51 protein-coding genes and 1 pseudogene are annotated in these 52,299 nt (G+C 37.7%); 32 read left to right on the forward strand and 20 right to left on the reverse strand.

The window, feature by feature from the left end; all coding sequences use genetic code 11:
* Window positions 1-301: 301 nt before the first annotated feature.
* Together JEP40_RS16445 and JEP40_RS16450 are read left to right on the forward strand one after the other, a co-directional pair.
* The gene (locus JEP40_RS16445) at window positions 302-1,012 is read left to right on the forward strand and encodes a HAMP domain-containing protein (protein WP_109409039.1); all 711 of its coding nucleotides are present in this window, start codon (window positions 302-304) and stop codon (window positions 1,010-1,012) included.
* Between the two features lie 174 nt (window positions 1,013-1,186).
* A complete protein-coding gene (locus JEP40_RS16450; RefSeq protein ID WP_198624430.1) occupies window positions 1,187-2,701 on the forward strand; it encodes an insulinase family protein in 1,515 nt (504 codons plus the stop codon).
* 103 nt (window positions 2,702-2,804) lie between these two features.
* Here the strand turns inward: JEP40_RS16450 and JEP40_RS16455 are convergent, their stop codons facing one another.
* From JEP40_RS16455 to JEP40_RS16470, 4 genes are all read right to left on the reverse strand, one after another.
* Window positions 2,805-3,815, reverse strand: coding sequence for a serine hydrolase domain-containing protein (locus JEP40_RS16455; protein ID WP_198624431.1), 1,011 nt, complete (start codon window positions 3,813-3,815; stop codon window positions 2,805-2,807).
* Between the two features lie 80 nt (window positions 3,816-3,895).
* Entirely contained in the window at window positions 3,896-4,105 is a 210-nt protein-coding gene (locus JEP40_RS16460) for a 2-hydroxymuconate tautomerase family protein (protein WP_198624432.1), read from the reverse strand.
* Between the two features lie 70 nt (window positions 4,106-4,175).
* Window positions 4,176-5,195, reverse strand: coding sequence for an inner membrane protein YhjD (gene yhjD / locus JEP40_RS16465; protein WP_198624433.1), 1,020 nt, complete (start codon window positions 5,193-5,195; stop codon window positions 4,176-4,178).
* Between the two features lie 327 nt (window positions 5,196-5,522).
* Window positions 5,523-5,912 carry a DUF1090 domain-containing protein gene (locus JEP40_RS16470; protein ID WP_198624434.1) on the reverse strand — a complete coding sequence of 130 codons (390 nt, stop codon included), beginning with the start codon at window positions 5,910-5,912 and terminating at the stop codon, window positions 5,523-5,525.
* 180 nt (window positions 5,913-6,092) lie between these two features.
* Here JEP40_RS16470 and JEP40_RS16475 point away from each other — a divergent pair, with 180 nt between their 5' ends.
* From JEP40_RS16475 to JEP40_RS19150, 5 genes and pseudogenes are all read left to right on the forward strand, one after another.
* On the forward strand, window positions 6,093-6,935 hold the full coding sequence (locus JEP40_RS16475; RefSeq protein WP_198624435.1) for a 23S rRNA (adenine(2030)-N(6))-methyltransferase RlmJ: 843 nt from the start codon (window positions 6,093-6,095) through the stop codon (window positions 6,933-6,935).
* A 145-nt stretch (window positions 6,936-7,080) separates the two neighbouring features.
* The gene (gene gorA / locus JEP40_RS16480) at window positions 7,081-8,436 is read left to right on the forward strand and encodes a glutathione-disulfide reductase (protein ID WP_198624436.1); all 1,356 of its coding nucleotides are present in this window, start codon (window positions 7,081-7,083) and stop codon (window positions 8,434-8,436) included.
* Between the two features lie 604 nt (window positions 8,437-9,040).
* The gene (locus tag JEP40_RS16485; RefSeq protein WP_198624437.1) at window positions 9,041-10,462 is read left to right on the forward strand and encodes an NAD(P)/FAD-dependent oxidoreductase; all 1,422 of its coding nucleotides are present in this window, start codon (window positions 9,041-9,043) and stop codon (window positions 10,460-10,462) included.
* A 45-nt stretch (window positions 10,463-10,507) separates the two neighbouring features.
* Entirely contained in the window at window positions 10,508-11,005 is a 498-nt protein-coding gene (locus tag JEP40_RS16490; RefSeq protein ID WP_072068788.1) for a RidA family protein, read from the forward strand.
* Between the two features lie 150 nt (window positions 11,006-11,155).
* Window positions 11,156-11,413, forward strand: a pseudogene (locus JEP40_RS19150) (helix-turn-helix domain-containing protein).
* A gap of 29 nt (window positions 11,414-11,442) precedes the next feature.
* Here JEP40_RS19150 and JEP40_RS16495 read toward each other — a convergent pair.
* Window positions 11,443-12,423 carry a LacI family DNA-binding transcriptional regulator gene (locus JEP40_RS16495; RefSeq protein ID WP_198624438.1) on the reverse strand — a complete coding sequence of 327 codons (981 nt, stop codon included), beginning with the start codon at window positions 12,421-12,423 and terminating at the stop codon, window positions 11,443-11,445.
* Between the two features lie 216 nt (window positions 12,424-12,639).
* On the opposite strand from JEP40_RS16495, the gene JEP40_RS16500 reads away from it, so the two are divergent.
* Window positions 12,640-14,298 (forward strand): alpha-glucosidase, encoded by a 1,659-nt coding sequence (locus JEP40_RS16500; protein WP_198624439.1) that lies wholly within the window; start codon window positions 12,640-12,642, stop codon window positions 14,296-14,298.
* Window positions 14,299-14,357: 59 nt separating this feature from the next.
* Here JEP40_RS16500 and mobB read toward each other — a convergent pair whose 3' ends face one another.
* Both mobB and mobA read right to left on the reverse strand, forming a co-directional pair.
* Window positions 14,358-14,876 carry a molybdopterin-guanine dinucleotide biosynthesis protein MobB gene (mobB, locus tag JEP40_RS16505; protein ID WP_198624440.1) on the reverse strand — a complete coding sequence of 173 codons (519 nt, stop codon included), beginning with the start codon at window positions 14,874-14,876 and terminating at the stop codon, window positions 14,358-14,360.
* Window positions 14,877-14,887: 11 nt separating this feature from the next.
* On the reverse strand, window positions 14,888-15,472 hold the full coding sequence (mobA, locus tag JEP40_RS16510) for a molybdenum cofactor guanylyltransferase MobA (RefSeq protein WP_198624441.1): 585 nt from the start codon (window positions 15,470-15,472) through the stop codon (window positions 14,888-14,890).
* A 220-nt stretch (window positions 15,473-15,692) separates the two neighbouring features.
* Here mobA and JEP40_RS16515 point away from each other — a divergent pair, with 220 nt between their 5' ends.
* The 4 genes from JEP40_RS16515 (at window position 15,693) to polA (ending at window position 21,055) form a co-directional block, all read left to right on the forward strand.
* Window positions 15,693-15,962, forward strand: coding sequence for a YihD family protein (locus JEP40_RS16515; RefSeq protein ID WP_109408934.1), 270 nt, complete (start codon window positions 15,693-15,695; stop codon window positions 15,960-15,962).
* A 14-nt stretch (window positions 15,963-15,976) separates the two neighbouring features.
* Window positions 15,977-16,972, forward strand: coding sequence for a serine/threonine protein kinase (locus tag JEP40_RS16520; protein ID WP_198624442.1), 996 nt, complete (start codon window positions 15,977-15,979; stop codon window positions 16,970-16,972).
* A 20-nt stretch (window positions 16,973-16,992) separates the two neighbouring features.
* On the forward strand, window positions 16,993-17,616 hold the full coding sequence (dsbA, locus tag JEP40_RS16525; RefSeq protein ID WP_198624443.1) for a thiol:disulfide interchange protein DsbA: 624 nt from the start codon (window positions 16,993-16,995) through the stop codon (window positions 17,614-17,616).
* 640 nt (window positions 17,617-18,256) lie between these two features.
* Entirely contained in the window at window positions 18,257-21,055 is a 2,799-nt protein-coding gene (gene polA / locus JEP40_RS16530; RefSeq protein WP_198624444.1) for a DNA polymerase I, read from the forward strand.
* Between the two features lie 53 nt (window positions 21,056-21,108).
* Here the strand turns inward: polA and JEP40_RS16535 are convergent, their stop codons facing one another.
* The 3 genes from JEP40_RS16535 to yihA form a co-directional block, all read right to left on the reverse strand.
* Window positions 21,109-21,567, reverse strand: a complete 459-nt coding sequence (locus JEP40_RS16535) for a hypothetical protein (RefSeq protein WP_198624445.1) — start codon at window positions 21,565-21,567, stop codon at window positions 21,109-21,111.
* A gap of 168 nt (window positions 21,568-21,735) precedes the next feature.
* Complete coding sequence (def, locus tag JEP40_RS16540; protein WP_109374236.1) at window positions 21,736-22,254, reverse strand: peptide deformylase; 519 nt, start codon at window positions 22,252-22,254, stop codon at window positions 21,736-21,738.
* Window positions 22,255-22,739: 485 nt separating this feature from the next.
* The gene (gene yihA / locus JEP40_RS16545; RefSeq protein ID WP_198624446.1) at window positions 22,740-23,372 is read right to left on the reverse strand and encodes a ribosome biogenesis GTP-binding protein YihA/YsxC; all 633 of its coding nucleotides are present in this window, start codon (window positions 23,370-23,372) and stop codon (window positions 22,740-22,742) included.
* A 269-nt stretch (window positions 23,373-23,641) separates the two neighbouring features.
* Here yihA and ppiA point away from each other — a divergent pair, with 269 nt between their 5' ends.
* The 3 genes from ppiA to argD all read left to right on the forward strand — a co-directional run bounded on the left by ppiA (window position 23,642) and on the right by argD (window position 26,493).
* Window positions 23,642-24,211 (forward strand): peptidylprolyl isomerase A, encoded by a 570-nt coding sequence (ppiA, locus tag JEP40_RS16550; protein WP_023583283.1) that lies wholly within the window; start codon window positions 23,642-23,644, stop codon window positions 24,209-24,211.
* Window positions 24,212-24,585: 374 nt separating this feature from the next.
* On the forward strand, window positions 24,586-25,161 hold the full coding sequence (locus tag JEP40_RS16555) for an aminodeoxychorismate synthase component II (protein WP_036933913.1): 576 nt from the start codon (window positions 24,586-24,588) through the stop codon (window positions 25,159-25,161).
* A 117-nt stretch (window positions 25,162-25,278) separates the two neighbouring features.
* Window positions 25,279-26,493, forward strand: coding sequence for a bifunctional acetylornithine/succinyldiaminopimelate transaminase (argD, locus tag JEP40_RS16560; RefSeq protein ID WP_198624447.1), 1,215 nt, complete (start codon window positions 25,279-25,281; stop codon window positions 26,491-26,493).
* A 96-nt stretch (window positions 26,494-26,589) separates the two neighbouring features.
* On the opposite strand, the gene crp is transcribed toward argD, so the two are convergent.
* Window positions 26,590-27,222 carry a cAMP-activated global transcriptional regulator CRP gene (crp, locus tag JEP40_RS16565; protein WP_004246872.1) on the reverse strand — a complete coding sequence of 211 codons (633 nt, stop codon included), beginning with the start codon at window positions 27,220-27,222 and terminating at the stop codon, window positions 26,590-26,592.
* Between the two features lie 312 nt (window positions 27,223-27,534).
* Between crp and JEP40_RS16570 the strand changes: the two genes are divergently transcribed.
* The gene (locus JEP40_RS16570; protein ID WP_198624448.1) at window positions 27,535-27,942 is read left to right on the forward strand and encodes an OsmC family protein; all 408 of its coding nucleotides are present in this window, start codon (window positions 27,535-27,537) and stop codon (window positions 27,940-27,942) included.
* 88 nt (window positions 27,943-28,030) lie between these two features.
* Here the strand turns inward: JEP40_RS16570 and JEP40_RS16575 are convergent, their stop codons facing one another.
* From JEP40_RS16575 to JEP40_RS16585, 3 genes are all read right to left on the reverse strand, one after another.
* Complete coding sequence (locus JEP40_RS16575) at window positions 28,031-28,900, reverse strand: phosphoribulokinase (protein WP_198624449.1); 870 nt, start codon at window positions 28,898-28,900, stop codon at window positions 28,031-28,033.
* A 62-nt stretch (window positions 28,901-28,962) separates the two neighbouring features.
* Window positions 28,963-29,184, reverse strand: coding sequence for a YheU family protein (locus JEP40_RS16580; protein WP_036933921.1), 222 nt, complete (start codon window positions 29,182-29,184; stop codon window positions 28,963-28,965).
* Window positions 29,181-30,161 carry a hydrolase gene (locus JEP40_RS16585; protein ID WP_198624450.1) on the reverse strand — a complete coding sequence of 327 codons (981 nt, stop codon included), beginning with the start codon at window positions 30,159-30,161 and terminating at the stop codon, window positions 29,181-29,183. Before JEP40_RS16585 ends, JEP40_RS16580 begins: the two co-directional genes overlap by 4 nt.
* 99 nt (window positions 30,162-30,260) lie before the next feature.
* Between JEP40_RS16585 and JEP40_RS16590 the strand changes: the two genes are divergently transcribed.
* The 3 genes from JEP40_RS16590 to JEP40_RS16600 all read left to right on the forward strand — a co-directional run bounded on the left by JEP40_RS16590 (window position 30,261) and on the right by JEP40_RS16600 (window position 34,131).
* On the forward strand, window positions 30,261-30,866 hold the full coding sequence (locus JEP40_RS16590; RefSeq protein WP_198624451.1) for a LysE family translocator: 606 nt from the start codon (window positions 30,261-30,263) through the stop codon (window positions 30,864-30,866).
* Between the two features lie 710 nt (window positions 30,867-31,576).
* Complete coding sequence (locus JEP40_RS16595) at window positions 31,577-32,437, forward strand: SIS domain-containing protein (protein WP_198624452.1); 861 nt, start codon at window positions 31,577-31,579, stop codon at window positions 32,435-32,437.
* 149 nt (window positions 32,438-32,586) lie between these two features.
* Complete coding sequence (locus JEP40_RS16600) at window positions 32,587-34,131, forward strand: methyl-accepting chemotaxis protein (protein WP_198624453.1); 1,545 nt, start codon at window positions 32,587-32,589, stop codon at window positions 34,129-34,131.
* 99 nt (window positions 34,132-34,230) lie between these two features.
* Here JEP40_RS16600 and JEP40_RS16605 read toward each other — a convergent pair whose 3' ends face one another.
* From JEP40_RS16605 to JEP40_RS16615, 3 genes are all read right to left on the reverse strand, one after another.
* Window positions 34,231-35,973, reverse strand: coding sequence for a methyl-accepting chemotaxis protein (locus tag JEP40_RS16605; RefSeq protein WP_198624454.1), 1,743 nt, complete (start codon window positions 35,971-35,973; stop codon window positions 34,231-34,233).
* 537 nt (window positions 35,974-36,510) lie between these two features.
* Window positions 36,511-38,193, reverse strand: coding sequence for a methyl-accepting chemotaxis protein (locus tag JEP40_RS16610; RefSeq protein ID WP_198624455.1), 1,683 nt, complete (start codon window positions 38,191-38,193; stop codon window positions 36,511-36,513).
* A gap of 331 nt (window positions 38,194-38,524) precedes the next feature.
* Window positions 38,525-40,456, reverse strand: coding sequence for an ABC transporter ATP-binding protein (locus JEP40_RS16615; RefSeq protein ID WP_198624456.1), 1,932 nt, complete (start codon window positions 40,454-40,456; stop codon window positions 38,525-38,527).
* 121 nt (window positions 40,457-40,577) lie between these two features.
* Here JEP40_RS16615 and kefG point away from each other — a divergent pair, with 121 nt between their 5' ends.
* The 4 genes from kefG (at window position 40,578) to slyD (ending at window position 43,921) form a co-directional block, all read left to right on the forward strand.
* Window positions 40,578-41,129, forward strand: coding sequence for a glutathione-regulated potassium-efflux system ancillary protein KefG (gene kefG / locus JEP40_RS16620; protein WP_198624457.1), 552 nt, complete (start codon window positions 40,578-40,580; stop codon window positions 41,127-41,129).
* The gene (gene kefB, locus JEP40_RS16625; protein WP_198624458.1) at window positions 41,129-42,982 is read left to right on the forward strand and encodes a glutathione-regulated potassium-efflux system protein KefB; all 1,854 of its coding nucleotides are present in this window, start codon (window positions 41,129-41,131) and stop codon (window positions 42,980-42,982) included. Before kefG ends, kefB begins: the two co-directional genes overlap by 1 nt.
* Before the next feature lie 13 nt (window positions 42,983-42,995).
* The gene (locus tag JEP40_RS16630; RefSeq protein ID WP_036933937.1) at window positions 42,996-43,199 is read left to right on the forward strand and encodes a YheV family putative zinc ribbon protein; all 204 of its coding nucleotides are present in this window, start codon (window positions 42,996-42,998) and stop codon (window positions 43,197-43,199) included.
* Between the two features lie 89 nt (window positions 43,200-43,288).
* Window positions 43,289-43,921, forward strand: coding sequence for a peptidylprolyl isomerase (gene slyD, locus JEP40_RS16635; protein WP_198624459.1), 633 nt, complete (start codon window positions 43,289-43,291; stop codon window positions 43,919-43,921).
* Between the two features lie 80 nt (window positions 43,922-44,001).
* Here slyD and JEP40_RS16640 read toward each other — a convergent pair whose 3' ends face one another.
* A complete protein-coding gene (locus JEP40_RS16640) occupies window positions 44,002-44,220 on the reverse strand; it encodes a SlyX family protein (RefSeq protein WP_198624460.1) in 219 nt (72 codons plus the stop codon).
* Between the two features lie 454 nt (window positions 44,221-44,674).
* On the opposite strand from JEP40_RS16640, the gene fkpA reads away from it, so the two are divergent.
* Window positions 44,675-45,424: an FKBP-type peptidyl-prolyl cis-trans isomerase gene (fkpA, locus tag JEP40_RS16645; RefSeq protein ID WP_198624461.1), complete on the forward strand. Its 750-nt coding sequence runs from the start codon at window positions 44,675-44,677 to the stop codon at window positions 45,422-45,424.
* Window positions 45,425-45,527: 103 nt separating this feature from the next.
* Here the strand turns inward: fkpA and JEP40_RS16650 are convergent, their stop codons facing one another.
* Together JEP40_RS16650 and JEP40_RS16655 are read right to left on the reverse strand one after the other, a co-directional pair.
* A complete protein-coding gene (locus JEP40_RS16650) occupies window positions 45,528-46,409 on the reverse strand; it encodes a DMT family transporter (protein ID WP_198624462.1) in 882 nt (293 codons plus the stop codon).
* Between the two features lie 145 nt (window positions 46,410-46,554).
* The gene (locus JEP40_RS16655) at window positions 46,555-46,713 is read right to left on the reverse strand and encodes a hypothetical protein (protein ID WP_198624463.1); all 159 of its coding nucleotides are present in this window, start codon (window positions 46,711-46,713) and stop codon (window positions 46,555-46,557) included.
* Between the two features lie 345 nt (window positions 46,714-47,058).
* Here JEP40_RS16655 and JEP40_RS16660 point away from each other — a divergent pair, with 345 nt between their 5' ends.
* The 8 genes from JEP40_RS16660 to JEP40_RS16695 form a co-directional block, all read left to right on the forward strand.
* Window positions 47,059-47,763, forward strand: coding sequence for a helix-turn-helix transcriptional regulator (locus JEP40_RS16660; protein WP_023583301.1), 705 nt, complete (start codon window positions 47,059-47,061; stop codon window positions 47,761-47,763).
* 9 nt (window positions 47,764-47,772) lie between these two features.
* A complete protein-coding gene (gene tusD / locus JEP40_RS16665) occupies window positions 47,773-48,168 on the forward strand; it encodes a sulfurtransferase complex subunit TusD (RefSeq protein WP_198624464.1) in 396 nt (131 codons plus the stop codon).
* Window positions 48,168-48,536: a sulfurtransferase complex subunit TusC gene (gene tusC / locus JEP40_RS16670; protein WP_198624465.1), complete on the forward strand. Its 369-nt coding sequence runs from the start codon at window positions 48,168-48,170 to the stop codon at window positions 48,534-48,536. Before tusD ends, tusC begins: the two co-directional genes overlap by 1 nt.
* Window positions 48,537-48,567: 31 nt before the next feature.
* Complete coding sequence (tusB, locus tag JEP40_RS16675; RefSeq protein WP_198624466.1) at window positions 48,568-48,861, forward strand: sulfurtransferase complex subunit TusB; 294 nt, start codon at window positions 48,568-48,570, stop codon at window positions 48,859-48,861.
* A gap of 127 nt (window positions 48,862-48,988) precedes the next feature.
* Window positions 48,989-49,363 carry a 30S ribosomal protein S12 gene (gene rpsL / locus JEP40_RS16680; RefSeq protein ID WP_004236497.1) on the forward strand — a complete coding sequence of 125 codons (375 nt, stop codon included), beginning with the start codon at window positions 48,989-48,991 and terminating at the stop codon, window positions 49,361-49,363.
* A 98-nt stretch (window positions 49,364-49,461) separates the two neighbouring features.
* Window positions 49,462-49,932 carry a 30S ribosomal protein S7 gene (gene rpsG, locus JEP40_RS16685; protein WP_004246897.1) on the forward strand — a complete coding sequence of 157 codons (471 nt, stop codon included), beginning with the start codon at window positions 49,462-49,464 and terminating at the stop codon, window positions 49,930-49,932.
* 82 nt (window positions 49,933-50,014) lie between these two features.
* Entirely contained in the window at window positions 50,015-52,129 is a 2,115-nt protein-coding gene (gene fusA / locus JEP40_RS16690) for an elongation factor G (RefSeq protein ID WP_198624467.1), read from the forward strand.
* 68 nt (window positions 52,130-52,197) lie between these two features.
* Window positions 52,198-52,299, forward strand: a 102-nt coding sequence (locus tag JEP40_RS16695) for a GTP-binding protein (protein WP_232799363.1), incomplete at its 3' end; no start/stop codon positions are given.

Genomic DNA, 52,299 nt, shown 5'->3' on the forward strand with positions numbered 1-52,299 from the left:
CATCTTAATAAGATTTTTATAGAGTTAAATTTACATAATATTGTATTTTTTAGTGAATTAAATTCTATCAATAAAATAATATAACAATATTATGATTAAAAAAGTGAAATCCAGTGTCTATCTCATTTTACTATTTTTATCTTACAACTATACTCAAATAATAATTATTATATATTTATCTACTTCCATTTTAATGGATAGGCAATTTTTATCGCGCTATTTTCTTTATTGAGGATGATACATAATCTAAAAAATACAGTATAATCACTCTGTTCAAGTATGTATATTGGAAATAGCAATGATGAAACCTCATCTTAAACATTCATTAACAATAAAACAGATGGCCGCAGTTGCGGGCGTTACGTTGGTGACTATTGCTATTTTTATCAGTATCCAACTTGTCTATTTGATAGATCAACGCCGTGAAGATTATCAAAATCAGCTTTTTAATGCGGGTGTCAGTATCCAGCAACCACTTGCTGATGCATTGTTACGATCAGATTTAAATGATGCCAAAAAACAGATAATTGGGTTAAAAGCAACGGGTATCCTCGGTAAAGCGATAGTGATGCAACCTGAGAATATTCAAGTGATGAACTTAGATTTTGCACCCAAAAAAGACGTTTCTGATTTTTCAAGTTGGCTTTTTGGTATCCCTGTTGAGGCTGTTATTCCATTACAGCCATTAGGCATTACTTCAACAGATGATAAGTCTTATACCGGCTATCTTATTTTACAGGCAGACACAAACCGTTTTTATCGTTTTGCCAGCAATACTGTCGCACTAATGTTAACAACATATCTGTTAATGGGGCTTATTCTAACGGTTGCTATTAGCTGGTGTATCAATCGTATTGTGGTGAAACCTTTACGCCAAATAGCCGTTACTCTTAATAAAGATAGCCAAGTTTCTGCTTTATCTTGCCCAGAATCACATCGTGATGATGAGATTGGTTTGCTGGTTAAAGGATATAATCATCAAAAATCTGATCAAAAATTGCCGAAGGTCTGAACCTTCTTACGCCATAATGACTCTAATCACTATAGTGATTTAATTTCATGTTTCTGTGGTGATAAAGAATGATAATACAAAAAATAGACATCAAACATCTAACATGTCTTTTGGCGCTTATTGTTAAACCTCATAAGTGGTTTAATACCAAGGATTAATAAAACAGAGGTTCACATGCAGGGTGTAATGACACGAATTTTATTGGGAAGCGTTATGTTTGGCGCTGTTGTTTGCCAAGTTCAGGCCGAAGCTTTACAGCCTGATCCTGCTTGGCAAGAAGGGCGACTAGCAAATGGTTTTCAGTGGCAAATCTTACAAACACCGCAACGCCCTAATGATAGAATACAAATTCGTTTATTAGTGAATACAGGTTCTTTATCAGAGAAAAGCAGTGAAACGGGTTTTTCATCCTTGGTGTCTAAACTCAACGTATTGGAAAATACAGGTCTGACACCAGAGAAGCGTGATAACTTATGGAAAAATGCATTAGATCCAGATTATCCGTTACCGCCAATGATCGTTTCATACGATTTTACGGTTTATAATTTAAGTCTGCCAAATAACCAACCTGAACTATTAAAAGATGCTTTTGCATTACTTGCGGGAATTGCTAAACCAGCGCAATATACTGAAAATGCAGTCCGTAATGCTGTTCAGTCACCACTTCCTATTGCAACATTTCCACTTAATATTGAAGATCCTATTTGGCGCTCACGTCTTGAAGGCTCTAATCTAAAAGGCCACAACCCTGGTAAGCCTGTTAATCAGTCAGTTAATACAAAAGAATTATCAGATTATCAACAGCGTTGGTATACCCCTGATATGATGACGCTTTATATTGCTGGCAATGTTGATAATCGGGTATTGACTGAAAGCATTAATCAGGCCTTTTCATCTCTATCTGGAAAGCGAGTTACCCCTGTTCCAGTACCGATGTTGGCAGATATGAAGCCTGAAACGTTATATGTACAAGAGCCCATGCGAGCTAAAGATCAAATCTCTTTAATTTGGGATCTAGATTGGTCGCCAGTAAAAGACTCTGATACGTTAAATAAATATTGGCTAAGTGATTTAGCTCGCGAAGTGATCTTTGTTTATTTAGGTCGTAGTCTTGAACAACGTAAAGAAAATGACAGTACACAAGTTAACATTGATTGCAGAGTACAATATCAGCGCGCCAGTTGTTCTTTGAATGTCGATACCGCGACAGCAAATATTCCAGCATTAGCATCATGGGTGGGTGAAGAATTAGGTCACTTGCGTAATCAAGGCATTAGCGATGAGTTGTATCAAGAGCTTCAACAAGAGAAACAGCTTCAGTTAACACAGCTTTTTGCTCGTTATGCAAAAACAAGTACGGCTATTTTAATTAATCAGCGTTTGTTATCGCAACAAAGCAATATTATTGATATTCCTCCTGAGCAATATCAACGTTTACGCCAAGCATTTTTAGCCGGTTTAACTAAAGAAACCTTAAATCAGGAGCTTTCAAGAGTATTGTCTGAAGATATTACTTTTGTATTAACGCAAAGTAGTGAAACACCTACTGTAAATTTAGGTGAATTGCGTATTCAATTTGAAAAGCAAGTTCATCCAGAAGTGGTAAATACACCTGCTTCAGTACCCGTTAATACGGCGCCAAATAAAATGGTGGAAACACCCACAGTGACAACTCCGGCGAAGAAATAGCCATAAAATAAGTCGCTGGGCTGATATAAAAAATTAGCGGTTTATACAATTTAAAAAGCCAAAAGTGTTATTAATACATTTTTGGCTTTTTGCTTTTTTAATATTAAAGGCGTTTAAACGCTTCTTTAATTATCTCAGTTAACGCTTCACGGTTATTTTTTTGAGTTGTAAAGCCTGCAATAGCAATCTGTTTTTCAGGCAAATAACAAGCAACAGAACCCCAATAACCTAGATGATAATAAAGAGTACCTAAGCTCGTCTCTTCAGCCATCAATCCTAAACGATAATTTGTAGCACCAGTATGTGAGCCTTGCCATTTCATTTCGTTTAAAGTGGATGGATGCGTATACACTCTATCTTCAAAGAGATCTGCTGTGAATTTAGCTAATTCAAGCGTTGTCATCACAAGTCCTCCACCACCAAAAGTATCCATTGAGGCATCAATGTGAGTTCCTTCATGTTCACCAGCAAATTGTCTAGCGCGAGTTTTCTTGGATATGGGTTGTGGCTCTAGACCTTCCCACCACGTTTGCGGTAAGTCTAAATCTTGAAAATGTAATAATTCACGAACGGCTGTAGCCATATTTTTTCTCATAAATTGAGAAAGAATATCGCCTAATAGGATGTATCCAGTATCTGAATAAATAAAGCGTTTACCCGCAGGAACAACAGGAAAGTCTTGTTGAGTATAATGCGCTATCTGCTCTTCTCGTGTCCACCGATGGGTGGGGTTATTAATAACTTTCTCAAGGTAAGCCTCATTAGCGTGATCAAATAACCCACTGCTGTGGCTTAATAAATGGCGCAATGTGATAGTGTTAAGATCATACCCAAGTTCTGATAATATTTGTTGATAATGAGGACTTAGATATTTTGTTATCTCATCATCAAGAGACAAGGCATCTTGTTCCCATAAACGTAAAAAAGCAGCCGCGAGAAAGGTTTTTGTATTGCTTGCGATCCGAAAAGGAGTATCTACAGTTAATTTTTTTTGGGTATTTTCATCAGCAAATCCATGTGCCATACCAAAAGGGTATTGAATGCCGGCACCTGTAATATAGATGGCACTCGCTGAGGGTAAGGTATGAAAAGCATCAGTCATTGATTTAACCATAGTTACTTCCTTATCTATCAGGAAAATAAATCAGTAAAAAGGGCGTACTTGGCACCCGTTATTTATTTTGCAGTTATTCTTTATTTATTTTTTGTTGCTGCTCGTAATTCTGTTACGGTTTTACCGCCGATCCCCCAGTTATCTGTTTCTACTTCATCAATCACGACAACGGTGGTTGCTGGGTTTTTACCTAATACATCAGCCAAAAGTTGTGTTGCACCCGCAATAAGTTGTTCTTTTTGTTCAGCGGTTGCACCTTCGCGTGTGATTTTAATATTAACGTATGGCATTGTTTTTCCTTATTACGTTATTGATAGGCGGTTAATGCAGGGAATTAACCATTGTAGTTTTATCATAAAATTAAGATGTTGATTGCGTTTCAGCCAGCTGTTCTTTACGCATATTTGGGCCATCAGTGGCGATCCATGCGGCACAAAAGAGCGTTAATCGGGCAAAAAAGTAGAAGAAAGCCATTAAACCTATTACTGAACCAAATGCGGCACCTGAAGGTGAGCTTGCTATTCTTGGTAACATCCATGTCATTACGGATTTTAAAATTTCAAAGCCAATGGCAGCGATAAGCGTGCCTTTCATAAGAGAAATACGTTTAGGCTGATGGCGAGGTAAAATCCATAATATCCACAAAAATAGTAAATAGTTTGCAGTAATGGAGATTGTTAGACCGATGGTTGTCCATGCAGGCGTTAACCACTCAATGCCATCTAATCCCAAGGTATGAACAATCATTCTTTGGGCTGAACCCGCAACAGAAGTGAGTGTGATAGTGACAATTAATGCAAAGAGTAAGCCAATCAGCGCTAAGAAATCACGGAAATAGCGAAAATAGATTTTTTCTTGCTCTTCTTTATTTCTTTCCCAAACGAGTCGTGATTGCGCCAAAATAGCCTGACGTAAGTTACCGACCCAATTAACTCCAGAATAAAGAGCAATTGCTAAACCGGTTAAACCGACAGTTGTACGTTGGCGAACAGCAGTATCAATACTTTGTTGAACGGTTGCAGCCAATGTTGGGTCGTCGATACTATTTGCAACACCCGTAATTAATTTAGCGAGTAAATCGGGATTTGAGGCTAAAACAAAACCGGCACAGGCAAAAGAAAGCATTAATACAGGGATTAATGATAAAAATGAGAAATAAGTGATAGCTGCGCCAAACTGGTTTCCCATTCTGTCAGTGAAGCGCTCTGCCGCACGAATAAGGTGTGCAATAAAAGGAATATTGGTAATGAAATTACTGATTTTTATCCCAATACCGATGGCTTTTTTTCCACCATGTAATCCTTTTTCCAGCCCTTTTTTTAGTGGCTGAGTCAGTTGAGTTTTTTCATCTACTGTTTTTTGTTGCTGCTCTTCTGACATATATCCTCTTTAATTAGATCAGTCCATTTTTAATAAATTAGTGGTATTACTATAGTTTCTACTCAAAAATAGCATAGCTTAATTTCTATTACATACCTTATGCTTATTGTAATTAGCCCCTGATTTAGATGATGTAATTGTTTGTTCTGGTTTAAGTGTAGATGATGAACTATTAAAAGACGTGATCACCTTGTACTTAATTAAGAATACAAAACCAATACAGTAATTTTGAATTGGTTGAGTTTAATAAGAAAATGGCTACTCGCGTATTGTTCTATTCTGTATTTCACAGATAAATAAGGAGTAGGCATTCATTTATGATGACAATTATTTGGTCAGTAGGTTTAATTCATCTTCAATAGCTTTTAATTCTGCTTTTTCTTCAGCCAATTTTCTTTCTTGTTTGGCGATTTTATCTGCATCACCTTTGAGTTGAGCTTCTTTTAATTCAAGTTCACGCTCTTTGACATCAAGTTGTTTTTCACGTAATTCAAGGCGCGTGTTTTCAACCACTTTTTCTGGTGTGCAATAACGCTCAACATTTTGTAATGCTCGTTCTAAGCCTTGTAGGCGGTATTGATTACCGTGTGCTTTCGCATATTCCATCTGTTTTTGGATATTTTGTTTTTTAATCTCGCAGCCATTGATTGAGGTGTTGGCATACGCACTGCTAACGGACAGTGTTAATGCAATTGCGGTAAAGAGTACTTTTTTCATTTTAATATCCTATCTAATCTTAAGTGAAATATAGGATTATCATAACGACTGAACACTAAGACACAACGTTTCTTTCGCTTTCAATGAAGAAGTTCGGCTTTTTCTGATACACTGAGCTTAATCAAGCTTTCAGAGTAAATTCACTACTAAGCTATACTTATTTCTAACGGAAGATAAAGAATGCTGAGCTATCGCCATAGTTTTCATGCTGGCAACCACGCCGATGTTTTAAAACATATTGTTCAAACACTCATCATTGAGTCTTTAAAAGAGAAAGAAAAACCGTTTCTTTATCTTGATACTCATGCTGGCGCTGGACGTTATCAATTAACCAATGCTCATGCGACTCGCACTGGCGAATATCTAGAAGGTATTGCACGCTTATGGCAACAAGATGAGGTACCAGAGCTTATTTTACCTTACCTTGAAGCCGTTGGAGAATTAAACTCAAATGGTGAATTACGTTATTACCCAGGTTCCCCTTTATTAGCTGGAAAACTATTAAGAGAACAAGATTCTTTGGTGTTAACGGAATTACACCCAACAGATTTTCCTCTATTACGTACAGAATTTTCTCGTGATCCGCGAGTTAGAGTTTCTCGTGAAGATGGTTTTGGCCAATTGAAATCTAAATTACCACCCGCAAGTCGTCGCGGATTCGCATTAATTGATCCTCCTTATGAGCTTAAACAGGATTATTCTGCTGTAGTGAAAGGTGTTGTGGATGGTTATAAACGCTTTGCAACGGGAACATATGCGATTTGGTATCCTGTGGTTCATCGCCAGCAAATTAAGCGTATGCTAAAAGAGCTTGAAGCAACTGGCATTCGTAAAATTTTACAAATTGAATTAGCTGTAAAACCTGATAGTGATCAATTAGGTATGACGGCATCGGGTATGATTGTGATTAATCCGCCTTGGAAGCTAGAGTCACAAATGAAATCAATATTACCTTGGTTACATAAAATATTAGTTCCTGAAGGTATTGGTCATACATCAGTTGAATGGGTTGTACCAGAATAAGCATCCTTACTTATTGTTTTTGCCTATTACTGTAAAAGCTAAAATCTGACGTGCTATGTATTAAATTTTGTCATAATAGACTTTATGACATGAAAGACTTAGCCTGTGAGTTACCTATTTTTCTACAGATAAATGGATCAGTGAAATGACGAGCAAACATTACGATTATATCGCCATTGGTGGCGGTAGTGGCGGTATCGCATCAATTAATAGAGCAGCAATGTATGGTCAAAAATGTGCATTAATTGAAGCGAAAGCATTAGGTGGCACTTGTGTAAATGTGGGCTGTGTACCTAAAAAAGTGATGTGGCATGCAGCGCAAATTGCCGAAGCTATTCATCAATATGGCCCTGATTATGGTTTTGATACTACGGTTAACCGCTTTGATTGGGATACCCTTATCAGTAGCCGTTCTGCTTATATTGACCGTATTCATCAATCTTATGACCGTGTATTAGGTAATAATAAAGTTGATGTTATCCAAGGGTTTGCTCGTTTTGTTGATGCTAATACGATTGAAGTCAACGGTGAGAAAATCACTGCCGATAATATTCTGATTGCAACAGGTGGTCGTCCGGTTCAACCTAATATTCCAGGTGCCGAATATGGCATCAATTCTGACGGCTTCTTTGAGTTAAAAGCATTACCAAAACGTGTTGCTGTCGTTGGCGCTGGCTATATTGCAGTAGAACTTGCAGGTGTGTTAAATGCTTTAGGAAGTGAAACGCACCTATTTGTACGTAAACATGCCCCACTGCGTAATTTCGATCCATTAATTGTTGAAACACTGCTTGAAGTGATGGAAAGCGAAGGGCCTAAGTTACATACACACGCTATTCCTAAAGCGGTGATCAAAAATTCAGATGGCAGCTTAACGCTACAACTGGAAAATGGCACAGAACAGACGGTCGATACTTTAATTTGGGCAATTGGTCGCGAACCTGCAACCGATAACCTCAATCTGGCAGTAACGGGTGTTGAATTAAACGAAAAAGGTTATATCAAAGTCGATAAATTCCAAAATACCAATGTAAAAGGAATTTATGCGGTGGGCGATAACACCGGTGCGGTTGAATTAACCCCAGTTGCTGTTGCTGCAGGCCGTCGTCTATCAGAGCGTTTATTTAACAATAAACCTAATGAGCACTTAGATTATTCAAATATCCCTACGGTTGTCTTTAGTCATCCTGCGATTGGTACAGTCGGTTTAACTGAGCCTCAAGCGGTTGAGCAATATGGTGCTGATCAGGTCAAAGTCTATAAATCTTCTTTCACCGCAATGTATAGCGCAGTGACTCGTCATCGCCAACCTTGCCGCATGAAACTTGTTTGCGTGGGAGCTGATGAAAAAATTGTCGGTATTCACGGTATTGGTTTTGGTATGGATGAAATGCTACAAGGTTTTGCGGTTGCACTGAAAATGGGCGCTACGAAAAAAGACTTTGATGATACCGTAGCAATCCACCCCACAGCAGCGGAAGAGTTTGTTACCATGAGATAAGCGCATAATATCGCTTACTTTGAAATTAACATGCAAAAGCTAGAGTTTATACTCTGGCTTTTTTATTGAAACTTGTACCTATTCCTGTTTTATTTTGAGCTTAATCCCTCTTTTTCTATTTTTCCCCAAAGCATATCCGTCTGCTTATTGACCAATAAACTAGTCATTAAGCTAAATAACTTATTTTGTAAAAAAAAGGTTATAACATCGCCAATATTGGCTTTTTATTTTATGTAATTGTGCGATAGGTTTTGTTCGTTTTGTAAACAAATATTGACGGGTTTATATGATATTTGTATCAAAATATTAATTAAAGAAATAATCATATTTTTTATTATAAATTTTATGGTTTATATTTATATTCTTATATATCAATATGTAATAGATGTTACCTCAGAGAAAGAATGTCTTTAATTGAAGGTTTTTTATGAGAAAAAACGATTAAAATAACCATATTGTATCTATGGATATTGTTATTTATGGAAATTATTAACAAATAATAATAATTATTAACAATATAATAAACTATGATAATATTCAATTTTAAAGATACAAATTAATAACATTATAAATATAAATGGTAAATCCATTACTGAGGTAGAAGATGAAAATTTCAAGGAGAAAGCTGCTTTTAGGTGTTGGTGCTGCGGGCGTTTTGGCTGGTGGTGCTGCGTTAGTTCCAATGGTTCGCCGTGATGGCAAATTCGTTGAAACTAAATCTAGAGTATCATTTGTCGAAGGTACAGAAGGTGCTCTACCTAAAGAATCTGATGCAGTGATTATTGGTGCTGGTATCCAAGGCATCATGACCGCTATCAACCTTGCAGAACGTGGCATGAGTGTCACTATTTTAGAAAAAGGCGAGATTGGCGGTGAACAATCGGGCCGTGCATACAGCCAAATTATTAGTTATCAAACATCACCAGAAATTTTCCCATTACATCATTACGGGAAAATCTTATGGCGTGGTATGAACGAGAAAATTGGTGCTGACACCAGTTATCGTACACAAGGCCGCGTAGAAGCACTTGCTGATGAAAAAGCGTTTGATAAAGCCCAAGCGTGGATCAAAACAGCAAAAGAATCTGCAGGATTTGATACTCCATTAAATACTCGTATTATCAAAGGTGACGAGTTATCAAACCGTCTTGTTGGTGCTCAAACTCCATGGACAGTTGCTGCTTTTGAAGAAGACTCAGGCTCTGTTGATCCAGAAACAGGCACACCGGCATTAGCTCGTTACGCTAAACAAATTGGTGTGAAAATTTATACCAACTGTGCAGTAAGAGGCATCGAAACAGCAGGGGGTAAAATTTCTGATGTTGTAACAGAAAAAGGTGCAATTAAAACATCTCATGTTGTTCTTGCTGGCGGTATTTGGTCACGTCTATTTATGGGTAACATGGGCATTGATATTCCAACGCTGAATGTTTACTTATCACAGCAACGTGTATCAGGTGTACCGGGAGCACCTCGTGGTAACGTCCATTTACCAAACGGTATTCACTTCCGTGAGCAAGCGGATGGTACTTACGCTGTCGCACCACGCATTTTCACAAGTTCTATTGTGAAAGATAGTTTCTTATTAGGGCCTAAGTTTATGCACCTATTAGGTGGTGGTGAACTGCCATTAGAATTCTCTATCGGTGAAGACTTATTTAATTCATTTAAGATGGCAACATCTTGGAAGTTAGATGAAAAAACACCGTTCGAACAATATCGTATTGCAACAGCAACACAAAATACTGAGCACTTAGATGCGGTATTCCAAAGAATGAAAACTGAATTCCCAGTCTTTGAAAAATCCCAAGTTGTTGAACGTTGGGGGGCTGTTGTTAGTCCAACATTTGATGAATTACCTATTATTTCTGAGGTCAAAGAATACCCAGGCCTAGTTATTAATACCGCTACAGTTTGGGGTATGACAGAAAGCCCTGCAGCCGGTGAATTAACGGCTGATATTGTAACAGGTAAAAAACCAGTTATTGATCCAACACCATTTAGAATGGATCGCTTTAAGCAGTAAATAACCCCTTGTTTTACTGTAAATTAAACATGTTAAGGAGTTTTCATGCGCTATAAAAGTTTACTTGTTGCCCTACCTTTTATTTTTGGTGTAGCAAGCGCAAATGCAGCGGAGAATGTTGTGCATCATAAATTAGACGGTATGCCTATTTCGGAAGCAGTTGAAATTAATGCGGGCAACAATCTGGTTTTCTTAAGTGGTAAAGTCCCTACTAAGAAATCAGCAAATGCACCAGAAGGTGAATTAGCTTCTTATGGTAATACAGAAGAACAAACCATTAATGTTTTAGAGCAAATTAAAACTAACTTGAATAATCTTGGTCTTGATATGAAAGACGTTGTTAAGATGCAAGTATTCTTAGTGGGTGGTGAAGAAAATAATGGCACTATGGACTTTAAAGGTTTCATGAACGGTTATTCTAAGTTCTATGATGCTTCAAAGACTGATCAACTACCAGCACGTTCAGCGTTCCAAGTTTATAAACTAGCGAATCCTGCATGGCGTGTAGAAATTGAAGTTATCGCTGTTCGTCCTGCGAAATAAGAACGAGAGCTTTTACTCAATTTCGACGTAAAACATAATCGAACAAAACGCCAAAGAAGGGCTTCTTTCTTTGGCGTTTTTTATCTGATGCGTTATTCCGCTTGCAATTATCAAGATAAGGAAAAAAAGATGTCTACTTTAGAATAATTGATGGCAAAACAACACACTGAAAATAAAAAGAAAATTTTAAAAAAGTTGAAGTGTTAAGGCAAAAAGTGTTGCTGGGATCTTTGCATGAGGCATTACATACTTCTCAAACTGAGTTAGCTCATTTGATGGGAGTAAAACAGCCTATATTAGCAATAATTGAACAATCAGGTAATGATTCGCCTTTCAACATTAAAGCGTTATATCTCTGCATTAGGTGGTGAATTAAGTATTAATACTACCCTCCTAACTGGGAAATGAGTGTTACTACATTTTTCATTTCACAAGATCTAACTACTCTCACCTTGAATAAACTTCACTGAAATAACAGAGACGTTATCTGTTATTTCTTTATTTTCAATTAATGCACTAATCACTTCTACGCTTTTTTCAGCCAGTTGTTCAAAGGGCTGTTCAATACAGGTTAATTGGCGCAGTGTTTGGTTTAACCAAGGACTTCCATCGTAAGCAACGATTTTCAATTGCTCTGGAATGGCAATATTTCGTCTCGTTGCTTCATTAAATAATGCCATTGCTGGAATATCAGCAGCGAAAATAGCATCAATATTGGGATGCTGTGTCAGTATTTTTGTCGCAAAAGTATGGAAGTAATCTTTTTCTTCTTCTTTCCAATTTACTTTACAGGAAATAGGTGTAATACCTGCTTGAAGAAGGCTTTCTTTAAAAGCTAAGCAGCTTTGATAAGAGGGTGTTGAAGATAAATAACTTGAATTATCTTCGATGTAGAGGATTTTCTGACAACCTTTTTGAATAAGGTGTTCTGCCGCTAATCGACCACCAGTATGGTGATCTGAACAAACCAATGGAATATCACGAAGATGGCGGTCAAGTGTTACCACTGGTTTTTGAATATGCTGATATTCATTGTCATCCAATAGCAGATACTCCGCAATAATACCATCAATCTGACCACGTTTGAGCATATCAAAAAATATACGTTCGCGTACTTTGCTATTTTGTGTTGCACATAACATCATGCTATAGCCGTTCTCAGCGAGTTTATTTTCAATAAAACGGGTTACTGTCGCAAAATAAGGATACTCTAGGCTATTAATAATGACGCCAACAACAGCACTCTTTTGTTGATATAAATTTCTTAGCCAAGTATCGGGAATATAATCTAATTCCTCTACCGCTTTTTTTATTTTTTCTCGCGCCGTTTGAGAAACATAGCCACTGTTATTTAGCGCTCTTGAAACAGTGCTTGCGGCGACATTGGCTTTTTTTGCGACATCACGGATCCCGGCCATTGAATATGCTGTTGCTCCTTTTAATTAGTTGAATGTCTAATATATCTTAATCTGATTAAGACAAACCCCTCTTTAATGAGGTAATTGTGTTTTTTTAGTATGAGCTATTTCACATTTTAGTATGTTAATTACCTTATCCGCTATTTTAGTGCCTATAGTATCTTATATTAACTATGGAACAGTTCCATATATATTGATTACCTTGGTGAGGTGAATATGTCTAATACTTGGTGGAAAGAAGCGGTGGTCTATCAAATTTATCCCAAAAGTTATTACGACAGTAATGGCGATGGTATTGGAGATTTAGCGGGGATCACAGAGAAATTAGATTATATTCAATCACTAGGCACTAATGTTATTTGGCTATGTCCTATCTTTAAATCGCCAATGAAAGACAACGGTTATGATATTGCTGATTATTCTGTTGTTGATCCTATTTTTGGTGATAATAAGGCGTTAGATAAACTGATCTGTGAAGCTAAAAAACGTGATATTAAAATTCTATTAGATTTAGTATTAAATCACTCTTCAGATGAGCATCCTTGGTTTAAAGCAGCAATCGAAGATCCTAATAGCCCTTATGCGAATTATTATATTTTTAAACGATGGGATAAACCGACTCCGCCTAATAATTTACGTACTTATTTTGATTGCTCTGTTTGGAGCCGTGTAGGAAATACTGACCGATGGTATTTTAATTCGTTTGGCCCAGAACAACCGGACTTAAATTGGGAAAATCCACAATTACGTAAAGATATTATCGATATGATAAATGTCTGGATCAAAAAAGGTGTTGCTGGATTTCGTATTGATGCAATTGGTAATTTAAAAAAATCTCCTGAAGCATTATCTGAATATCAATTTGAACCAGATAAAGATGATGGTTCTGCCTCTTTAGTGCCTTGGGTTCTAAATCAACCTGGAATTGATCAGTTTTTAACTGAATTAGTTGAGAATACTTTTAAGCCTGCAAATAGTATGACGGTTGCAGAAATTGATGTGCCGGAAAAAGATTTACGAGCCTATGTTGGCGAGAATGGCTATTTCTCCATGGTATTTGATTTTAGTATTGCCGACTTAGATATCCGCAATGAAAAGCCATTTACAATTAACCCCATTACAGGTGAAAGATTAAAACCTGTGTTTATTAAAAGCCAATTAGATACTCAAAGAGTGGGCTGGGGAGCACCTTATTTAGAAAATCACGATCAACCTCGTTCATTAAATAAATTTCTCCCTAAAGGTACAATTAACCCTATTAGTGCCAAAATGTTAGCAACATTTTTATTAACGCAACGAGGAACGCCTTTTATTTATCAAGGGCAAGAAATTGGCATGACAAATTGCCCAATGACATTGGAAGAGCATGACGATTTACATGTGTTTAAATTACATGATTGGGGCAAGAAATTAGGTTATAGCGATAAGCAAATTATTGAATATTTTAATGAACGCAGTCGTGATAATTCAAGAACTCCTTTTCAATGGAATAGTGAAATCAATGGAGGCTTTAGTACAGGCAAACCATGGTTAAAAGTTAATCCTAATTATACGCAGATTAATGCAGAACAGGAGTCAGAAGATAAGCACTCTCTTTTCGCTTATTATCAGCAGTTAATCACTTTAAGACGATATTCTGAGATCAGCGATATTTTGATTTATGGTGAGTTTTTACCATTAAATTCACCAGAAAATGTGATTGCTTTTAAGCGTACTTATGAAGGTAACTCCGTTAATATTTACTGTAATTTTAGTGGTGAGAAAAAATCGTTACCACTTAAAATAAAACAGGTGTATTTGCATAACAGCCCAATAGTTGAAGATGAAAAAGGAAATCTTATTCTTCAACCTTATCAAGCTATTATTTTTGTTTAATTTCCTCTCTTTAATTGAAAATAAAGCGCCTTTATAGGGCGCTTTATTATTTGTGATTTTTATTTCGTTCTCTTCAGCCAATCTGCAATAAATTCTGCAATAGTCTCGGGTGCGTTGATATCTAGTAATGGGAAATTTGTGCTTAAATTGCAATCACTGGCAACGGCAATAACGTGCTCATCAAGTAAATCATTAAAGTCACGTTCATTGATAGAGCGATAAAGTGCAATTTTAGGAATAGTTTCGCCTTTAAAGCCTTCGACTAAGATTAAATCTAGCTTACTTGCATCAAAGCGAGAAGCGAGGTAATACAAATCTAATTCTGGCAGATCAGGGGTTTCTGTCATCAATGCCCAGCGTTGTTGGCTTGCAACTAATGTCTGGTCGGCACCTGCTTTTCTGAGCTCATAGCTGTCTTTTCCAGGCTTATCCACATCCATATCATGATGAGTGTGTTTTATCATCCCTACACGGATCCCTCTTTTACGTAATTGTGGGATTAGTTGTTTTAGTAACGTTGTTTTACCGGTTCCACTCCATGCAGTGATCCCTAAAAGAGGTAAATCGAGCTGTGCCATATTTTTCATTCCTATTTTTTTAATTGATTGGCTTTTGCAATATCGTCAGGGGTGTTTAAGTTTATAAAGGCACTGGCTTGATCCGCAAATAAAACGGGGTGTGCATTTATTTGTTTCATAAACAGCATTAATTTCCGATCGCCTTGCGCTAGATAGGCTTCTAGCATAGGAATAATGCTACGATGTAATAGTGCTAGTGTAGGGTGTTCTCTTTCACCATCATCAACATAAACAGCTAAAGATGTTCCTTTTTGTTTATAGAGTGTCTCAACCAAATTGAGTGGAAAATAAGGCACATCACAAGGTACAAAAGCAACCCAAGGTGTGGATGCTTGTTTTAATAGTGTTAGCATACCGGCCAAGGGGCCGGAAAAACCTTCTATTTCATCAGTAATAACAGGATATTGGCTCTGGCGATATTGCTCTAGATTTCGATTAGCACTAATCAATATGTAATCAACTTGAGGTGCTAGTTTTTGGGCTATATGGAGGTATAAAGGTTGTCCATGTAGAATTTGTAGCCCTTTATCCGCGCCACCCATTCGAGTTGCTTGGCCTCCAGCGAGTATGCCACCTGTAATATTCTTCTTTTTCATATTCAATATTTGTGAATAAATTGGCTAAAATTTACGAACGATTTTTATCAAGCAAAGACGATATACTAATAAAAAGTCTCGACTTGGTGAGATTTCATGTAAAGCAACAGCAATTTTTATCAAAAAAGCGTAATCTTTACGCATATTGACAGAGGTTTTCTTTTTCTATCAGATAATAATTGGTACTTTGTTGTTGTCATTAATAATAAGGATTTTTTGTATGAAATGTCACCGTCTTAATGAAGTTATGGAATTACTGCATCCAGTTTGGGAAGAGAATTCTGATTTAAACTTAATTCAATTATTGCAGAAACTGGCTAATGAAGCGGGTTTTAAAGGTCAATTATCTGATCTGACTGATGATATTTTGATTTACCATCTGAAAATGCGAGGTTCAGCACCGACAGATGTTATACCAGGACTAAAAAAAGATTACGAAGAAGATTTTAAAACCGCTATTTTACGTGCCCGTGGTGTAATTAAAGATTAAGTTCAGGATAGAAAATGGAAATATCTGCCTCATTTAATTTTCAGGGACTTTCACCGGATAACATTTGGGATGCATTAGTTAAAATCGGTTTTTATCCTGAATCAGGGTTAACTGAATTAAATAGTTATGAAAATCGTGTTTTTCAATTTATGGATGAACATAGACAGCGTTATGTGGTGAAATTTTATCGCCCTCAGCGTTGGTCATATGAGCAAATAAAAGAAGAACATGAATTTGTTTTAGCATTAAAGGAAGCTCAAGTATCAGTTGCTGCCCCTTTAATCATTCATAATGAGACGGTCCATCTTTCTGATGATGGTTTTTATTTTGCATTATTTCCTAGTATTGGTGGAAGGGCATATGAAACGGATAACTTATTTCAACTAGAAGAAGTAGGACGCACATTAGGGCGCATTCATCAAATAGGCAGAAAAAAGAGTTATCAGTATCGGCCGAGTCTTTCTATTGCAGAATATCTGATGGTACCAAAATTAGAATTTGAAAATAGTGCATTAATTCCTAATAGCCTCAAGCCTCAGTTTATTGAGGTGATTGATAAACTTATTCATGAAGTGAGTCCTCGGATAGAAGACTCCACATGGCAAATATTACGACTACATGGGGATTGCCATCCCGGTAATATATTGTGGCGTGATGAAGTTGTAATGGTTGATTTTGATGACTCTCGAATGGGAGCCGCAATACAAGACTTCTGGATGTTATTAAATGGTTCGAAGCAAGAGCAAATTATACAATTAGATACAATCCTTGAGTCTTACTATGAATACCAAGATTTTGATTTACGAGAATTGTCATTAATTGAACCACTAAGAGCGATGAGAATGGTGCATTATCTCGCATGGGTATTAAAGCGCTGGAATGATCCGGCCTTTCCAAGAGCTTTTATTTGGTTTCAAGAACAAGATTTTTGGTTTAAACAATTAGCCTTATTCAAGGGACAAGTGGAGCAATTAAATGAGCCTCCTTTACAACTTAGTCCAATGTATTAATTCTTAGGAGACGATGAAACATGAAAAAGATTTGGTTGGTGTTAGCAAGTATGGTGTTGGCATTCGGTGTGTCTGCTGCAGATATTTCTGAAGGAAAACAATATACTAATCTTTCCAAAACTGTCAATGCAGCACCGGATGTTGTTGAGTTTTTCTCTTTCTATTGCCCTCATTGTTACCAGTTTTCTGAGGTTTATAAAGTCAATAGCGTTGTTAAAAATAATGCACCAGAAAATACCAATATTGTTCGCTATCATGTTGATTTTTTAGGGCCTCTAGGGAAAGATTTAACCCGGTCTTGGGCTGTAGCAATGGCATTAGGCGTTGAAGATCAAGTTTCTCCTGCTTTATTTAAAGGTATCCAAGAAACTCAATCTATTCGTTCTGTTGATGATATCCGCAATACTTTTATTAATGCTGGCGTTAAAGGCGAAGACTACGATGCGGCAATGAATAGCTTTGTTGTGAATTCCTTAGTGAGCCAACAACAAAATGCTGTTGCTGATTTCCAAATTAATGGTGTGCCAGCCATGATCGTTGTTGGTAAATACAAGATGAAAAATGATGGCATTAGCGCTAAATCACCAGAAGAATATGCGAAAACATATTCTAATGTTGTGAATCAATTATTTTTAAAAAAATAATATAGACTTAATTCTTTCTTATATGGATTAAGTAAAAATATATAGTTTTTATATGAAAAATAGCACTCAGCAAATAGAGTGCTATTTTTTTTACTTTCATAAAGTTGTCATAATATAACTATCCACATTAATGAAAAGTGCTTTAATTAATTTATAATATCTTAATAAATTTGCTAAGTGGTTGATTTTTTAATTGTGTTAATAAAGTGAAAAGAAAGGTAACTTATTAATATAGAGAGAATTAAAAAACTATTCACAGAGTTATCCACAGGTTACTGCGAGGTTTGTTAGACAGTTGAAATCTTAATGGAAAAAAGATGACACTAATATGAACGTTAATATTAATGATGAATCAATGACGCTATCCTAAATCGTTTTTAAACAAAATTGTAAATGTGGTATTTAGTCTTTATTTTTAATTAAGAATAGATTAATAGATATGGTTTTTGATTAAAAATTGCTTTAATTAATATTAAGTTATCATTAGCACTTATTTTTTTTCGGTTAAATTCTGCTAACAATAAATAATTGACCCTTTGCGTCGAATTTCCACATTTAAGAACAGGTAATATTCGTCTATTGGGCTGTGATGTGGCATTCTAGTCATATCAACGAACCTCAGAACAATGATGAACAGATTATGGTCCAGATAGCAGAAAACCCCTTTATCCTTGTAGATGGCTCCTCATATCTTTATCGCGCCTATCATGCTTTTCCACCGCTAACCAATAGCCAAGGTGAGCCAACTGGTGCGATGTATGGTGTGTTGAACATGTTACGTAGTCTGATAATACAGTATAAACCAAGTCATGTTGCGGTTGTGTTTGACGCTAAAGGTAAAACATTCCGTGATGAATTGTATGAGGAATATAAATCTAACCGTCCTCCAATGCCGGATGATTTACGTGAGCAAATAGCGCCTCTACATGAAATGGTACAAGCAATGGGTTTACCCTTATTATCTATTTCAGGTGTGGAAGCAGACGATGTTATTGGAACGCTGGCACTAAAAGCAGCTGCTGATGGGCGAGATGTCCTAATAAGTACAGGTGATAAAGATATGGCGCAGTTAGTGACGCCAAAGATCACGCTTATTAACACGATGACCAACGTTATTTTAGGCCCCGATGAAGTTAAAGAAAAATATGGTGTGCCCCCTGAACTGATTATTGATTTTCTCGCATTAATGGGAGATTCATCAGATAACATTCCTGGTGTACCGGGAGTTGGTGAGAAAACGGCATTAGGGCTTTTACAAGGTATTGGGAGTTTAGACGATATTTATCAACAGCTTGATAATATTGCAACGTTGAGTTTTCGTGGGGCTAAAACACTTGGCGCTAAAATGGTAGAGCATGAGAAAGTGGCAAAACTTTCTTATAAGCTGGCAACGATTAAAACGGATGTTGAACTTGATAAAACGTTTGATGATTTAGTGGTTAATGAGCCAAATTTAGATCAATTATTAGAGATGTTTACACGTTATGAATTTAAACGCTGGATAAGTGATCTTCAAAATGGTGGTTGGTTAGCACAACGTAGCACTCATAAAGTTGCTGTGCCTTATACCTCTGAAGTCGAAAAATCAAAAGAAGCATCTGTATCGGCTAATTTCCCAGTGATCACACAAGAGAATTATGAGGCGATATTAACGCACGAAAGCTTAGTGCGCTGGGTTGAGCTTCTTAAAAAAGCCCCCGCATTTGCATTCGATACAGAAACTGACAGCTTAAATAATATTGATGCGCGTTTAATTGGCATGTCGTTTGCGATTGAACCAGGCAAAGCAGCTTATATCCCGTTACGTCATGAGTATTTAGATGCACCAGACCAACTTCCTGTGGATGATGTTCTGGTGGCATTAAAGCCTATTTTAGAAGATAAAAATATCTTAAAGATTGGGCAAAACTTGAAATTTGACCGTGGCATTATGGAAAATGAAGGTATCGAATTAAACGGTATCCATTTTGATACGATGTTGGAATCTTACGTATTAAATAGTGTCAGTAATCGACATGATATGGATACGCTGGCTGAAAAACATTTAAACCATAAAACTACCACGTTTGAAGAAATTGCGGGTAAAGGTAAAGGGCAACTAACTTTCAATCAAATTGAGGTTGAACAAGCAACGCTATATGCAGCTGAAGACGCTGATATCACTTTATTACTCCATCAAGCGTTGTATCCTCAAATAGAAGCTATTGAACCGCTTAAACATGTTTACCGCGATATTGAGATGCCATTAGTCCCTGTGCTTTCTAGAATGGAACGCAAAGGAGTATTAATTGATGCTCAAGTTTTAGCAGTCCAATCTCAAGAAATCACACAACGTTTAGCTGAAATTGAAAAAGAGACGTTTGCACTAGCAGGGCAAGAATTTAATCTCTCTTCACCTAAACAGTTACAAGAAATCTTATTTGATAAACTGCAACTACCTGTTATCAAGAAAACCCCGAAAGGGGCGCCATCGACTAATGAAGAAGTATTAGAAGAGTTGGCGCATAGCCATGAGTTACCTCGTTTAATTTTAGAACATCGCGGACTTGCAAAACTAAAATCTACCTATACTGATAAATTACCATTAATGGTAAATAGTAAGACAAAGCGTGTACATACTTCTTATCATCAAGCAGTAACAGCAACAGGTCGTTTATCATCAAGGGATCCTAATCTTCAAAATATTCCAGTGAGAAATGAAGAAGGACGCCGTATTCGCCAAGCCTTTATTGCACGTGAAGGGTTTAAAATTGTTGCGGCTGACTATTCACAAATTGAATTGCGGATCATGGCGCATTTATCGCAAGATAAAGGTTTGTTAGATGCTTTTGCTCAAGGTAAAGATATCCACCGTGCAACGGCATCAGAAGTGTTTGGTATACCTTTAGATGACGTGACCTCTGAACAACGTCGTAGCGCGAAAGCAATCAATTTTGGTCTTATTTATGGCATGAGCGCATTTGGCTTATCTCAACAAATTGGTGTTGAGAGAAGAGAAGCTCAACGCTATATGGATCTCTATTTTGAGCGTTATCCTGGCGTATTAGATTATATGGAGCGCACACGTAAACAAGCTTCTGAGCAAGGCTATGTTGAAACGTTAGATGGTCGTCGCCTCTATTTACCTGAAATTAATTCAAAGAATGCAATCCGTCGTAAAGCTTCAGAACGTGAGGCTATTAATGCGCCAATGCAAGGCACAGCTGCTGATATCATCAAAAAAGCGATGATTGAAGTAGATAATTGGATTTGCAATGAATGTCCTGACGATGTGCATATGATCATGCAAGTACACGATGAGTTGGTGTTTGAAGTGCGAGAGTCTTATTTAGAGAAAGCAAACACCATGATCCACAAATTGATGGAAGGCAGCATGGAATTAGCTATTCCGTTAAAAGTCGAAGTGGGTGTGGGCGATAATTGGGATGAAGCGCATTAATTTTTAAATATTATTCTTTAATAAAAAGGGCACAGAATTGTGCCCTTTCTTGTCTATGCCTTAGTGTCAGGAGTAAGCTCTGACTCTTCAAATTCAATAAAATCTTCGTGCAAACCTTGGATTAGCCTGTCTGTTGTGGTGCCATTGCCATCAAGTTCCACTAAAGACCAGCCTATGTTGTCATTAACACCATAAAGATAGCCTTCATCAAGCATATTAATTACCCTACCAATAATTGATTTACCGTAGGAATGGAGTAGTCCCTTAAGTTCTTGTTCATCAAATTGGGATGTTAGTTTTTGATATACTTCGGTGGCTTCATCAGAGTAAATATCCATTTCACTGATATTTCCTTCAACATCACGATAGATATCGGTGGATCCTTTTAACACAAGAAAACGTGCAAATTGTGGAATATTTTCTTGTAGTTCACTATTTGCCCATGATTTTGGGTTTCTTGCACCGGCTATTTTGAGTTGTTCACATAAATCCATAAATCGACTGTTTTCCATTTTTCCTCAATTGATGTGCTAATGAGTTTTACATTTATTGTATAAGGAATGGTAAGAAAAACAGCGGGAATTTATCTGTATTAAGGTAGAAAAAGAAAAGCTCGATGTATTATCGAGCTTTTTTTATGTCAAAACTTATCAAAATGTGAAAAAGAGATAAGTGAATAATTAAGCAACTTGTGAATCGATCAGTTTGCTTAATTTCTTCTGTTTTTTCTCAATACGTTGACGTTTTAACGGAGACAAATGGTCAATAAAGAGTTTGCCATCAAGATGGTCTAACTCATGTTGAATACAGCCTGCAAACAAATCAGAGGCTTCAAGCTCAATTTCATTGCCATTTCTATCTAATGCTTTCACCTTTAAGAAGCGGTAACGCTCTGTTGGGGCAAAAGAATCAGGAATAGATAGACACCCATCCATCATATCCATCACTTCATCTTCAGTGCTGATAATTTCAGGATTGATTAGGGCAATCGGTTGATCTCGGTTTTCAGAAACATCAATAACAACAATGCGTTTAGATACATTAACCTGAGGCGCCGCTAAGCCAATACCTCGTTCTGCGTACATGGTTTCAATCATGTCGTCGATTAATGTGCGTATTTCGTCATCTACTTTTTCCACTGGTACTGCAACTCTGCGCAGACGCTCATCGGGAAAACGCAGTAGCGTTAATACAGCCATGGATACCTCATTTTATCGCTAATTACATATTTACTACGGTCTCGCGGTAAGCGTATCACAAAATCATTAAGGATAAACCGCACCTTTTGTGTGATTTGTTCTATTTTTAATCACATTCATGTAAGTGATTAAAGTCTCATAATTATGTAATTAAACTACATTTATTTATGATTTGAATACATAAACACATAGCTGAATCGTGTCTGCATGTGAAAAAAAATTACAAAAGGGCTTTTATTAACCAATAAAATAGAGTACATTATCTCTCGTAGGGTACAGAGGTAAGATGTTCTATCTTTCAGACCTTTTACTTCACGTAATCGGATTTAGCTGAATATTAGCTGCCCCAGTCGACTTTATTTCGACTGGGGCATTTTTTTGCCTAAAATTTGCTGAAGTGGTTTGTGCTAGAAGTGAAAGGGGAAAGATGATTTTCCCCTAATCAATAAAAGATCAGTCAGTTTTTGGTGGGAAAAAAGAAGATATTAAACGTTATTATCGTTTACAGGCGCTTCTTCTTTGTCTGAATACCATTCATTAAGTGTGTTACGTAGCTTATCAATACCAATTTTTTTCAATGATGAAAAATATTCGATACGAATATCACCGACTTTACTTGCTAGTGCATCACGTACACTCATTAATTGTTGTTTACGGGCACCAGATGCCAGCTTATCGGCTTTAGTCAGTAAAACGAGTGTAGGAAGTTCAGACTCAACGGCCCAGTCAATCATTTGCATATCAAGGTCTTTTAATGGATGACGAATATCCATTAAAATAACCACACCTTTTAAGCACTCTCTTTTTTGTAAGTATTCACCTAAAGAACGTTGCCATTTGCGCTTCATTTCTTCAGGAACTTGAGCATAACCGTAGCCTGGTAAATCGACTAAGCGTAAACCCTCTTCAATTTGAAAGAGGTTGATTAATTGAGTACGGCCTGGGGTTTTACTGGTTCTTGCTAACCCATTTTGTTGGGTTAAGGCATTTAACGCACTGGATTTACCGGCATTAGAGCGACCCGCAAAGGCAATTTCAATCCCTGTATCTGGTGGTAAATGGCTGATATCAGGCGCACTGATGATGAAATGTGCTTTTTGGTAATTAAATTGGGCCATTATGGTATAAACCTCTCTGAAATAATGCGAATTCTCATGCATACTCATTTCAATTCTGCATGAGAAAGAATATCTAAAATATCTATTTGCTCTATTTTGGCGCAATTTAATAACTTATAACAGAGCTTAAAAATTAAAATTTACTCTGTATGGCGTAATTAGACTTATTAAGCGTAAATAAAGGTAAATGATTGGCACTATTTACCTCAGCGAATTAGAATCGCTGGATATTAAGTAAGTTGTAGACTATTAAAGTAAAGGATCCCTGCATGTTAAAACGTTTTCTTGTCACCTTCGTTACCGCTTGCACTTTAACAACAGCGACTTTTGCAATGGCAACGGGAGAAACCTTCGTTAAATTAGTCACCTCTGAAGGCAATATTGAAATATCACTGGATAATAAAAAAGCTCCAATAACAACGAAAAATTTTATTCAGTATGTCGAAGATGGATACTATAACGGCACAACTTTTCATCGTGTTATCCCTGGTTTTATGGTTCAAGGCGGTGGCTTCACAGCTGATTTGCAACAAAAGCAAACCAGAGCGCCAATTAAGAATGAAGCAGATAATGGGTTACGTAATGTAAAAGGCTCTATTGCCATGGCACGTACTTCAGATAAAGACAGTGCAACCAGTCAATTCTTTATTAATGTGGCTGATAATGCGTTTTTAGATCATGGCCAACGTGATTTTGGTTATGCCGTATTTGGTAAAGTCGTAAAGGGTATGGACGTGGTTGATAAAATTTCACAAGCTCCAACCCGCAATATTGGGCCTTACCAAAATGTGCCAGTAAAAACGGTTACTATTTTATCTGCTGAAGTCGTAAAAGAATAAATGCATTATTAGGATAGGGTATTTACGTATTCTAATAAGATAAAATGCATATAAACCGGAATGAAAGTATTCATTCCGGGATTTTTAGTACGAAAAAAATATTTTTTATCGTCTGTTTTTTCGTGTGATCTCCTGCAATAAGTATTCATTACACTATTAATCACTGTATTCATCATCAATTACCGTCATTATTGTTATTGCGCAATAAATCAGCAGATTTTCTTGCTTACTATTCATATTTTATACCTGTGCTATGATAATCGGCTTTGTTGTACCCAAGTCGGTTAAACAACGAGCTATTTTGGCAAATATATACTCGCTTTAAAATAGTAATAAAATAGATAATGATAAGAAAATCAGTCGGATAGGCTAATATGCTGTTACTTATTGATAATTACGACTCGTTTACCTACAACCTCTATCAGTATTTCTGTGAATTGGGTGCTGAGGTTGTTGTTAAGCGTAACGATGAGATTGGACTTAAAGAGATAGAAAAGATGATGCCAGCACATCTTGTTATCTCGCCAGGACCTTGTACTCCTGATGAAGCAGGGATCTCTCTTGAGGCTATACAGCGGTTTGCCGGTGAAATTCCTATTCTTGGTGTTTGTCTTGGGCATCAAGCAATAGGGCAAGCTTTTGGTGCATCTGTTATCAGAGCACGAGAAGTTATGCATGGTAAAAATTCATTGATACATCATAACCAACAAGGTGTTTTTAAAGGACTTAATCGCCCTTTAAGTGTAACGCGCTATCACTCTTTAGTGATAGATGCTACGACGCTACCTGTGCCTTTTGAAGTGACGGCATGGAGTCAACATGATGGAAATGTTGATGAAATTATGGGAATTCGCCATCGTACACTTCCAATTGAAGGGGTTCAATTTCACCCAGAAAGTATTTTAAGTGAACAAGGGCATGAGTTATTAAATAATTTTCTTAAATATTAATAGGATAGTATTTAAATAGTGAAATAACGCCTTTTTATACAAAACCATATTTGATTTTTTATTCATATTTAGTGATTATATTTTCATATTGAAGATGGATAACGATCAGGTGGGGTAATGACAAAGCAAAGCATCAACCGGGCAACTTACGATCAAGTAATGTTGCCAATTTATTCACCCGCAGAGTTTATTCCTGTTAAAGGGGTGGGAAGTCGAGTTTGGGATCAGCAAGGGAAATCTTATATTGATTTTGCTGGTGGTATTGCTGTGTTGGCATTAGGGCATGCTCATCCTGCACTGAATCAAGCATTGAAGGAACAAAGTGAGCAGCTCTGGCATGTGAGTAATATTTTTACAAATGAGCCTGCACTGCGTTTAGCACAAAAACTAATTGATAATACATTTGCAGAACGTGTCTTTTTTGCCAATTCAGGCGCCGAAGCAAATGAGGCTGCATTTAAACTGGCTCGCCATTATGCGATTACCCGCCATAGTCCTTATAAAACCAAAATTATTGCTTTTCATCATGCCTTCCATGGTCGAACGCTGTTCACTGTATCTGTAGGGGGGCAACCTAAATATGCCGATGGATTTGGCCCAAAACCTGCCGATATCGTACACATTCCTTTTAATGATTTAGATGCTGTAAAAGCGGTTATCGATGATCATACTTGTGCTGTTGTACTAGAACCAGTACAAGGTGAGGGAGGTGTAACAGCAGCTACTCCTGAATTTATGAGGGGATTACGCGAGCTGTGCGATAAACATCAAGCATTACTTGTTCTTGATGAGGTACAAACGGGTATGGGGCGTACAGGTAAGCTTTTTGCTTATATGAATTACGATGTAACCCCCGATATTATTACTACGGCAAAGGCGCTAGGAAGTGGTTTTCCACTTAGTGCGATGTTAACGACACAAGAGATAGCATCGGTAATGGGAGTGGGAACTCATGGTACAACTTATGGAGGCAATCCATTAGCGTGTGCAGTGGGTAATGTCGCTTTTGATTTAATCAATACACCAGAGGTACTTGAGGGTGTAGAAAAGCGCTATCAATGGATTGTAGACGAGCTCACGGCAATAAACCAAACCTATAACGTCTTTTCGCAAATCCGAGGACAAGGATTATTGATTGGTGCGCAACTCGCACCACAATATGAAGGTAAAGCGAAAGTACTATTAGGGTTAGCTGCAAAGCAAGGTTTAATGATGTTAAATGCAGGCGCTGATGTTATGCGTTTTACGCCATCATTAATTATTACCCAAGAAGAATTACAAGAAGGGATGACAGCATTAAAAGCAGCTATTGCAGAATTTGTAAAAGGGTAGTACCCAGTATAAACCCCATCATAAGAATGGGGTTTATACTGATCTCTTGATCAATAGCCCTTTGTATCGGGCTATTGTTTGTTCAGGCGGGGAAACTTAGCGAGTCCCGTAAACGACGATCGTTTTACCGTGTGCAGAGATCAGGTTTTGATCTTCTAGCATTTTAAGAATACGGCCTACAGTTTCGCGTGAACAACCAACGATTTGACCGATTTCCTGACGTGTAATTTTAATTTGCATGCCATCAGGATGCGTCATAGCATCGGGTTGTTTTGCTAAGTTTAATAAGGTTTGTGCAATACGACCTGTTACATCAAGGAAAGCAAGGTTACCTACTTTTTCTGATGTGGTTTGTAATCTGTTCGCCATTTGAGCTGATAGGCGCATCAGAATATCAGGGTTAACCTGAATTAATTGGCGGAATTTTTTATAGGAAATTTCTGCTACTTCACAGGCTGTTTTTGCTCTAACCCATGCACTACGTTCTTGATCTTCTTCAAATAATCCAAGTTCACCGATGAAATCCCCCTGATTCAGGTAGGAGAGGATCATTTCTTTCCCTTCTTCATCTTTAATAAGAACAGCCACGGAACCTTTAACAATATAATAAAGTGTTTCCGCTTTCTCACCTTGGTGGATCAGCGTGCTCTTGGATGGATATTTGTGAATATGGCAGTGTGACAAAAACCATTCAAGAGTCGGGTCTGTTTGCGGCTTGCCGAGAACCATTCGCGTTATCCTCTGTACGTTAAATGCAGCCTTTCAAAACGGATAGACTCCCTTTTGATACAGCGTGCTTAAAAATCCTATCTTGACCTATTAACTTCCTGAGAACACGGTAAGTTAATATGGAGTAGATTATAATAAATGAGAAAATAATGCATTGATCTTAACCACTATCATCAAGCAGATATTGTTTTTAACACAATTAGTGCATTAAGTCTCGTTTTACGCAGTCAGCATAATAAACCTATTTGCTAATTGCTAGTTGAATTATGAGAATGTACTCTTTTAGTTTCTGTCATGTTTAGGGGGAAATAAATGGAAGCGCGAGTTAAGTGGGTTGAAGATTTATCTTTTGTTGGTGAGTCTTCATCAGGACATCAAATTATGATGGATGGGAACTCTGGCGATAAAGCACCAAGCCCAATGGAGATGCTCTTAATTGCTACGGGTGGATGCAGTGCGATCGATGTAGTTAGTATTTTACGCAAAGGGCGACATCAAGTAACTGATTGTGAAGTGAAATTAACATCAGAACGTCGCGAAGAAGCCCCACGTTTATTTACTGATATCAATTTGCATTTTATTGTTTCAGGTAAAGAACTCACAGATAAAATAGTTGAACGAGCAGTTCAATTGTCTGCAGAAAAATATTGTTCTGTCTCTTTAATGTTAGGAAAAGCAGCCAATATTACACATTCATTTGAAATAAAAGACGCTGAATAAATTTGATATTTTAAAATAAAGTTTAATTTGGAAATAATATCCCTTAATTAAGGGGATATTATTTTTATAAAAATAGATTTTATTTTGCTTAACTGATCTTTTCGCCATTTAATAATTTTTTAACTAATGGCGCCATAATTAATTCCATCGCTAATCCTAATTTTCCACCAGGCACCACAATCGTATTTATTGTTGACATAAATGAGCCATGCAACATTGCCAGTAAATAAGGAAAATCAATATCAGTTAAGCCTCTAAAGCGAATAACAATAAAACTTTCATCAAGTGTTGGGATAGCTTTAGCTGAAAATGGGTTTGATGTATCGACGGTAGGTACTCGTTGGAAGTTGATGTGAGTCCGCGAAAATTGCGGAATGATATAGTTAATATAGTCATCCATTGAGCGCACTACGGAATCTCTTACCGCTTCTTGTGAGTGACCCCGTTCAGTGGTGTCTCGGATAAGTTTTTGTATCCACTCAAGGTTGACGATAGGGACAACACCCACTAATAAATCAACATGCTGTGCGACATCATGTTCATCAGTGACAACACCTCCGTGTAATCCTTCATAAAAGAGTACATCGGTATCATTGGGTAATGATCCCCATGGTGTAAAAGTCCCGGGTAATTGGTTGTAGGGCGTTGCTTCATCATAAGAGTGCAAATATTTACGTGATTGGCCTTGTCCCGTTTCGCTATAGTGGCTGAATGTGGAACTCAGTAGGCTAAAATCATTTGCTTCAGGACCAAAATAGCTAATATGTCGCCCTTGTTCTTTGGCTTTTCTTATCGCCATATCCATTTCAGGGCGAGTATAGCGATGAAAACTATCTCCATCAATTAATGCAGAATGTGCATTAAGCTGTTGGAATATCTTACGAAAAGCTTGGCTCGTGGTGGTAGTTCCTGCTCCACTTGAGCCCGTAACCGCGATGATAGGATGTTTGACTGACATAGGTTATCCTTTTGCAAAATAAGGTTAGCCCTTATTGGTGGCGATATTACGCTCCGGGGTGATTAATCAGAGCGAAATTGCGATGCTGGCATAATATTGACGCTTTCATGAAGTTCTGACCAAACCAAGACGGCTTCGCCGGATTTTAGTTGTTTTTTTACGTCGGCGACTTTTTGTTCAAGCGTCTTCTCTTGGATACCATAATCAGTGCCTTCTCGTAAAACGAAACTTTCAATAAGATTATCCAGTGTCTCTGTGGAAAGTTCATTCCAAGGTATTATCATTTGGTTTTCTCCAAATAAGTGGATAACCAGTCAGGTATCCGACTTTCAAGCCACATCACGGGTTTAGAGAGCTTTCCGCTGACAAAACCCACATGTCCACCAAATTCGGTGAGTTGATACTCAATATTATTAGGCAGCGTTGTGATATCTGGAATAACATCCGCAGACATAAAAGGATCATCTTTAGCGTGAATAATCAGTGTCGTTTTCTTTATTTTATTTAATAAAGGCAACGCACTGCATTGTCGATAGTAATCAAGGGCATCTTTGAACCCATGAATTTTAGAGGTAATTAGATCATCAAATTGACGTAGCTTTTTGATAGATTTTATCGTCAATAAACTAATTGGCAATGATTCAGGGTAGCGGATCAGCTTGCGTGTCGCGTTATTTTTTAGCCCTTTTAATAGGTACCATTGATAAAAACGGGAAAAGCCATGTTCAATTTTAGTTGAACAAGGCTCTAACATTAATGGAGCTGATACAATAACAGCCGCATCTACAACGGCCTTTTCGCCACTTTCAGCAAGGTAATAGGCGAGCATGTTACCTCCAAGAGAGTAACCGACAGCAGCAGTAGGCTGTTCACCAAATTCCTTTTTTAGCCAATTTAAAAAGTAGCGAGCATCTTCAGTTTCACCTGAGTGATAGATGCGTTTTTGTCTATTGGGCTCGCCACTGCATCCTCTAAAATGCATCACAACACTTAGCCAGCCTCTCTCTTTTGCTGCTGATAACATGCCATGAACATAAGGACTGCTAAAGCTTCCTTCTAAACCATGAAAGATCACTAACCGTGGCTTATCGAGTGCCATTTTAGGATCTTCACTCCATGCCAAATCGACAAAATCATTATCAGGAAGGTTTAGTCGTTGCCAGTAAGGTTTTAATAGTGGTGTTCTACGCACTATTCTTGGTAAAAGCGTTTGTAAATGTGGATTTTTAGCCCAACGCATTGGATTAAAGTATTGAGACATATTTTCCGTCTATCAAAATGAATTAACACTTGTTTGCTAAATAACATACTGCTATTTTCGGTGAAAATAAAACATCTGTCACATCTTTGAGTGCTCGCCATGACAATTAGCCTTATTTTTTCTTTAACTATTTTCTTGTTTATTGCTGCTATCACACCTGGACCCAACAATTTATTGCTTACCTCATCAGGTGCTAATGTCGGTTTTAAAGGCTCATTAAAGCTTATGGCGGGTATTATGCTGGGAATGCAATGTGTTTTACTTAGCTCGGCATTTGGTGTGGCTGCATTACTGATTATTTATCCTGCATTACATATAGGATTAAAAATAGTCGGGAGTGCATACTTACTTTGGCTTGCTTGGAAAACAGCGACATCATCTTATCAGCGTTTAGATATCCCAGCAAAAACGTCGCAAGCCGTAAGTTGGTTTCAAGGTGGATTATTACAATTTCTCAATCCTAAAGCGTGGATGATGGGATTAGGGGCAGTCGGGAGCTTTAGTTTAGCTGGTGATGCTTATTTTAGTTCAATTATCGCGATGAGTATTGTGATGGTGATAGTGAATTTTGTTGCAGGCATTGTTTGGATTTTAGGGGGAACCTTAATCAGCTTCTTTTTACAAAGCAGAAGGTCTTGGTTTATTTTTAATATTTCAATGGGATTATTAACGGCACTTTGTGTTCCTTTGATTTGGATTGAATAATTAATAAATAGTTATAAATCAATAAGTAACTTAATTATTATGATTTAAATAATTCTTTTTTAAGTTTGGTGAATATGATTATTCTAAATATCCATCAAAAAAAGAGTATTAATCTAGTAAAAGAGAGATCTATGATCGCCTGTTATCACAGCTAGTTATGTTAAAGTGCTTTTTTACATAAGGTGAGAATAAAATTTCCTCATTTCATATAAACGTGATTATTTAACGTTTTCATTTATCTCAATTTATATTTTAAAGTGAAAAAATAATTCTCGCGGACAGGAATTATTTATTCCTTTTTACTGTTTGTAATTAAAGAGAATTTTATTATACATATGTTTTTAGTGTGTTTTTTTATTGTTATAACTTAATAAAAGCGTTTAAAAACGCAATATTATTGAATATATATAAATTGAATTTATATTCTCTCATTGACCAAAAAGAATAAATTATTATTAAAGATTGGAAAAAAATAAATTAAGTATTATAGAATATCGCGGTTAATGAACAAAAGCGGATAGAAAAGATAATTATAAAACTATTATAAAAGTAAGTATTTTAATAATAACATTATTTTTTTGTAATTTATTGTTTCTGTTCTGTTTTTTATTAGTTTTAATCTGAAAACCTAAATAACTTTAGGCATCAAACTCTTTATCAAGAATGATCCCATATATAACGATATAGTACTCGAAGTGGATATTTTCATTATGCCAACATTAACAAAAATTGCTTGGATCAAGCCAGGTATGGCTACAAATCAGCGTAAAATAGCAGATTATATTTTAGATAATCCTGAAAAAACGGTGACACTTTCATCACAGCAATTAGCTGTAATTACGGGTGTCAGTCAGTCTGCAATTGTTAAGTTTAGTCAAAAAATAGGATTCAAAGGTTTTCCATCTTTGAAACTTGCAATAAGTGAAGAGCTAGGCCGAAAAAATGCGGGCACAGGGCAAAATGCGAGCATATTACATAATCAAATAGGTTCTGATGATAGTTTAGTTGTTATTGCACAAAAACTGGCACAAGAAAAAAATAATTCGATTAGTGATACGACTCGCCAAATTAATTATTTTCATTTTGAAAAAGTGATCCAGCTTATTGATGAAGCTCAACGTGTTCAAATTATAGGTATTGGTGGTTCTGGGTTAGTGGCCAGAGATTTAAGTTATAAATTGCAAAAAATCGGGATCACTACACTTATCGAAACGGATCATCATGTCCAAATATCTGTTGCTCAAATGTTAAGTTCAAAAGACTTACAAATAGTTATTTCTTATAGTGGAAAAAGAAAAGACATGTTAGTGGCAGCCTCTGTTGCTAAAAAACAGGGAGCAAAAATTATTGCTATTACAGGAGAAAAACACTCTCCATTAGGAAGGATCGCTGATTATATATTAGAAACAATTGCGGATGAGGGAGAGTGGAGAAGTGCTTCAATCTCATCTCGTACTGCACAAAATACAATAACAGATCTTATTTTCATGGCGTTATTAAAGAAACGTGATGAATGTGCGAAGACATTAGTGTTAAGTTCGCAGGCATTAATTAACAGCCTAGATAATTAAAAATTTTGAACTGATTCAAAAAATTAATATTTAAAAGTAGGTATTTACACTTATTACTAAAGTTATTCTCCCAACGGCCGAAACGATAGTTATTTAGGCAGTCTTTTTTTGTTGAGATGTTTTAATTTCAATGTCGAGGAGAGTAACTAATGCGTAACAATCAACCGGTGACACAGCGAGAATACCCGGTATCTGAAAACGCAACACTGATGTCGACGACAGATCTTGATGGTAATATTATTTATGCCAACGAGGACTTCGTCGAGGCCAGTGGGTTTTCAGTAGAGGAACTGGTGGGAAAACCCCATAATATTGTCCGGCATCCTGATATCCCTTCAGACGTTTTTAAGGATATGTGGAAAACCTTAAAGCAAGGCGAAGTTTGGACTGGGATCGTTAAAAATAGACGTAAAAATGGTGATCATTATTGGGTAAGAGCCAATATCACGCCTATTATTCGTCAGGGTAAAATTCAAAGTTTTATGTCAGTCAGAACTTGTGCACAAAAAGAGGAAATAGCACAAGCCTCAGCACTTTATGATGCATTTAATCAAGGTAAATATCCTTCTCATACCTTTTTGAAAGGTGCTTTTGTTTATAAAGGATGGCAACGTTGGCGCTCATGGGATCATACTATTTCATTAAAAAAACGCCTTCGCCTTTTTATTCTATTCCCTCTACCGTTTATGTTGTTAAGCGCATGGTTTTCTGGCTTAACCGGTTATGCTCTTCTGATGCATATCGTCGTTTTACTGTTATTGCTAATGGCAAATGAACGCATTCTGTACTTTCAAATTGTTAAGCCGATAATTCAATTAAATAAACACGCTAATCGAGTTGCAACAGGAGACGAACATAACGTTGCTTACCTTAATCGTATTGATGAAATCGGAATGACTCAGCGTTCAGTTAATCAGTTAGGCCGAATGTTCCGCTGGTTAGTAAATGATGTAAGCCATCAAATTCATCAAGTCGATATTTCTTGTGATCAATTAGCGGCGGGTAATCGTGATTTATATGTAAGAACAGAACAAACAGCCAGCAATGTTGAAGCAACGGCATCTACGATGAATGAGCTTACTACTGCGGTAAGTAGTAATAGTGAAACTGCGGGGCAGGCAAATAACCTTTCTAATATCACCTGTGATGCAGCGATAAAGGGAGGAAATGCAATGGATAATATCGCCAATACTATGAATGATATTGCGAAAAGTTCAGAGCGTATCAGCAATATTATTGGTGTTATTGATAGTATTGCTTTTCAAACCAATATCCTTGCATTGAATGCATCAGTAGAAGCCGCTAGAGCGGGTGAGCAAGGACGTGGTTTTTCTGTGGTGGCGACTGAAGTGAGGGAATTAGCGCAACGTAGTGCGGAAGCAGCAAAAGAGATCAAAAAATTGATTAGTGCTTCAAGTAGTAATATCAAAGTTGGTTCAAAACAAGTCAATGAGACGGTCAGTACGATGGAGGATATTGTCGTACATGTCAAAAATGTGACCGATTTAATTGGTGAAATTAGTCTTGCTTCATCAGAACAGAGTGCGGGACTAAAGGAGTTAGGCCGCGCAGTTGAAAAATTGGAATTAATTACGCATGAAAATGCTAACTATGTTTCTAAGGCTTCAATGATTTCAGGTGAGATGAAAGTACAAACTAATTACTTAGTCAGTGCAATTAATGTATTCCATTAAGTTGTAGCTATTAGAAAATAAAAGAAAAAAGACACCTACTAAAAATAGGTGTCTTTGTGTTTATCTAAATCCTATTTTAATCATGGTAAAATGGATGATTTAAAAGCTTGTCCAATCATCGTCTTCATCATCTTTGACAGATGTTCTTTTCACGAAATTCTTCTCTTTTATGTCATCCTTGACGGTGTTTTTCATTTTTTCTTCTTTTGTCTGCAGTGATTTTTCAGAAGAGAACGATTTTTCGATTATGTTATGTTGTGATTTTTTATTGTATTGCTCACTTTCAGCTGTTTTAAATTGCTCAACGATTTGTTCAAGATTACCCGCTTCTTCGGTTAGTAAACTGGCAACAGAGGAAGATTGTTCAACCATGGCGGCATTTTGTTGGGTGGCTTTATCCATTTCTGTAACTGCAAGGGAGACTTGGGTTATACCACGCGTTTGTTCTTCAGATGCCGATAAGATTTCTGTCATTGAGTCTTCAACATGTTTTACAGATGTCAATATTTCACCCATAGAAATACTGACTTGTTCAACAAGATCATTACCATGACGAACTCGACTTATTGAGGCATCAATTAACTCTTTAATTTCCTTCGCCGCTTCAGCACTACGCTGTGCTAATTCCCTCACTTCAGTCGCCACCACAGAAAAACCACGTCCTTGCTCACCCGCTCTAGCCGCTTCAACAGCTGCATTTAAGGAGAGAATATTGGTTTGAAAAGCAATACTGTTGATAACGGCGGTGATCTCGCCAATCTTTTGTGAGCTATCGGCAATATCCGTCATGGTTTTCACCATCCGATTAGTGACATCGCCCCCTTTACTGGCAATATTTGATGTTTGATTGATGAGATGTGAAACTTCACGAGCACTTTCTGTATTGTTTCTCACTGTTGCTGTGAGTTGTTCCATACTGGATGCGGTTTCTTCTAATGCACTAGCTTGTTCTTCAGTACGACAAGAAAGATCGGTATTGCCTGCTGATAATTCTTGAACACCCGTGTAAATATGATGACTTGTTCCTCGAATAGCATTCACAATTAATGAGAGTTCAGTGCGCATATACTGAATACCCGTAATTAATTGGTCAATTTCATTATTCCCTTTTGCTGTGATGTCTTTATTTTCTAATAAATTTCCTTGTGAAATTTCTGACATATAATCCACGATTTGATTGATACGTAAAACAATATTTCGACGTATCCAAAGCACAACGAGAACCGTAAAAAGAATAAAAATAAACATAAAAACAAACGATAAAATTAACGTGCGTTCGTAATTACCCTGTGCGGCTTGTGTTGCATAAGTCACCACGTTATCACTGAGATAATCTGTCGCTTCATAGAGGGATTGAGTAAAACGCTCATTGGTATTATGTGCATAAAGGGATTGAAAGCCGTAGTAATCTCGAATTTCTAAACATGAGACGAGCTGATCAAGATCGTAAATAACTCGATTAAAAAGCTTTTTCATATTTTCTATTTTTTCAGGATCAAAGCTGGCGTTGGTCGCAGAAGTAAAATATGAGGTAATAATACGCGTAATATCTTGTTTTCGTTGTGGATAAGTAGAAAGAAAGTGAGTGATTTTATCTTCTGCAATGTCAGGGGTGAGATGGGCTTCAAACATAACATTAAGCATATCTTCACGTAATTTATTTAACTCTGCATAACCATAATCCATCGTTTTTATCTGTTCAAAGCCATTTGCTAATTGTGAGATCCGCTTATTTGTTAAACTCGCATCACGGATACTCATTGCACCAGAGAAAAGTTGAATAGTGCAAAACAGTATTAAGATAAACATTAAGCCATTAGATATTTTTATTCGTTTCAGCATAGCCTTACCTATTTAATTGATTTGTAGGACACACAGCAAGGAGCGATAACTATTTATCAATTAAACTTATTCGGCTAAATACTTAAAAACTTTATTTTTTCTACTCTATTTAATGGTAAAGATGACTTATATTTCTTTTTTTAGCTTTAATTATCATCTAATGGCTAAAATATTTTAATGATTCATATAAAAAGCTATAAGTATATTATCTTACTCATTTTTTATGTTAACTGATTTAATAATAAGTGTTTGTAATGTTTTGTTGAATAAGAGAGCAATAATGAGCATTTTTTTTCTTTATTTATCGTTTTATCTTATGATAAGTGAAATAAGTATATTAATTTCGAAAATATTCTCAATTTTTCTTAAAAGTTGTTCTTTTTTTGTATGAAAAGCTGTCGTTTTTTTATATTTATGTGTGGGAAGATTGAAATACTCCCAGGAATTAACTGGGAGTATGGTAGGTAGAGGTTTTGTTATATGTAATTGACTACTTATTATACTAAGCGTTTACTTTCTTTTGTATAAGAGGTCAACTTAAAAACTTTCCCAATTATCATTGGTTTCATGGTGATTTGTCTTTATTGTCGGCGTTTTAAGCGCTTCTTTTTCTTGCGATGTTGCTGAGAATGTGGGCAGTTTCGTTGAGGTTGGTTTTTCATGTTCAACTTTAAATGTATTAACGATGATATCTAACATGCTGGCTTGTTCACTTAATGTGGCAGAAGCCGCAGTTGATTGTTCAACCATCGCCGCATTTTGTTGGGTTGCCTTATCCATCTCATTAACAGCAAGACTAATTTGTGCAATACCACGAGTTTGTTCTTCTGATGCAGATAAGATTTCTTTCATTGAACCCGAAACGTGATTGACGGATGTTACAATCTCTCCCATTGATAAGCTGACTTGCTCAACAAGATCATTACCTTGTCTCACCCGTAAGATTGTGGATTCAATAAGCTCTTTGATCTCTTTAGCGGCTTCGGCACTTCGTTGTGCTAAGTTGCGCACTTCACTTGCTACCACAGAAAATCCTCGGCCTTGCTCACCCGCTCTAGCTGCTTCAACGGCTGCGTTAAGGGCTAAGATATTTGTTTGGAATGCAATATCATCAATAACAGCAGTAATTTCACCAATCTTTTGTGAGCGATCGGCAATATCTGTCATTGTCATGACCATCTTGTTACTGTGTTCGCCACCTTGAACAGCGATATCCGCAGTACTCATTACCAACTCTGTGACTTCACGAGCGCTATCCGTGTTATTGCGAATGGTTGCGGTCATCTGCTCCATACTGGATGCAGTTTCTTCTAGTGCGCTAGCTTGCTCTTCAGTTCGGCTGGATAAGTCATTATTACTTGCAGCAATCTCTTGTACACCGGTATAAATAGTCGCACTACTATTTCGGATAGAGCTTACCATCTCTTTTAATTGTGCACGCATTTGCTGTAATCCCAGCATTAGCTGGTCTATTTCAGTATTACCTGAAATGTCACTATCCATACGACTGACTAAATCACCTTTAGCAATTGTTTCTTGATAGATGATCATTTGATTAATACGAGCAATGATGTATTTACGGATCCAAATAAGAACCAATGTGGTGAAAATAAGGAAAATACCCATAAAGGTAGACGCTATCCACAGCATGCTGTAGTAGTTCTTTTCCGCTTCAATCACTGACGGATTAACTACCTCATCTGTAATAAAGTCAGTGGCTTCATATAGTGAGTTAGTAAAGTTAGTATTCGCTGGGCTTTTTAAGATCAATCGAACAGCATTGGTATTTCGTTCACCTAAATATTGTGCCAATAAATCAAGATCAACTCGGCTTTTTTGATAAAGCTGTTTGATCTGTGCCATACGTTGCTGATCGAAACCCGTTTGAGCAGATAGCTCAACATACTCATTCATCAGAGCATCAACTTGTGCCTTACGTGCTGGCATGGTTTGCATAAATGCAGTGATGTTTGCATCTTCTGCTTGAGGATTTGATATATAGCTAAATGCTTGCGCAATAATATCCGTACGCAATGTATTCAACTCCGCATAGGTATTATCCATTGTGCGTAGTTGGTCGAAACTGTATGAAATTTGCTTGAGTTTATTTTGAGTCTGGTAGGCATCGTGAATGCTTTGTACTCCAGAAATGATCTGAATAATACAAAACAGAGTCAGGACACACATTAAACCTTGAGAGATTTTAATTCGTTTTAACATAACCCTACCTATTAGCTTTGTCTTTTCGTCGGTAAGTGGGAGGTCCACTTAGCAGAATGATTAATTCGGCTGGAATGTTAGAAACTTTAGTGCGAAAGGATTTATTTCCCTTACTTAATATGAATAGGCAGAAAATAAACGTTAGCCTGTTATTTTTAATGGAGTATTGTTAGATAGGGTGAGATTATATTTTGTGTAAATAGTGCTATTGTAAAATGATATAAATACCCTAAGTAAAATGCATTGTATAAATTTTAAGAATGAATGATAGGGTAAAAACAAAGGAACTATTTTACTTAAAACAGTTCCTTTTTTAATGAATGATAGGTTATTACTGAGATCCAAATGTATTTGTCATCTCTTCCAATGTTTCTTGTAATTCCATCCATTCCATTTCAACTTCTTCAAGTGCTGATTTTGCGATACCTTGTCGGCTTAAACAATCTGAAAGCTCATTTTTACGGCTGATATCGTAAATGCTACTGTCAGAAAGTGCTGTTTCAATGAGAGTAAGCTCTTGGCTGAGTTTATCCATTTTACTTTCTAAAGTAGTCAGTTTTTTACGTAGAGGTTGAGTTTGTTGTCTAAACTCTGCTTCTTTACGTTTTTGTTCTTTTTTATCTTGTGCACTTAAATTTGTTGTCGCGGTATTATCTTTATCTTGTTGATTTTTATTGGCTTGTGTTTCTTGGCGGTTTTGATCAACTAACCATTGTTGATAATCATCAAGATCGCCATCAAAAGGCTCAACTTGACCATCGTGAACAAGATAGAGGTCGTCAGTTGTTGAACGCAGTAAATGTCTATCATGCGATACCACAACAATCGCGCCTTCAAAGCTAATTAACGCTTGTGTCAACGCTTGACGCATATCTAAATCGAGGTGGTTAGTTGGTTCATCCATTAACAGCAAATTAGGGCGTTGCCAGACTAAAAGAGATAACACTAAACGAGCTTTTTCACCGCCAGAAAACTGGCCACACGCATCAGTAACCTTATCGCCATGGAAGCCAAAACCCCCAAGATAGTCACGTAATTTTTGCTCGGTCTCCTTAGGAGCCAAGCGGGTTAGATGTTGTAGTGCGGATTCATCTGAGCGTAGAAACTCTAATTGATGCTGTGCAAAGTAACCCAATTTAATGCCTTTTGAGAGAGCCATTTTTCCTTGTAATGGCTCAAGCTCCCCGGCCAGTAATTTAATTAGAGTCGATTTACCTGCACCATTTCGCCCTAATAACCCAATGCGTGATCCAGGAATTAAATTCAGCTTAATATCATTAAGAATAATTTTTTCACCATAACCTGCACTGACTTTTTCCATCGATAGCAGTGGATTAGGTAAACTTTCAGGTTGGCGGAAACTAAATTGGAATGGGTTATCAGAATGAGCCGGAGCAACGCGCTCCATTCGCTCAAGCATTTTCACTCGGCTTTGTGCTTGTTTCGCTTTAGTAGCTTTCGCTTTAAATCTATCAATAAAACTTTGTAAGTGTGCAATTTTTGATTGCTGGTTTTCAAACAAAGCTTGCTGTTGAGCGAGTTTTGTTGCTCGTTGCATTTCAAATGAAGAGTAGTTACCTGAATATTCAAAGATTTTTTCTTGTTCAATATGCAAGATTTTATCCACGATCGGATCAAGGAAATCACGGTCATGGGAAATTAAAATTAAGGTGCCAGTATAGCTTTTTAGCCATTTTTCAAGCCAAATAACGGCATCTAAATCTAAATGGTTAGTAGGCTCATCGAGTAACAGTAAATCAGATCGACAAATTAGCGCTTGCGCCAAGTTTAAACGCATTCTCCAACCACCTGAAAATGATTTTACAGGTTCATTAAGTTGTTGTTGGCTAAAACCAAGACCATTCAGTAAGGTTGCTGCACGAGATTGAATTGTCCATGCATTAATTGCATCTAATTGCCCATGAATAAGTGCAATTGCGTGACCATCGTTTGTCTCGTTAGCTTTTTGTAATCGTTGTTCTAACTGGCGATATTCTCTATCGCCATCAATAACATAATCAATTGCTGGTACATCAAGTGCCGGTGTTTCTTGGTTAACCCACGCCATGGCCCAAGTACTGGGAAAGGTGACATTCCCCGCTTCTGCTTGAAGCTCACCTTTTAATAAAGAGAGTAATGTGGTTTTACCACAACCATTTTTGCCGACTAGACCAATTTTTTGTCCTGGATTAATGGTTGCACTGGCATTATCCAGCAACACTCTGACGCCACGGCGAATTTGCAAAGAAGAAAAAACAATCATAAATATCGTCTATTAAGAGTATGTAAATTAATATATAGAGTAAGTTGTTCGTAACAGTTGGTCACAATGCGTGCATGGTAACGGAAAAAATGGTTTCTGACACGTTTTGTAAGGAGGAATGATGTCAAACGCATCAAATGTATTACTGGTGTATGTTCATCCCGAGCCGCGCCAATCCATTGCTAATAAAGCATTAATCAAGGCGGTGAGGGATCTAGAGAATATAACTATTCATGATTTATATGCTACTTATCCTGATTTTTTTATTGATATACACCATGAGCAATCCTTGTTGTGTAAACACCAAGTGATCGTTTTTCAATTTCCATTACAAACATATAGTTGCCCAGCGTTATTAAAAGAGTGGCAAGACAGGGTGTTAATACGTCCTTTTGCAAATAAAAGTGGGCGGTCACATTTAAAAGGGAAAGCATTTCGTTGTGTTGTGACCACAGGTGAACCTGAATATGCTTACCAACATAATGGAAAAAATCACTATACACTTACAGAATTATTACGTCCTTTTGAATTAATGGCAGAAATGTGTGGTATGCGTTGGTTATCACCCATGATTGTCTATTCAGCAAGGCAACAGTCTAAAATGACATTGACGCATATTGGAGAGGCTTATCGCCATTGGTTAAGTGCGCCACTTGAGGGGGAGCATGCCTAATGGAAGATAACTGGATGATTAAAGCGGTTCTCTTTTTCCTTTGTGCTGCGGTGATCATGGTGCCGATTGCGCAACGCCTTAAAATTGGTGCTGTACTGGGTTATTTAATTGCAGGTATTGCCATTGGGCCTTGGGGATTAGGGCTGTTTAAAGATGTCGATAACATCTTACATTTTGCTGAACTTGGTGTGGTCTTTTTAATGTTCATTATTGGATTGGAGCTAAATCCAGCCAAACTATGGGAATTAAGACGCGCTATTTTTGGTGTCGGTTCAATGCAGGTGGTTTTCACTGCCTCTATTTTTTCAGGACTTATTCTCGTTTTAACCTCTTTTTCATGGCAGGCCGCTGTTATTGGCGGGTTAGGTATTGCAATGTCTTCAACAGCTATGGCATTACAGCTTATGAGTGAAAAAGGGATGAATCATAATGAGGGGGGGCAGTTAGGTTTTGCGGTTTTGTTATTCCAAGATATGGCGGTGATCCCTATTCTTGCTGTTATTCCGCTACTTGCAGGAGAAACCGCTAGCAGTGATTGGTATCGTATTGGGTTAAAAGTTGCTTCTTTTGCTGCGTTATTGGTTTGTGGGCGTTATTTATTACGCCCTCTGTTTCGTTTAGTTGTCAAATCGGGTGTAAGAGAAGTCTTTACAGCTGCTGCATTATTAGTCGTGCTAGGTGCGGCTATTTTTATGGAAACACTTGGTTTTTCAATGGCAATGGGAACTTTTATTGCTGGCGTATTATTAGCTGATACAGAATATCGGCATGAATTAGAGATTTCCATTGAGCCTTTTAAGGGGTTATTACTGGGCCTCTTTTTTATTTCTGTCGGCATGTCTTTAGATATCGGTATCTTATGGCGCTATTTACCTGAGGTTTTACTGGGTGTGCTTATTCTAGTTATTGTTAAGGCACTGATACTTTACGGTATTGCATGGTTAGCTGGATTACGATTTTCTACACGTTTACAGTTTTCATCAGTATTAAGTCAAGGTGGTGAGTTTGCCTTTGTTGTTTTTTCAACATCAATGGCAATGGGCGTATTAGATAGTCAGCAAATGGCATTATTGCTGGTGGTTGTCACGCTTTCTATGATGACAACGCCACTTGTGATGCAAATGACAGACGCTGTGCTATCTCGCCGTTATAATGAGGCTAAAACAGACGAACAGCCTTTTGTGGAAAACAATCATCCAGAAGTCATTCTTGTTGGTTTTGGTCGAATGGGGCAGGTTGTAGGGCGCTTGTTGATGGCTAACAAAATTAATGTCACCGTATTAGAGCATGATGTTGGGAGTTTAAGCACCATGCGTAAATATGGCTATAAAGTTTATTATGGTGATGCTACTGATCTCAATTTATTACGTGCGGCGGGTGCGGAACACGCAAAAACGATTGTAATCACTAGTAATGAACAAGAAGCGACGATGGAAATTGTTCATCTCTGTCAGCGACATTTCCCTAATTTGCATATTATTGCTAGAGCAAGAGGGCGTGTTGAAGCTCATGAATTGCTTAAAGCGGGTGTAACAGATTTTAGCCGAGAAACATTTTCTAGTGCTTTAGAACTAGGGCGTAAGACATTAATTGAGTTAGGTATGCATCCTCATCAAGCTTATCGAGCACAGCAGCATTTTCGTCGTCTGGATATGCAGCTGCTTAGAAAGCTGGTGGATGAATCACCTGAAGAGGTTTCCAACGTATCTCGTGTAAAAGAAGCAAGGCGAGAGCTTGAAGAACTCTTTAGTGAAGAAATCCGTCAAGAGCATCACCAACCTGATATTTGGGATGAATCTTTAACAGAGGATATCCCTCAAACAAGTAAAGAAAAAAGATCTATTGATAAATAGGAGAACTGACCCCATGTCTGCAACCCGTAAACGCTTTATCGCCGGTGCTGTGTGTCCACACTGTCAAGCTCAAGACACACTCAAAATGTGGCGCGAAGATAAAGTAGATATTGTGGAATGCGCTCAATGTGGCCATCAGCAACGGCAAACAGAGGGTGAAGTTAATTCACTTGTTCGTGAAAATGAACAGGTCATTGGGATCTTTACACCACAATAATTGTAGGTTTTTTTGATATAACCCGATACAGAAGATTTATTTTTCGTTACAATCGGGAAAATTTTGCCCACGGGTATGTAGGAGATGTCATGAAAGTAGCAAACGACTTGGTAGTTAGTCTGGCTTATCAAGTAAGATCAGAAGACGGTGTTTTAGTTGATGAGTCCACGGTGAGCGCACCGTTAGACTATCTGCATGGCCGTGGTTCTTTAATCAGTGGTTTAGAAAATGCATTAACAGGTCGCGAAGTCGGTGAGAAATTCGACGTAGAAGTGGCTTCTGATGATGCTTATGGCCAATACGATGAAAACTTAGTTCAACGTGTTCCAAAAGATGTTTTTGTTGGTGTTGATGAGTTAGAAGTTGGTATGCGTTTTCTTGCTGATACCGATCAAGGTCCAGTACCAGTAGAAATTACAGGTATTGAAGGTGACGAAGTTATCGTTGATGGTAACCACATGTTAGCAGGCCAAAACCTGAAGTTTCATGTTGAAATCGTTGCAATTCGTGAAGCGACTGAAGAAGAATTAGCACACGGTCACGTACACGGTGAAGAAGAAGAGCACGAATGTTGTGGTGGCCACGGTCACGGTGAAGAAGGCGGATGCTGTGGCGGTGGTCATGGTCATTCTCACGGTGAAGAAGGTGGATGCTGCGGTGGTGAAGGTCATGGTCACGGTGGTCACGGCCACGGTCATGGCGGTTGCGGTTGCCAACACTAATCTTTTTTTAGAAAGATCAAAAGGAGCGTTTAAGCGCTCCTTTTTTGTTTTTCGGATTACGCTAAAAAGAAAATCATCACTTAATAGTGTGGGGGCGGTGTTTCATCCTCAGGTCTTGCAATTATTGAGGATTGAGATGTTTTTAAACGTTCAGTGACAATTTTTAATGCTTCTTTAAAGCGACTAATTTCAATTTGCTGCTGTGTGACCACCTGATTTAACTCTTCAATAGTCACATCTTGAAAAGCAACTTTGCTTTCTAATTGTATGAGCAATTGCTCTATTTCCTTAATATCCATTGTGTTTTTCCTCCTTTGAAATGTCGAATTACGACGAATGAGACTAACGAAATCGTGAAATTTAATCTTATTTACTGATATATACACAGGAAGACATAAATCTGGTTTGAGATAAAAGACTATTTTGTTAATGTGATAATACTCTGTGCTGACAAAAATCCTAACATTAACTGTTAAGAGTGTCGGCAAATTTTTTAAATTCATATAAAATTGCTACCCGCGGATAGATCTTACTCTAAATATTTCGAGGTGCAGCTAGGCGACAAGTGAATGAGTCATTAGACGCATATAGACGTTGGCGAATGTGAATAAACGTAGTCAACAACGTTACAACTTGAAGTATGGTGAGTACATACCGCAACAACAGCAAAATGTGATGCAAAACGTTTTAGTGAATATCTATGATGGTCGTTTATAAAACGTAGCGACTCACTAACATATACTGGAGAATGGGATGAAATCTTTATTAAAAACGACGTTGCTGGCAACAAGTTTAGCTTTCGCATTCAGTGCACCTCAAGCATTCGCTGAAGAAGCCGCTAAAGTGCCAACATTAAATAGCGCATTTAAAACTCAAAATGAGCAAAATGCCTATGCGTTAGGCGCGTCGATGGGTCGCTACATGGAAGCTGCATTACAAGAGCAAAAAAATATCGGTATTACTTTAGATTCTAAGCAACTGCTGGCGGGTGTTCAGGATGCATTTAACAGTAAATCAAAATTATCAGATGCTGAGATTGAATTAACCTTAGCGGCTTTTGAAGATCAAGTTCGCACAGCAGCTACAGCGAAAATGGAAAAAGAAGCAACAGAGAACAAAACTGCAGGTGATAAATTCCGTACAGAGTTTGCGGCTGAAAAAGGTGTAGTAAAAACAAAATCAGGTTTACTGTATTTAGTTGAAAACCCAGGTAAAGGTAAAACGCCAACAGATGCTGATCGTGTTACTGTACAATACAAAGGTATGCTGATTGATGGTAAACAATTTGATAGCTCTTATGATCGTAATGAGCCACTGACAATTAGTCTAAAAAGTGTTATTCCAGGCTGGACTGAAGGCATGAAATACATCAAAGAAGGCGGTAAAATTAAGTTAGTTATTCCACCAGAATTAGGCTATGGCCAACGCGCAACAAGTGGCATTCCAGCTAACTCAACATTAGTCTTTGAAGTTGAATTACTGAGTGTTGAAAGCGATAAGTAGTTCACTTATCCCTAAAGAAAAAATGCTGACATAAATGTCAGCATTTTTATTTCAGCATTAATTATAAAGCTTATTAATACATATAACTTACAAAGAGATAATATTAATCTACTTGCTCTTCAACAATAATAGCTTTTGGTTTTTTAAAGACAAAAAGTAAACCCACGATGATTGCCCCCATCCCCACTAAGCTGAGTAAAGACATCTTATTACCCAAGAAGAGGTAATCCATTAATGCTGTTACTCCCGGTACTAAATAAAATAGGCTAGTAACGTTAACTAAATTACCCGTTGTGAGTAAGCGATATAACAGTAGCTGAGCAACAACTGAAATAATAATAGCCAGCCAAAGAACAGGAATGATAAAGCCAATATCAAATGAGGTATCAAAAGGTTGAAATGGCACAAATAACAAACACAATACGAGGCTAACAACATATTGCAGAGGCAAAGCATCCATTGGCGCTAATTGTAGTTTTTTTTGTGAAATCGCACCAAAGCTCATACAAAGTAGCGCAACTAACGCATAAATCATCCCTGTTAATGAAAGTGCTGTATTAAATAAACTTTGTGCAACTACCAACACTAACCCAGCCAATGCAATTAAAAGGCCTAGCAGTCGTGTCGCGGAAAAGTTACGTTCGATTATCCATAATGTGATAATGGGTTGTACACCCATGATTGTGGCTAGCATTCCCGGTGTAATGCTATTAGCGAGCGCTAAAAGATAACAAATAGAATAACCACCAATAATTAATAAACCCACCCATGCCGTTTTTAAGCGACTTCCTTTAGGTGGCAAAAAGCGATGGCGCTGAATACACAAAAAAGAAAGAAATGCCAAGGCAAGAATAAAACGCCAAGTCAAAATAGCAAATGAGCTACCATTATCTAGACCCCAGCGAGAAAAGATAGCACCGCTACTCCATAATAAAACAAATAATGTCGTTGGGCCGAATTTCGCCCAATATTGATGTAAATACATGATGATACACCTGTAAAATAAGCAGTAAGATAGCTTGATTATTTTTAGTAATGGTTGGCGATTGATAAAAAATCAATAAATAAACGTAAATAACACATCAATTCTAGTATGTTGGTTAAATACGCAATTAAGCCGATTAAATAAATCAAGCAATATAAGTTGCAACAATAACCGTTGTATTGACTACAACCACTTTCACAGGTGGAGGTGGTGAAGAGAGAGTTTCAATAGGCATAGAAGCAACAGAAATTAATTCCATTGTTGATGAAGTTTGCTGAGATTGGCATATCATCAGTATATTCATGGGATTAATCACTCGTTAAAGTAACAATAATTTGGAATATAGGTAATCTATTCAATAGTGTCAATCTTTATCCAGCTACTCTTTAAAGGTGAAATTTTCAAAAATATAGGGGTGTTGATACAAAAAGATAAAGAAAAATGAAAAAAGCTGTGACCTATGACAAAGCTCTTATTCTAAGGCACTTGACGTAGATCTCTTGACGATCTAACGTCAGAATTGTGCCCTAATTCAGTTTTTATATTTAATTTTTTTTAATATTAAATTGATTCGCAGTGACGAATCGTTATAAAAAATAGAACCTCAAGTCATTATCATAATTAAAGCCTTTAAGGATTATATAATCAAATGTCTAGCCCGTTATTTAATGGTGACAGCAGCGAGTTTGAAAAACTAGATAGCCGACCTTTTACTCAAACTGATCACGAAATATTGAAGTCCTATGAAGCTGCCGTGGATGGTTTGGCTATGCTCATAGGCAACCATTGCGAAATCGTATTGCACTCTCTGGAAGATTTGAAATGTTCAGCGGTTAAAATCGCGAATGGAGAACACACTGGTCGTAAGATTGGCTCTCCAATTACCGATTTGGCATTACAAATGTTACATGATATCACAGATGAAGATTCAAGTTTTTCAAAGGCTTATTTTACTAGAGCGAAAAGTGGTGCATTGATGAAATCGATCACGATTGCAATTCGTAATCGTGAACGTCGAGTCATCGGTTTATTGTGTATTAATATGAACCTTGATGTTCCATTCTCTGAAATAATCAAAACCTTTATACCTGAAGAAACACATGAAGTTGCTTCTGATGTTAACTTTGCCTCATCTGTTGATGATTTAGTGGCCCAAACATTAGAGTTCACAATCGAAGAAGTGAATAATGATCGTGAAGTGGCCAACAACGCAAAGAATAAACAAGTGGTGTTAAGTCTTTATGAAAAAGGTATTTTTGATATTAAAGACGCCATTAACCAAGTTGCTGATCGACTGAATATCTCAAAACATACTGTTTATCTCTATATTCGCCAGTTTAAAAATGGAGAGTAGGGCAACATTATGAGTTCCTTGACATATTGTTTAGTGGTAACAGGGCCTCATTATGGAACTGAACAAGCTTCAAGTGCCTATTTATTTGCTAATGCTCTTCTTGAAAAAGGGCATCAAATCGCGCAAATTTTCTTTTATCGGGAAGGGGTGGTAAATGCTAATAAATTGGTGTCACCCGCAAATGATGAATTTGATCTTCCCAAAGCGTGGATAACATTGGCGAAAAAACACCAAATTCCTTTACATGTTTGTGTCGCAGCTGCGTTACGTCGAGGGATTATTGATGAGGAACAGGCAAAAGAGCAAGGAATTGATAATCATAATATGGCAACGGAATTTGAACTCAGTGGACTGGGTTCGCTTGCTCAAGCTATGTTGACTTGTTCGCGTGTGGTGCAATTTTAATGAAAAAAATGAATTCAATCGCATTTCTTTTTACACAGGCACCGCACGGTAATAGTGCCGGACGAGAAGGTTTGGACGCTTTGCTCGCAACCTCTGCGTTAACAGAAGATATCGGTGTTTTTTTTATCTCAGATGGTGTGTTCCAATTAGTTGAAAATCAACGGCCTGAGGGTGTGTTATCACGCCATCATGCGGCAACTTTTAAAGTGCTGCCCTTGTATGATGTGACAAACGTCTATATATCATACCAAGACATGGCTCATCGTGGATTATCCTCTCAAACTTCTTTTGTGTTGGATGCACAAGTGATATCACATCAAGATATTGCTCAAAAATTGAGTGAATACGATGTGGTATTACGCTTTTAATACAGAAGTTAGGCAGGAAGGTTGAACGGTTATGTTGTATACTTATTCCGTCTCTATTTATCAAAGTGATTTAGAGGCTTTTTTATCTTTATTGACAAAAGAAGATGATGTTTTGTTAATACAAGATGGTGTACTGGCAGTTTTTGAAGATAATCCTTTATTAAAATATTGTCTTCAACAGCAAATTTCAGTTTACGCATTAATTGATGATGTTTTAGCTAGAGGCTTAAAAGATCAAGTATCTCATCATATTAAACTCATCAGTTATGGTGATTTTGTCGATTTAACGGTAAAACACCCCCAACAAATTCATTGGGGAGCGTAGAATTGCTGTATAATTCTTGACACATGAGCCCGTCAGCAATAAAATTCTGCGTCCTCATGTTTTGTCTTGTTGACAAGACAGAGTTCAAATCCGTGTTTACGAAGCAAAAACCAGGAGCTTTTTTTAAATGGCAACTATTAACCAGCTGGTGCGCAAATCTCGTAGCTCGAAAGTTGTTAAAAGCAACGTTCCAGCTCTGGAAGCTTGCCCGCAAAAACGTGGCGTATGTACTCGTGTATATACTACCACTCCAAAAAAACCAAACTCAGCACTGCGTAAAGTATGCCGTGTGCGTTTGACTAACGGTTTCGAAGTTTCTTCCTACATCGGTGGTGAAGGCCACAACTTGCAGGAGCACTCCGTAATCTTAATCCGTGGTGGTCGTGTTAAAGACTTACCAGGTGTGCGTTACCACACTGTTCGCGGCGCGCTGGACTGTTCCGGTGTTAAAGACCGTAAACAAGCTCGTTCTAAGTACGGTGTGAAGAAGCCAAAGGCTTAATGGTTCTCCGTTAAGTAAGGCCAAACATTTTTTCACTATTAATGTCAAAATAAACTCATTGAGTTTTGGACAACCCTGAATTTAAACGGAGTATTTCCATGCCACGTCGTCGTGTAATTGGTCAACGTAAAATTCTGCCAGATCCTAAGTTCGGATCAGAACTGCTGGCCAAATTTGTAAACATTCTGATGGTAGACGGTAAAAAATCTACTGCAGAATCTATCGTATATAATGCGCTTGAGACCCTGGCTCAGCGTTCAGGCAAAACTGAACTGGAAGCGTTCGAAATCGCATTAGATAACGTACGTCCTACTGTGGAAGTTAAATCCCGCCGTGTTGGTGGTTCAACTTACCAAGTTCCAGTTGAAGTACGCCCAGTTCGTCGTAATGCATTAGCAATGCGTTGGATTGTTGAAGCTGCTCGTAAACGCGGTGATAAATCCATGGCTCTTCGCCTGGCAAATGAATTATCTGATGCGGCTGAAAACAAAGGCGCTGCTGTTAAGAAACGTGAAGACGTTCACCGTATGGCAGATGCAAACAAGGCGTTCGCACACTACCGTTGGTAATCCACGAAGTAGTTGTCGCAACTCTTTTCAGGACAGCTCTGCTGTCCTTTACCTGAATTGAACGCCCACGAGAGAGGAAAAAATGGCTCGTCAAACCCCCATAGCACGTTACCGTAATATCGGTATCAGTGCGCACATCGATGCCGGTAAAACCACTACAAGTGAACGTATTCTGTTTTATACCGGTGTAAACCATAAAATTGGTGAAACTCACGAAGGTTCAGCAACAATGGACTGGATGGAGCAGGAGCAGGAACGTGGTATTACTATCACATCCGCAGCAACTACTGCATTCTGGTCTGGTATGGCTAAACAGTTTGAGCCTCACCGTGTAAACATCATCGACACCCCGGGACACGTTGACTTCACAATCGAAGTAGAACGTTCTATGCGTGTTCTTGATGGCGCGGTTATGGTTTACTGTGCAGTTGGTGGTGTTCAGCCTCAGTCAGAAACAGTATGGCGCCAGGCTAACAAATATCATGTACCACGTATCGCGTTCGTTAACAAAATGGACCGTATGGGTGCAAACTTCCTGCGTGTTGTTGAACAAATCAAAACACGTCTGGCAGCAAACCCAGTTCCACTGCAAATTCCAGTAGGCGCTGAAGAACATTTCACCGGTGTTGTTGACTTAGTCAAAATGAAAGCAATCCGTTGGAGTGAAGAAGACCAAGGTGTTACTTTCGAATACGAAGACATTCCTGCAAATCTACAAGATTTAGCTGAAGAATGGCACAACAACCTGGTCGAATCAGCTGCTGAAGCATCAGAAGAGCTGATGGACAAATATCTGGGCGGTGAAGAACTGACAGAAGCAGAAATTAAAGCTGCTCTGCGTAAACGCGTTCTAGATAACGAAATTATCCTGGTTACCTGTGGTTCTGCATTTAAGAACAAAGGTGTTCAGGCAATGCTGGATGCGGTAATTGAATACCTGCCAGCACCAACAGATGTTCCTGCTATCAACGGTATGTTACCAGACGGTAAAGATACTCCAGCAGAACGTCATTCAAGCGACGACGAGCCATTCTCATCTCTGGCATTCAAAATCGCTACTGACCCATTTGTTGGTAACTTAACATTCTTCCGTGTGTACTCTGGTGTTGTAAACTCAGGTGACACAGTTCTGAACCCGGTTAAAGACAAAAAAGAACGTTTTGGCCGTATTGTTCAGATGCATGCTAACAAGCGTGAAGAAATTAAAGAAGTTCGTGCGGGCGACATCGCTGCTGCTATCGGTCTGAAAGACGTAACTACAGGTGATACTTTATGTGCAATTGATGCACCAATCATCTTAGAACGTATGGAATTCCCAGAGCCAGTAATCTCTGTTGCTATCGAACCTAAGACTAAAGCTGACCAAGAAAAAATGGGTATCGCTCTGAACCGTCTGGCTCAAGAAGATCCATCTTTCCGCGTATCAAGCGACGAAGAAACTGGTCAGACTATCATTGCTGGTATGGGTGAACTGCACTTAGACGTGTTAGTTGACCGTATGCGTCGTGAATTTAAAGTTGAAGCGAACGTAGGTAAACCACAGGTTGCTTACCGTGAAACTATTCGTGATACAGTAACTGATATCGAAGGTAAGCACGCGAAACAATCTGGTGGTCGTGGTCAGTATGGTCATGTTGTTATTGACCTGTCTCCATTACCAGCAGGTGGTGAAGAAAACTACATATTTGTCAACGATATCGTTGGTGGTGTAATTCCTAAAGAATTCATCCCAGCTGTTGATAAAGGTATTCAAGAACAGCTGAAATCTGGTCCATTAGCAGGTTACCCTGTTGTGGATATTCAGGCTCGTTTACATTACGGTTCTTACCATGATGTTGACTCCTCAGAAATCGCGTTTAAAATTGCCGCATCAATGGCATTTAAAGACGGCTTCATGAAAGCTAAGCCAATTCTGCTTGAGCCAGTCATGAAAGTTGAGATTGAAACGCCAGAAGATTACATGGGCGACGTTATCGGTGACTTAAACCGTCGTCGTGGTATGGTTGAAGGTATGGACGATCTGCCTACCGGTAAGATCATCCGTGCTCAAGTACCACTGGCTGAAATGTTCGGTTATGCAACTGACCTGCGTTCACAAACTCAGGGTCGTGCTTCATACTCTATGGAGTTCTTGAAGTACAACGAAGCGCCTAGCAACGTCGCTCAGGCTATTATCGAAGCTCGTAAAGCGAAATAAGATCCTTTCGAGTTCAATTTAGTTTACGCTCCCTCTAATAAGAGGGAGCGATATTAAGGAATATAGTCGTGTCTAAAGAAAAATTTGAACGTTCAAAACCGCACGTTAACGTTGGTACTATCGGCCACGTTGACCATGGTAAAACAACTCTGACTGCTGCAATCACTACC

Origin of the sequence: Proteus vulgaris, from assembly GCF_016239305.1 — a bacterium.
GTDB lineage: Bacteria > Pseudomonadota > Gammaproteobacteria > Enterobacterales > Enterobacteriaceae > Proteus > Proteus vulgaris_C.

Excerpts from the sequence above, each read along its gene's own strand:
- JEP40_RS16445 (WP_109409039.1), top strand. The coding sequence starts at position 302 with ATGAAACCTCATCTTAAACATTCATTAACAATAAAACAGATGGCCGCA.
- JEP40_RS16450 (WP_198624430.1), top strand. The coding sequence starts at position 1,187 with ATGCAGGGTGTAATGACACGAATTTTATTGGGAAGCGTTATGTTTGGC.
- JEP40_RS16455 (WP_198624431.1), bottom strand. The coding sequence starts at position 3,815 with ATGGTTAAATCAATGACTGATGCTTTTCATACCTTACCCTCAGCGAGT.
- JEP40_RS16460 (WP_198624432.1), bottom strand. The coding sequence starts at position 4,105 with ATGCCATACGTTAATATTAAAATCACACGCGAAGGTGCAACCGCTGAA.
- yhjD (WP_198624433.1), bottom strand. The coding sequence starts at position 5,195 with ATGTCAGAAGAGCAGCAACAAAAAACAGTAGATGAAAAAACTCAACTG.
- JEP40_RS16470 (WP_198624434.1), bottom strand. The coding sequence starts at position 5,912 with ATGAAAAAAGTACTCTTTACCGCAATTGCATTAACACTGTCCGTTAGC.
- JEP40_RS16475 (WP_198624435.1), top strand. The coding sequence starts at position 6,093 with ATGCTGAGCTATCGCCATAGTTTTCATGCTGGCAACCACGCCGATGTT.
- gorA (WP_198624436.1), top strand. The coding sequence starts at position 7,081 with ATGACGAGCAAACATTACGATTATATCGCCATTGGTGGCGGTAGTGGC.
- JEP40_RS16485 (WP_198624437.1), top strand. The coding sequence starts at position 9,041 with ATGAAAATTTCAAGGAGAAAGCTGCTTTTAGGTGTTGGTGCTGCGGGC.
- JEP40_RS16490 (WP_072068788.1), top strand. The coding sequence starts at position 10,508 with ATGCGCTATAAAAGTTTACTTGTTGCCCTACCTTTTATTTTTGGTGTA.
- JEP40_RS16495 (WP_198624438.1), bottom strand. The coding sequence starts at position 12,423 with ATGGCCGGGATCCGTGATGTCGCAAAAAAAGCCAATGTCGCCGCAAGC.
- JEP40_RS16500 (WP_198624439.1), top strand. The coding sequence starts at position 12,640 with ATGTCTAATACTTGGTGGAAAGAAGCGGTGGTCTATCAAATTTATCCC.
- mobB (WP_198624440.1), bottom strand. The coding sequence starts at position 14,876 with ATGGCACAGCTCGATTTACCTCTTTTAGGGATCACTGCATGGAGTGGA.
- mobA (WP_198624441.1), bottom strand. The coding sequence starts at position 15,472 with ATGAAAAAGAAGAATATTACAGGTGGCATACTCGCTGGAGGCCAAGCA.
- JEP40_RS16515 (WP_109408934.1), top strand. The coding sequence starts at position 15,693 with ATGAAATGTCACCGTCTTAATGAAGTTATGGAATTACTGCATCCAGTT.
- JEP40_RS16520 (WP_198624442.1), top strand. The coding sequence starts at position 15,977 with ATGGAAATATCTGCCTCATTTAATTTTCAGGGACTTTCACCGGATAAC.
- dsbA (WP_198624443.1), top strand. The coding sequence starts at position 16,993 with ATGAAAAAGATTTGGTTGGTGTTAGCAAGTATGGTGTTGGCATTCGGT.
- polA (WP_198624444.1), top strand. The coding sequence starts at position 18,257 with ATGGTCCAGATAGCAGAAAACCCCTTTATCCTTGTAGATGGCTCCTCA.
- JEP40_RS16535 (WP_198624445.1), bottom strand. The coding sequence starts at position 21,567 with ATGGAAAACAGTCGATTTATGGATTTATGTGAACAACTCAAAATAGCC.
- def (WP_109374236.1), bottom strand. The coding sequence starts at position 22,254 with ATGGCTGTATTAACGCTACTGCGTTTTCCCGATGAGCGTCTGCGCAGA.
- yihA (WP_198624446.1), bottom strand. The coding sequence starts at position 23,372 with ATGGCCCAATTTAATTACCAAAAAGCACATTTCATCATCAGTGCGCCT.
- ppiA (WP_023583283.1), top strand. The coding sequence starts at position 23,642 with ATGTTAAAACGTTTTCTTGTCACCTTCGTTACCGCTTGCACTTTAACA.
- JEP40_RS16555 (WP_036933913.1), top strand. The coding sequence starts at position 24,586 with ATGCTGTTACTTATTGATAATTACGACTCGTTTACCTACAACCTCTAT.
- argD (WP_198624447.1), top strand. The coding sequence starts at position 25,279 with ATGACAAAGCAAAGCATCAACCGGGCAACTTACGATCAAGTAATGTTG.
- crp (WP_004246872.1), bottom strand. The coding sequence starts at position 27,222 with ATGGTTCTCGGCAAGCCGCAAACAGACCCGACTCTTGAATGGTTTTTG.
- JEP40_RS16570 (WP_198624448.1), top strand. The coding sequence starts at position 27,535 with ATGGAAGCGCGAGTTAAGTGGGTTGAAGATTTATCTTTTGTTGGTGAG.
- JEP40_RS16575 (WP_198624449.1), bottom strand. The coding sequence starts at position 28,900 with ATGTCAGTCAAACATCCTATCATCGCGGTTACGGGCTCAAGTGGAGCA.
- JEP40_RS16580 (WP_036933921.1), bottom strand. The coding sequence starts at position 29,184 with ATGATAATACCTTGGAATGAACTTTCCACAGAGACACTGGATAATCTT.
- JEP40_RS16585 (WP_198624450.1), bottom strand. The coding sequence starts at position 30,161 with ATGTCTCAATACTTTAATCCAATGCGTTGGGCTAAAAATCCACATTTA.
- JEP40_RS16590 (WP_198624451.1), top strand. The coding sequence starts at position 30,261 with ATGACAATTAGCCTTATTTTTTCTTTAACTATTTTCTTGTTTATTGCT.
- JEP40_RS16595 (WP_198624452.1), top strand. The coding sequence starts at position 31,577 with ATGCCAACATTAACAAAAATTGCTTGGATCAAGCCAGGTATGGCTACA.
- JEP40_RS16600 (WP_198624453.1), top strand. The coding sequence starts at position 32,587 with ATGCGTAACAATCAACCGGTGACACAGCGAGAATACCCGGTATCTGAA.
- JEP40_RS16605 (WP_198624454.1), bottom strand. The coding sequence starts at position 35,973 with ATGCTGAAACGAATAAAAATATCTAATGGCTTAATGTTTATCTTAATA.
- JEP40_RS16610 (WP_198624455.1), bottom strand. The coding sequence starts at position 38,193 with ATGTTAAAACGAATTAAAATCTCTCAAGGTTTAATGTGTGTCCTGACT.
- JEP40_RS16615 (WP_198624456.1), bottom strand. The coding sequence starts at position 40,456 with ATGATTGTTTTTTCTTCTTTGCAAATTCGCCGTGGCGTCAGAGTGTTG.
- kefG (WP_198624457.1), top strand. The coding sequence starts at position 40,578 with ATGTCAAACGCATCAAATGTATTACTGGTGTATGTTCATCCCGAGCCG.
- kefB (WP_198624458.1), top strand. The coding sequence starts at position 41,129 with ATGGAAGATAACTGGATGATTAAAGCGGTTCTCTTTTTCCTTTGTGCT.
- JEP40_RS16630 (WP_036933937.1), top strand. The coding sequence starts at position 42,996 with ATGTCTGCAACCCGTAAACGCTTTATCGCCGGTGCTGTGTGTCCACAC.
- slyD (WP_198624459.1), top strand. The coding sequence starts at position 43,289 with ATGAAAGTAGCAAACGACTTGGTAGTTAGTCTGGCTTATCAAGTAAGA.
- JEP40_RS16640 (WP_198624460.1), bottom strand. The coding sequence starts at position 44,220 with ATGGATATTAAGGAAATAGAGCAATTGCTCATACAATTAGAAAGCAAA.
- fkpA (WP_198624461.1), top strand. The coding sequence starts at position 44,675 with ATGAAATCTTTATTAAAAACGACGTTGCTGGCAACAAGTTTAGCTTTC.
- JEP40_RS16650 (WP_198624462.1), bottom strand. The coding sequence starts at position 46,409 with ATGTATTTACATCAATATTGGGCGAAATTCGGCCCAACGACATTATTT.
- JEP40_RS16655 (WP_198624463.1), bottom strand. The coding sequence starts at position 46,713 with ATGAATATACTGATGATATGCCAATCTCAGCAAACTTCATCAACAATG.
- JEP40_RS16660 (WP_023583301.1), top strand. The coding sequence starts at position 47,059 with ATGTCTAGCCCGTTATTTAATGGTGACAGCAGCGAGTTTGAAAAACTA.
- tusD (WP_198624464.1), top strand. The coding sequence starts at position 47,773 with ATGAGTTCCTTGACATATTGTTTAGTGGTAACAGGGCCTCATTATGGA.
- tusC (WP_198624465.1), top strand. The coding sequence starts at position 48,168 with ATGAAAAAAATGAATTCAATCGCATTTCTTTTTACACAGGCACCGCAC.
- tusB (WP_198624466.1), top strand. The coding sequence starts at position 48,568 with ATGTTGTATACTTATTCCGTCTCTATTTATCAAAGTGATTTAGAGGCT.
- rpsL (WP_004236497.1), top strand. The coding sequence starts at position 48,989 with ATGGCAACTATTAACCAGCTGGTGCGCAAATCTCGTAGCTCGAAAGTT.
- rpsG (WP_004246897.1), top strand. The coding sequence starts at position 49,462 with ATGCCACGTCGTCGTGTAATTGGTCAACGTAAAATTCTGCCAGATCCT.
- fusA (WP_198624467.1), top strand. The coding sequence starts at position 50,015 with ATGGCTCGTCAAACCCCCATAGCACGTTACCGTAATATCGGTATCAGT.